Below are 55609 nucleotides of genomic sequence, written 5' to 3'. Positions count from 1 at the left end.
CTCGTCCAGGACCGCCTCGCGGCCGTACAGCTCTCTGTCCACCGCCACCCCCCGTGACTCACCGTCAAGTCAAGGTTACTTTCGCAGCGTTGGGCATGTGAGGGGTCGGGGGAACCGTCACTCAGTCGTGATGGCGCGCGATGGCGTCGAGCTGCCCGCGCAGGTACGTGTGCGAGTCGGTGCCCCGGACGTCGGTGCCGGGGTCGCACTCGTAGAAGTACACCAGCGACATCAGCTCCTCGGTGGGGGCGTCGGCGGGCGGCGGCAGCACCCGGTGGCGGCCCGAGCGCCAGCGCCCGCCGGTCCAGAAGGCCATCAGGTCGCCGATGTTGATGGTGAAGGCGTCCGGGTCGTACGGGGCGTCCTCCCAGCCGCCCTCGTCGGTGAAGACCTGGAGGCCGCCCCTGCCCGCCTGCCGGTCCAGCACGGTCACGGTGCCGAAGTCGGTGTGCGGCCCGATCCGGAACTGGCCCGGCTCCGGCTCGCCGAGCACGTCCCGCCCCGGATACCAGTTGATGTTGAAGCCCCAGGTGGGGTGAGCGGTGTGCCTGGTGAAGAAGTCCTCGCCCTCGCCGAGCGCCACGCCCAGCAGCCCGAGCAGCCGGTCGGACAGCTCGCGCATCCGCGCCAGGTACTCCTCCACCAGCGGCCGCAGCGCCGGCACCTCCGCCGGCCAGGTGTTGGGCAGGAACCACTCCGCGTCCACTTCCGGGTCGCCGGTCGGCTCGTCGGCGGCGAACGACAGCGACTCCTTCAGGTCCGGCGGGCTCGCCGTTCCCTCCGCGTACGCGTTGGCCTCCGCGCCCGGCCCGAGCCAGCCGCGCCCGCCGACCCTCACGGCGTACGGCTCCTTGACCCGCGCGTCCAGGCGGAAGAACCGCCGCGCCTCCTCCCGGATCGCCGCCCGCAGCGCCGGGTCCACCCCGTGTCCGGTCACCAGCAGGAACCCGGCGGTGCGCAACGCCCGGTCGACGGTGCGGGCGGTTTCGGCGCGGGCGGTGGGGGCGCCGGAGAGCCAGGGTGCCAGGTCGATCACGGGGATCGCGGGTTCGTTCCTGGGTTCACTCATCGCCGATGTCCTCGTTCCAGAGCGCCGGGTGTTCCCGGACGAAGTCGCGCATCAGCGCCACGCACGCCGGGTCGTCGAGCACCAGGATCTCCACGCCGTGCCCGGCCAGCCAGTCGTGCCCGCCGTGGAAGGTCTCCGCCTCGCCGATCACGACCCGGGAGATCCCGAACTGCCGCACGAGCCCGCTGCAATACCAGCAGGGCGACAGCGTGGTCACCATGGTCGTCCCCCGGTACGACCGCTGCCGCCCGGCCGCCCGGAACGCGGCCGTCTCGGCGTGCGTGGACGGATCACCGTCCTGTACACGGCGGTTGCGCCCCCGCCCGAGGAGCGTGCCGTCCGCCCCGTACAGGGCGGCCCCGATCGGGATGCCGCCCTCCGCGAGCCCGGCCCGCGCCTCCGCGACGGCCGTCTCCAGCCACCGCCGTGCCTGCTGCTGAAGGTCCATGGCGGGTACTCTTCCCCGCCGGCGGACCGCTACTTCTCGGGGCTTCCGTCGCCGTCCTGGCGGTCGTCCTGCTCCCGCTTCTTGAGCTCCTCCTCGCGGCGGCGCAGGTCGGCCTCCCAGTCCTTCAGGAGCGACTCGTCCTTCTTGTTCTCCTCGCGGAGGGACTTCAGGAACTCGGGGTTGTCGTCCGGCGCGACCCACTGCGTGCGGTGGTTGCGGTGCCACTCGGACGGCGTGCGGCCACCGGCCGGGGCGTGGCGCATCTTCCCGGCGGCGAACCAGACGATGGGGCCGACCACCCAGAAGAGCAGGATGATGAAGATCCAGGCCAGTTTCGGCAGGTGCTTGGCCTCGTCCTCGGGAGTGTTCAGGCAGTCGATGAACGCGTAGATCGTCAGCGCCAGCGGCAGGATGTACAGCAATGCCCTGAGCATGTGGGACAGCCCCCTGGAAGCCTTGGCGGGGCGCGTTTCGTCAGCCCCGGTGACATACCCAGCGTAGCCGGTGGCCGCTGTGCCATCCCGGGGGACGCCGCGCCCGACAGCGGCTGCGCCGGGGGCCGGACCCCCGGCAGGAACCGCCCGGCCCCGGGGCGGGCCGACAGGGACGGCTCGGACATACTGGGGCCATGGCTTACGACGATCTCCGCTCGCTGCTCCGGGCGCTGGAGCGCGAAGGCGACCTCAAGCGCATCAAGGCCGAAGTCGACCCCTACCTGGAGATCGGGGAGATCGTCGACCGGGTCCAGAAGTCCGGCGGGCCGGCGCTGCTCTTCGAGAACGTCAAGGGCTCCTCGATGCCCCTGGCGATGAACGTCTTCGGGACCGACCGCCGGCTGCTGAAGGCCCTCGGGCTGAAGTCGTACGACGAGATCAGCGCCAAGATCGGCGGGCTGCTGCGGCCCGAGCTGCCGCACGGCTTCGTGGGCGTGCGCGAGGCGTTCGGCAAGCTGGGCGCGATGACCCACGTACCGCCGAAGAAGGTCAAGGACGCGCCGGTCCAGGAGGTCGTCCTCACCGGCGACGACGTCGACCTGGACAGGCTCCCGGCGCTCTTCACCTGGCCCAAGGACGGCGGATCCTTCTTCAACCTGGGCCTGACGCACACCAAGCACCCCGAGAACGGCATCCGCAACCTCGGGCTGTACCGGCTCCAGCGCCACGACCGGCGCACCATCGGCATGCACTGGCAGATCCACAAGGACAGCCGCAACCACTACCAGGTCGCCGCCCGGCGTGGGGAGCGGCTGCCGGTGGCGATCGCGTTCGGGGCGCCCCCGGCCGTGACGTACGCCTCCACCGCGCCGCTGCCCGAGGACATCGACGAGTACCTGTTCGCCGGGTTCCTCCAGGGCAAGCGGATCGAGATGGTCGACTGCAAGACCGTCCCGCTCCAGGTCCCGGCGCAGGCCGAGGTCGTCCTGGAGGGCTGGCTGGAGCCGGGCGAGATGCTCCCCGAGGGGCCGTTCGGCGACCACACGGGCTTCTACACCCCGCAGGAGCCCTTCCCGGCGCTGAAGATCGACTGCGTGACCATGCGGAAGCGGCCGCTGCTCCAGTCGATCGTGGTCGGCCGCCCGCCGACGGAGGACGGCCCGCTGGGCCGGGCGACGGAACGCTTCTTCCTCCCCCTGCTCAAGATCATCGTGCCGGACATCGTGGACTACCACCTGCCGGAGTCCGGCGGCTTCCACAACTGCGCGATCGTCTCGATCGAGAAGAAGTACCCCAAGCACGCCCAGAAGGTCATGCACGCCATCTGGGGCGCCCACATGATGTCGCTGACCAAGCTGATCGTGATCGTGGACGCCGACTGCGACGTCCGCAACATGCACGAGGTGTCCTGGCGGGCCCTCGGCAACACCGACTACGCCCGCGACCTCACCGTCGTCGAGGGCCCCGTCGACCACCTGGACCACGCCTCGTACCAGCAGTTCTGGGGCGGCAAGGCGGGCATCGACGCCACGAGGAAGTGGCCCGAGGAGGGCTACACGCGCGACGGCGGCTGGCCGGACATGGTGGAGTCCGACCCGGCGACGGCGGCGCTGGTGGACCGCCGCTGGAAGGAGTACGGGCTGTGACCGCCCAGGCGGCGGCGGTCCCGCGGCCCGGGCGCACCAGGGCGTTCCTGCGCCTGGTGATGATCGAGCACTCGGTCTTCGCCCTGCCCTTCGCGTACATCGCCTCGCTCACCGCGATGTTCCGGGCCGACCGGTCCGTCCACTGGCTGGAGCTGCTGCTGGTGACCGTCGCGATGGTGGGCCTGCGCACATTCGCGATGGCCTGCAACCGGATCATCGACCGCGAGATCGACGCCCGTAACCCGCGTACGGCGGGCCGCGAGCTGGTCACCGGCGCGGTGTCCGTCCGCTCCGCCTGGACCGGTGCGCTGGTCGCCCTCGTGGTCTTCCTGGGCGCGGCCGCCCTGCTGAACCCGCTGTGCCTGGCGCTCGCGCCGCTCGCCGTCGTGCCGATGGTCGTCTACCCGTACGGCAAGCGCTTCACGAACTTCCCGCACGCCATCCTGGGCCTCGCCCAGGCCATCGGCCCGGTGGGCGCCTGGCTCGCCGTCACCGGGGCGTGGTCGTGGGAGGCGGTGATCCTGGGCCTCGCCGTGGGCGTCTGGATCGGCGGCTTCGACCTGATCTTCGCCTGCCAGGACGTCCAGGCCGACCGCGCCCACGGCGTGAAGTCCGTCCCCGCCCGCTTCGGCATCCCCGCCGCCCTGTACGGCGCCCGTGCCTCCCACGTGGTCACCACGGGCCTGCTGGCCTGGTACGCGCTGGCCACCGGCGCGGGCACGTTCTTCTGGGCGGGCCTGGTGATCGTGGCCGTCGCCTTCCTCTACGAGCACACCATCGTGCGCCCGCACGACCTGTCCCGGCTGAACCGGGCGTTCTTCACCACCAACGGCTTCATCGGGATCAGCCTCTTCGTGTGCGCGCTGGCCGACCTGCTGGCGCGCGGCCTCACGGTGTGAACCGGGGCGGCGCCCCGCGCGGGCGCCGGCGGCGGAAGACGAACGCGGCCGCCACGCCCGCCAGCAGGCCGAACAGGTGGCCCTGCCAGCTCACGCCCGCCTGGGTGGGCGATATGCCGAGCAGGATCGTGCTGCCCCAGACGGCGCCGATCAGCAGGCCCACCACGATGTCCATCGGCTTGCGGTCCACGAAGCCGCGCACCAGCAGGTAGCCGAACAGGCCGAAGATCAGGCCCGACGCGCCCGCCGTGACGCTGTACGGCGGCGACACCAGCCACACGCCCAGGCCGTCGACGACCACGATCAGCGCGGCCACGCCCAGGAAGCGCCGGATGCCACCGAGCGCGGCGAGGAAGCCGAAGACCAGCAGCGGCACGCTGTTCGCCGCGACGTGCCCGAAGCCGAAGTGCAGGAACGCCGCCGGGACCAGGTCGCGCAGCTCGACCACCTCGCGCGGCGAGATGCCGTACGCGTCAAGCGCGTGGCCGGTCGCCAGGTCGACGGCCTCCAGCAGCCACAGCAGGGTCACCCAGGCGAGCATCAGCGCGGCGGCCGCCTTCACCCGGTCGGCGCCGGTCCGGCCGGTGACGTCGCCCCGTGTCGTACCTGCCATGGCGGCCCCCTGTGGTGATGCGCGTCTCCCCCCGGAAACGTCCGGGGCACCTTACTCGGTTCCGTACCGGCCGGTTCCCCACCTGCGCGGCCGGATAGGCTCAGCGGCGTGGAGCCGGTAGAAGTGCAGCGTCGCCCGTGGGTCGTCGGGGTGTCCGGGGCGTCGGGGACCCCGTACGCCGCCGCCGTGCTGCGCGGGCTGCTCGCCGCCGGGGAGAGCGTCGACCTGGTGGTGTCCCGGGCGTCCCGGCTGACGCTGCTGGACGAGACCGGGATCGCGTTCCGGGACGCGCACTGGCGCGAGGACCTCGCCGAGTGGCTGTCGCGGGGCGCGGACGGGAAGCCGGGCACCTTTCCGGTGGACGTGTCGGACGTGCGGCACTGGGCGGCGGGCGACCTCGCGGCCGGGCCGTCGTCGGGGTCGTACCCCGTCAAGGGGATGCTGATCGTGCCCGCGTCCACGGCCTGTGTGGCGGGGGTGGCGCTCGGCCTGTCGAAGGACCTGTTGCAGCGGGCGGCGAGCGTGACGCTGAAGGAGCGGCGCCCGCTGGTGGTGGCGGTCCGGGAGACCCCGTTGAACGGGCAGACGCTCAAGCACCTGGTGGCGCTGGACGAGGCGGGCGCCGTGGTGCTGCCCGCCTCTCCGGCCTTCTACGCGGGCGCGACGCACATCCAGGACTTGGTCGACTTCGTCGCGGGGCGGGTGCTGGACGCGGCGGGCGTGCCGCACCGGCTGTACCGCCGCTGGAAGGGGGAGCTGGGCGGGGGGTCCCGTGGGGACTAGCGCGTCCCGGCCGTATGAGCCTCCGCGGTCGTGTACAGGATGAGGGTCATCTCCTGACGGGCCGCTGTGCGCCTTTGTTTTTACAATCAAACGTGCTGTGTTGCTGAACAATGGAAGGCTTCAGGTATATGGACGCCGTGGATAGGCAGCTCATCCAGGCCCTTCGTGAAAACGGCAGGGCCTCGTACGCCGAGCTCGGCCGGCTCGTCGGGCTCTCGGGGCCCTCCGTCACCGACCGCATCAACCGCCTGGAAGCGGCGGGCGTCATCACCGGCTACCGCGCCACCGTGGACTCCGCCTCCCTCGGCCTCGGCGTCACGGCGCTGATCGGCATCTCCCTGTCCGACGCCGCCGACCACGAGGACGTGGCGCGCCGGCTGCGGGACCTGGCCGAGATCGAGGACTGCTGGTTCATCGCGGGCGACGACTCGTTCATGCTCAAGGTCCGGGCGAGTGACGTCGACGGCCTGGAGAAGACCATCCGCCGGCTGTCGGGGACGAAGGGCGTGTCCCGTACGCGCACGACCATCGTGCTGTCCACGAAGTGGGAGAACCGGGTCGGGGATCTGCCGGAAGAGCAGTGACGCGAAGCGTCAGTGGGGGTCCCCTCGCCTGAGAAGTGCGGGGGAGTACGGTGGTGGAGCCCGATTGACACACGTATGGGAGGCATCCGCATGGACGCGGGGCTCAAGCGCGAGCTGGAGGAGAAGGTCCGGTCCGGGGAGCGGTTGACCCGCGAGGACGGCATCGCCCTCTACGAGTCGGACGACCTGGCCTGGCTCGGTGGCCTCGCCCACGAGGTGCGGACGCGCAAGAACGGCGACGTCGTGCACTTCAACGTCAACCGGCACCTCAACATGACGAACGTGTGCACCGCGTCGTGCGCGTACTGCTCGTTCCAGCGCAAGCCGGGCGAGAAGGACGCGTACACCATGCGCATCGAGGAGGCCGTCCGCCTCGCCAAGGCGATGGAGAACGAGAACCTCACCGAGCTGCACATCGTCAACGGGCTCCACCCCAACCTGCCGTGGCGCTACTACCCCCGCTCGCTGAGCGAGCTGAAGAAGGCGCTCCCGAACGTCTCCCTCAAGGCCTTCACGGCGACCGAGATCCACCACTTCGAGACGATCTCCGGGCTGTCCGCCTCCGAGATCCTCGACGAGCTGATCGAGGCCGGCCTGGAGTCGCTGACCGGCGGCGGCGCGGAGATCTTCGACTGGGAGGTCCGCCAGCACATCGTGGACCACCGCACCCACTGGGAGGACTGGTCCCGCATCCACCGCCTCGCGCACGAGAAGGGTCTCAAGACCCCGTGCACGATGCTGTACGGGCACATCGAGGAGCCCCGCCACCGGGTGGACCACGTGCTGCGGCTGCGTGAGCTCCAGGACGAGACCGGCGGCTTCCAGGTCTTCATCCCGCTGCGCTACCAGCACGACTTCGTGGACATGAAGGACGGCAAGATCCGCAACCGCCTCCAGGCGCGGACGACCATGGCCACGGGCGCCGAGGCGCTGAAGACCTTCGCGGTCTCCCGGCTGCTGTTCGACAACGTCCCGCACGTCAAGGTCTTCTGGGTCATGCACGGCGTGCAGACGGCCCAGCTCGCGCTCCAGCACGGCGCGGACGACATGGACGGCTCGGTCGTCGAGTACAAGATCACGCACGACGCGGACAACTACGGCACGCCGAACAAGCTCACCCGCGACGACCTGCTGGAGCTGATCCGGGACGCCGGCTTCCGCCCGGTCGAGCGCAACACCCGGTACGAGATCATCCGCGAGTACCCGGGCCCGGACCCCGACCGCCGCGAGTCGCCGCAGCCCATGCGGGTCTGACCCGGCTCCGTGTGGGTCTGACCCGCTCCGTGCGGGGTACCCGCCCCGCATGGCCACCAGGAGCGGGCTCTCGCCCGAGGAGGCGTACACGGCGACGCCCTTCGTGCCGGAGGGCGGCGGCCTGGACGCGCTGCGCGAGGCGGCCGCCGGGTGCCGGGGCTGCCCGCTGCACCGGGACGCGACCCAGACCGTGTTCGGCGCCGGGAACGCGCACGGCCGCGTCCTGCTGGTCGGCGAGCAGCCGGGCGACCAGGAGGACCGGCAGGGCGCGCCGTTCGTCGGGCCGGCCGGCAAGGTGCTGACCCGGGCGCTGGACGAGGCCGGGATCGAGCCGGGTGACACGTACGTCACCAACGCCGTCAAGCACTTCAAGTTCGAGGTCGTGCCCGAACGCGGCAAGCGCCGCATCCACAAGTCGCCCAGCCTCCGCGAGATGACCGCCTGCCGGCCCTGGCTGGAGGAGGAGCTGCGGCTCGTCGACCCCGAGGTGATCGTCGCGCTCGGCGCCACGGCCGGGAAGGCGCTGCTGGGCTCGTCGTTCCGGGTCACCAAGCAGCGCGGCATGCTCCTGCCGTTCCCCGGCCACGAGGAGCGCGGCGAGTGCCTGGTCGCGACGATCCACCCCTCCGCCGTACTGCGCGCCGACGACCGGGAGGCGGTCTACGAGGGCCTGGTGTCCGACCTGCGGATAGCCGCACGGGCCCTGCGCTGAGCCGTTTATCGTCGAACGCATGCCGTTGAACTTCGAACTGGACCCCCAGGTCGACCGCACCCTTCGCGACGGCGTCCTCGGCCTGTGGACGGACGTCTCCAACGCGGGTGGTTCCGTCGGCTTCGTCCCGCCCGTGACCCCCGAAGACATCCGCCCGGAGTGGGTCAAGCACCTCACCGCCATGGCCGAGGGCCGCACCCGCCTCCTCGTCGGCCGCGACGAGGACGGCTCCGTCGCCGCCACCGCCTTCATCACGCACAACACGCACCGCCTGATGAAGCACTGGGTGTGGCTCTACACCGTGATGGTCCACCCCCGCCACCAGGGCAAGGGGTACGGGCGCGACCTCATGGCCGCCACGGAGGCGGCGGTACGCGGCCTCGACGGCATCGAGGCGATCCGGCTCACCTGCCGGGGCGGCACCGGAGTCGACCGGTTCTACGCCTCGTGCGGCTACAAGGAGGTCGGCCGGGTCCCGGACGCGATCCGGGTCGCCGACGGTGACGACCGCGACGACATCATCATGTATCTGCCGCTCACCCCCTGAATTGATCGATTCGTCACGTGCTTCACTGGATGGGCAAGCAAGCGAGTAGGAAGAAGGCCCCGCCGTGTCCGCTGCCGTCAGGTACACCCTCATGCGCTTCGGCATCTTCGCCGGCTGCTTCTTCGCCCTCTGGGGACTGGTGTACGTCGGTGTGCTGCCGCGCGGGCTCGGCGACTCCAACCTGCTGTGGGTGCTGCTGCTGTCGATCGTGATCTCGGCGCCGCTCAGCTTCGTGCTGCTGCGCAAGCAGCGCGACGCGATGTCCGCGCAGATCGCCCCGAAGGTCGACGGCATGAAGGCGCGGCTGGAGGCGAGCCGGTCCCAGGAGGACGCGTCCGCCAAGTGACGTAGCTCACGCTCTTTTCCGTACTCCCGCACCCCCGAGCCGAAGCCCCGCTTCGCACGGGGGTGTTGGCGTGTCCGGGGCCTGACGTCTCAAAGAAGTGCTTTGAGGACCTCAAAGTTCAAGTGTTAACGTGTTCGGCGTGAAGACAGCAGTGCGCCCCCGTGAAGCCATGAGCCCCCCGCTCGTGGCGCGCCTGCATGTCGACCTCTGCCGCTGTATGTCCGCGGTCTGTTGCCGCGAAATCTGACCCGGCATCATGCAGCGGCGCCGCCGGAAGGCGCGTGCGCCGCACCCACCCCGTCCCGTATTCCCCGATACGCCCCACTGGAGTGTGTCCGTGTCCGCGTCCGCGAGCACCGAGAAGCCCACCCCCCGCATACCCAAGGTGCCCTTCTGGGCCCAGATCGTCGCCGGTCTCGTCCTCGGCGTCGTCCTCGGCTGGGTCACCCGCACCTATGACGTGCAGTGGCTCCACACGACCCTCGACAAGGTCGGCCACATCTTCGTCCAGCTCCTGAAGCTGGCCGTCGCACCGCTCGTCTTCTTCGCGATCCTGGTGTCCATCACCAACCTGCGGAAGGTCAACAACGCCGCCCGGCTGGCCTCCCGCACCCTGCTCTGGTTCATGATCACGTCGCTGATCGCGGTCGCCATCGGCCTCGCGATCGGCCTGCTCACCAACCCGGGCGCCGGCACCGGCCTCACCCCGAAGGACGGCGAGAAGCCCGAGAACGCCGGGACCTGGCTGGACTTCCTCACCGGGATCATCCCGACGGACGTCATCACGCCCTTCACCGAGCTGAACGTCCTCCAGATCGTCTTCATGGCCGCCGTCGCCGGCATCGCCGCGCTGAAGCTGGGCGAGAAGGCCCAGCCGATCCTCACCCTCAGCGAGTCGGTCCTGGAGCTGCTCCAGAAGGCCCTGTGGTGGGTCATCCGCCTCGCCCCCATCGGCACCGTCGGCCTCATCGGCTACGCCATCGCCGACTACGGCTGGGACCTCATCGGCAAGTACGCCACCTTCACCGCCGACGTCTACATCGGCTGCGCGCTGGTCCTGTTCGGCGTCTACCCGCTGCTCCTGGCGACCGTCGCCAAGGTCAACCCGCTCCAGTTCTTCAAGGGCGCCTGGCCGGCCATCCAGCTCGCCTTCGTCTCCCGCTCCTCGGTCGGCACCATGCCGGTCACGGTCAAGGTCACCGAGCGCCTCGGCGTCCCGAAGGAGTACACGTCCTTCGCCGTCCCGTTCGGCGCCACGACCAAGATGGACGGCTGCGCCGCGATCTACCCGGCGCTGGCCGCGATCTTCATCGCCCAGATCTTCGACGTCCAGCTCGGCGTCCAGGACTACCTGATGATCGCCTTCGTCTCGGTCGTCGGTTCCGCCGCCACGGCCGGTCTGACCGGTGCCACGGTCATGCTGACGCTGACCCTCTCCACGCTGGGCCTGCCGCTGGAGGGCGTGGGTCTGCTCATGGCGATCGACCCGATCCTGGACATGATGCGCACGGCCACGAACGTGGCCGGCCAGGCGCTCGTCCCGGTCGTCGTCGCCGCCCGCGAGAAGATCCTGGACCACGACGCGTACAACTCCGCCTCGGCGTCCCCCGTGGACGACGAGTACGGCGTGCGCGAGGCCGAGCAGAAGGTGACCGTGCCGGTCACCGCCTGAGGCTTGGCCTGACGCTTCGTCATACAGAGGGGTGCCCCCCACCGGTCGACGGTCCGGTGGGGGGCACCCCTCTCTCGTGTCGCTGCTACGTCAGAGCCCGCCGGTCTGGAGCAGCCGGTTGGGCGAGGACTTGCTCACCGTGAGGATGTCCTTGACGGACTGGTCGGTGATCCACTGGTAGGTCTGCGCGGGGGTCGCGGAGGGGTAGCGGGCCTTGAGGAGGGCCGCCACGCCCGCGACGTGGGGGCTGGCCATGGACGTGCCGTTCAGGGCGGTGCTGCCGCCGCCGAGCCTCGCCGAGACGATGGCGGCGCCGGGCGCGTAGATGTCCAGGCAGGCGCCGAAGTTGGAGAAGCTGGTTTCCTGGTCCTGGTGGTCGGTCGCCCCGACCGTGAGGACCCGCTGAGCGCTCGCGGGCGAGACGTTGCAGGCGTCGATCGCGTCGTTGCCGGCGGCGACCACCGGCAGGACGCCGCTGTCCGAGAGGGCGGTGGCCGCCTGGTTGACGGCCTCGCTCCGCGGGCCGCCGAGGGAGCCGTTGAGCACCGCGGGCTGCCGGGCGTTCTTCGCGACCCAGTCGAACCCGGCGATGATCCCGGACCATGCGCCCTTGCCGTCGCAGCCGAGGGCGCGGACGCTCACCAGGCGCGCCTGGCGGGCCACGCCGTAGTTGGCCCCGCCGACGGTGCCCGCCACGTGGGTGCCGTGACCGTTGCAGTCCTGGCCGTTACGGCCGTCGCCCATCGCGTCGAAGCCGGGCACGGCACGTCCGCCGAACTCCGGGTGCCCGTAGTCGATGCCGCTGTCGAGGATGTACGCCGTGGCCCCCGCGCCGGTGCTGTTGACGTTGAACTGGTTGTTGAGCGGCAGGTACGGCTGGTCGATGCGGTCCAGGCCCCAACTGGCCGCGATGGCACGGGGGCTGGGCCGGGCCTGCCGTACGGGCGGGGCGCCGACGCTGACCACCGCGTCCTGCTCGACGGCCGCCACGTCCGGGAGGCCGCGCACCGCCGTCAGTTGGGAGGCGTCGAGCTTGGCCGTGAAGCCGCGCAGCACGCTGGAGTACTCGTGGACCGGGGTGATGCCGAGCCGTTGGGTGACCTTGGCCGAGGCGGTGTCGGACTTCAGGGTGACGATGTACTGGCCCGGGACGGGCGTCCCCGCGGTGGTGCGCAGCGGGGCGGGTTCCGCGGTGGGTTCCGCGGCGGTGGCGGTGGCCGGGGTGGCGGCGAGGGGGAGCAGCAGGAGCAGCGCGGCCAAGCCGCGGCGGGCGGACAGCCTCATGCAGTTACTCCGTTCGGGAGTGGCTGACGAAGAGCGACGTCTGTAGGGAAGCAGTCCGCCGGTGTTCCGGAATATCACCTACTGGAGTGACATGCACACTATTGGTAGCGAAGGGCGCATGTGCCCCTGCTACGTGCGCGGCCCGCGCCCTTCCGGCGGGCCGTAGGCTTACCGACTACCGAGGAGTAGGAGGACGGGTGTCGTGAAGAGCACGGGTGCGAAGGCCAAGCGCATGCCGCGGGCCGTCCGCGAGCAGCAGATGCTGGACGCGGCCGTGCAGACATTCGGGCAGCGGGGGTACCGGGCGGCGTCGATGGACGAGATCGCCGAACTGGCCGGGGTGTCCAAGCCGTTGGTGTACCTGTACCTGAACTCCAAGGAGGAGCTCTTCACCGCCTGCATCCGCCGTGAGGCCGCCGCGCTGATCGCCGCTGTCCGGGACGCGGTGGAGGAGGCCGCCGCCGAGCCGGGGCGGCCGGCCGACCAGCAGTTGTGGGCGGGGCTCACCGCGTTCTTCACCCACACCGCCGAGCACCCGGACGGCTGGGCGGTGCTGCACCAGCAGGCGCGCACGCACGGCGAGCCGTTCGCCGCGGAGGTGGCGGCCATGCGGGACGAGATCGCCGCGTTCGTGACCGGCCTGATAGGCGAGGCGGCCCGGGACGCGCACCAGGACCCCGCGTTCGGCGACCGGGACGTGTCCGGGCTCGCCCAGGCGCTGGTGGGCGCGGCCGAGTCGCTGGCGCAGTGGGCCAACGAGACGCCCGGGGTGTCCGCCAAGGAGGCCGCCGCCACCCTGATGAACTTCGCCTGGACGGGCCTGGGCAGCCTCATGGACGGGCAGCGCTGGTCGCCGTCCCGGTGAGGTACGGGCGGCCGTCACCGCCGCGCAGCTCGAAACGGTCGCCGTCGGCGGCGTACGTCACGGTGGAGGGCAGCGGGACGGGCGCCCCGAACTCCGCTTCCACGTGGGCGGCGTGCGGGGGGCTCAGCTCCGCCACGCACCGGGCGAACGTCCACATGCCGTGGGCGATGGGCTGGGGGAAGCCGAACACCCGGGCGGTCAGCGGGTGCAGGTGGATCGGATTGCGGTCGCCCGACACCCGGCCGTAGCGGCGTCCCAGGTCGGAGGCGAGCCGCCATTCGGCGTGTGCGGGAAGCGGGGCGGACGGGAGCACGGGCGCGGCGCCGGTCGCCGGGGCGTGGCCGGGACCGGTTGCCGGCGCGTGGCCGGTTGCCGAGGTGGGGGCTGGGCCGGGTGCCGTCGCGGCGGGGGGTTCGTGGCGGGCCAGGTAGCCGCTGCGGGACTGCCAGACCGGTTCGCCCGCCACGTGGGCCTCGGTGGTGACGGTGACCTCGGTGCCGCGCCGGTGAGGTGTCAGGGCGCTGATGCCGACGGTGAGTTGGAGGCGCTCGGCGGGGAGCAGGGCGCGCTGCCGGGTCACCGTGATCCAGGTGTGGACCAGCCCGAGGAGCGGCAGCGGGAAGTCCCGGGCGGCCATCAGCCGCATGGCGAGCGGGAATCCCAGGACGTGCGGGTACGGCAGCGGAACCGCACCCGACTCGGAGAACCCGCACACGCGCGCGTACGCCGCGAGCCGGTCCGGGGCGATCCGTACGTCGGGCTCGACGAGGCGCCGGCGGCCGGGCGTGACGGCCACCCCGTGCCCGGGGCGCCGGAACGGTGAGCGCAGGGCGCCCAGGGCGAGCGTGAGCGGCAGGTTCACGGCCCTCACGCGCCCGGGACCGGGACGGGTGCTGTGGCGGTGCGGTGCAGATCGCGCTCGGCCATTGTCCTGACTCCTTGCTCGGCCCTAGATTTACTCCCGAGTAAGGTTACTCAGAGGTCAGGACCCGGTCGAGACCGTGCGCGCCACGACTCGGCCCCGGCCCGACGAAGGAGCCGCACGTGACAGCCGCCCCCGCCCAACTGCCGCACGAAGCCTCCGTACCGCCCCTCGTCCCGCCCGTGACGAGCGGTTCCCTGGCCGACATCCCCTTCGACAACGCCCGCGAGGCGCCCGCCGATCCGGTGCTGAGCAGGAAGAACCCCGACGGCACCTGGTCCGACGTGACGGCCGCCGACTTCGCCGCCGAGGTGCTCGCCGTCGCCAAGGGGCTCGTGGCCGAGGGCCTCCGGCCCGGCGACCGGCTGGCCATCATGGCCCGGACGACCTACGAGTGGACCCTGCTCGACTTCGCCGCCTGGGCCGCCGGCCTGGTCACCGTGCCCGTCTACCCGACGTCCTCCGCCTTCCAGACCCGCTGGATACTCCAGGACTCCGGTGCCGTGGCCTGCGCCGTCGAGACCATGGACCAGGCCCGCCTCGTCAGCAACGAGCGCAAGCAGATGCCGGGGCTCACGCACCTGTGGGTCTTCGACAACGGCGCGGTCGGCACGCTGCGGCAGGCGGGCACCCGGATACCGGACGAGGTGATCACCGCCCGCCGGGCCGGTCTCTCCCCGGACTCGGTCGCCACCCTGATCTACACCTCCGGCACCACCGGCCGCCCCAAGGGGTGCGTCCTCAGCCACGCCAACTTCTTCGCCGAGGTCGACAACGCGATCGAACTGCTCCACCCGGTCTTCAAGAGCGTCAGCAAGGACCCGGCCTCCACCCTGCTCTTCCTGCCCCTCTCCCACGTCTTCGGTCGGATGGTCGCCATCGGCTGCCTCCGCGCCCGGGTACGGCTCGGCCACGCGCCGTCGATCCGGACCGAGGACCTCCTCGCCGACCTGGCCGGCTTCCGGCCGACGTTCCTGCTGGCGATCCCGTACGTCCTGGAGAAGGTCTTCAACACCGGCCGCGCCACCGCCGAGAAGATGGGCCGCGCCGCGTCCTTCGACCGGGCGGCGACCGTCGCACGGCGGTACGGCGAGGCGGTGGAGGCCGCCCAGCACGGCACCGGCCCCGGACCGTCACTCGGGCTGCGGGCCGCCCGCGCCCTGTACGACCCACTGGTCTACCGCCGCATCCGGGCGGCCCTCGGCGGCCGCGTACGGTACGCGATCTGCGGCGGCTCCCCGCTGGGGCGGCGCCTGGCGTCCTTCTACGCGGGCGCGGGCATCGAGGTGTTCGAGGGGTACGGCCTGACGGAGACCACCGCCGCGTCCACCGTCACCCCGCCGCTCAAGCCCCGGCTCGGCACGGTGGGCCGGCCGCTGCCGGGCACGGCGGTACGGATCGCCGAGGACGGGGAGGTCCTGCTGCGGGGAGGTCACGTCTTCGGCGGCTACTGGGACGCCGAGGCGGGCCGGGCGGTGCCGGCGGTCACCGACGACGGCTGGCTGGCCACCGGCGACCTGGGCACGCTGGACGAGGACGGCTACCTCACCATCACGGGCCGCAAGAAGGACGTCATCATCACCTCGGGCGGCAAGAACGTCACCCCCGCCCCGCTGGAGGACTGGCTGCGCGCCCACCCCCTGGTCGCCCAGTGCATGGTGGTCGGCGACAACCGCCCGTACGTCACGGCCCTGATCACCCTGGACCCGGACGGCCTGGCGCACTGGCGCCGGATGCGGAAGAAGGACGACGTGCCGCTGCGGGACCTCGTGACGGACGAGGACCTCGACGCCGCCCTGCGACGCGCCGTCGACGAGGCCAACCGTCTGGTCTCACGCGCCGAGTCCATCCGCCGCTTCCGCGTCCTGGCGGCCGACTTCACGGAGGAGAGCGGCCACCTGACACCGTCCCTGAAGCTCAAGCGGGCGGCGATAGCGCGCGACTTCGCGGCGGACATAGAGGCGCTGTACGGGGGCGAGGGCGCCCGGCACTGAGCTCAGTGCGAGCCCGTTTGGCCGCCGGCGCCGGCTCCGACGGTCCCCGTGATGTCGCGGTCCGTGGGGTCTTCCCGCTCGGGCTGCTGGGGGGATCGCGTGAAGTCGTGCGAGGCGTTGTCCGAGGACTGCCCGCCCCAGTGGGGCAGCGGGCGGTCGCAGCCCGGTTCGGCGCGGTTGCCCATCGGCATCAGGGCGTAGGCCGTGCCCAGCACCGGCACCAGCGCGTAGCCGCCGTTGGAGCACACGGGCAGCACGAGGAACCGCTGGGCGTTGGCCTTCTTCGCCGCGTCGGGGTCCTTCGGGTCGACCCGGTCGGTGAAGCGCATGCCGTCGCGGATGTTGTCCGGGTTGACGGACAGGTACTTGTCCTCCCTCTTGTTCTGGAAGGTGTAGACGGCGTTCCCCTTGTAGTAGCCGTCCAGTTGGGCCACCCACAGATGGCGCTTGTTGTCGATGTTCTCGACCGGGTCGGTCTCGATCTGGAGGTCGCCGTTGTGCGTGAGGTATCCGCCGGTGACCCGGTGGATGATCATCATTTCCTTGCCGTGCCGCACGGAGCTCACGAACGTGTCGAGGGTGTTCGGGAACATGCCTCTTCCCTTCGCTCGGAGGTGGTCGTGTCCACCTCAATAACCGTTCGATTCCCGCCACATGTGCATATGAAGCGGCAATATGCGTACGGCATGGCTCATTCGCCGTGACGAGTAACGAATACGACCATCGGAAGAACGCGGGCCGGGCTCCCCCCGTGCGCCGGGCGGCTCCGTCACCCGAACGCGTGGGCCGCCTTGCCGCTCGCCCGCACCGGCCGTCGCATGGACAGGGACAAGGGGGCGACGCATCCCGGCGCGAAAGGCTGCCATGTTTGTTCGTACGACCTATGCGACAGGTGACCCGGCGAAGCTCGACCAGGCCGTTCGGGCTCTGACCACGGACGGCAGGGAACAGCTCGTCCAGGAGCCCGGCTTCCGTGGCGCGGGGCTGTTCGTGGACCGCGAGGTCGGCAAGCTGCTGACCGGCACCTGGTGGGAGGACGAGGAGGCGCTCCGGGCCAGCGCCGACCGCATGGGCGAGCTGCGCGCCCGGATGCTGTCGGAGTTCGCGGCCACCATGACGGTCGACAACTGGGAGGCCGCGGTCGTCTCACGGCCGGAATCGGTGGGTGAGGACGCCCGCTTCCGGCTGACCCGGCTCCAGTTCGCCCCCTCCGACGCGCACCTCCTGGTCGATGCCTTCGAGAACGACGTCCTGCCCAAGCTCCAGGCCGTGCAGGGCTTCCTGGGCGGGAGCCTGTTCCTCGACCGTCCCGGTGGCCGGGGCACGGTGGGCGCCGTCTACGCCGACCGGGACAGCCTGGCGGCCTCCCGGGGCCCCGTTGCCGCGGTGCGCGGCGAGGCCTCGCGCAAGGCGCGTTCGACCGTGCAGTCGGTGGAGGAGTTCGAGGTGGTCATGCTGGAGGCCCGGCCCCCGTCCTGACCCCCGCCCGGCCCGGCCCCCGTCCTGACCCCGCACGGCCCGGTCACCGCCTCGGCCCGCCTCAGCCCGCCGCGGCCCACGCCCACAGCGCCACGCCCACCGGCGCCGGACAGGCCAGGGCGCCGAGCAGGGCCAGGCGGGCGGAGCGGGACAGGCGACGCATGCCGGGGGCGAAGTACAGCGCCACCAGTACGCCCCCGGCGACGACGAGGGCCAGGGTCGCCCAGAGCACGAACGGTGCCGGGGACTCCCCGACGGACGCGGCCCAGACGCTGAGGATCATCACCAGGACGGCCAGGAGGCCGAGCGAGAGTGCCGTCACCGCCCAGAGCACGGCGGCGAGGACCACGTACAGCGTTTTTCCTTGGGTGCGCATGGGAGCAGTCTGTGGCGGCCGGGCCGGCGCCCGCATGAGCGGAAGTACTCAGGCCGCGGCTCAGAACATCACCCGCGCCGCGGTGACGGCCGCGACGTCGGCGGGGCCGCCGTCGCAGGCGATGTCGCCGAGCGGTGGCCGGCCCGACAGGTGGCGCATCAGCGTGACGGCGTCCGCCTCGACCACCACGGCGGGGGTGCCGCGGCCCAGGCCCCAGCGCCCGCCGGCCGGTCCGGACAGGTCCAGGTAGGTGGGCGGGCCGCTCCAGGCGAGGGCGAGGTCCAGCAGCACCTGCCCGACCACCTCCTTGTCGTGTTCCCGCAGCACCAGCTCCTGCCCGGTGGCGTCGCAGATGTCGACCCGGTGCATCCAGGTGTCCCGGGTGAGCAGGACCCGGGCCAGGTAGTCCATGGAGTCCTCGGCCAGCTCCTTCGACTCGGGGAAGAGCGGGCTCAGGCGCATCCGCCGCCGCAGGGCGGCCGGCGTGCGCTCCACCGCACGCACCCCCCGCGGTCCGAACCGGGCCAGCAGCCGGACCAGGACGTGCGGCGGCACGGAGCGCCGGGCGTCGACCTGGAGCTGGTTGTGCGCGGCCAGGGGCAACAGCTCCGGGTAACGCCGCCGGCCGCGCACGGCCCGGCCCACCAGCAGCCAGGGCCGCGCCAGTTCCTCGTACTGCGCCACCACGTGGGAGGTGAGGTCCCGTACGGTCCAGCCCTCGCACGCCGTGTCGAGCGACCAGTCGCCAGGACCGAGCCGGCCCAGCACGGCGAGCGTGGCACGCACCTCGGCCGCGTTCACCGCGCGCGCCCGCAGCGGGTGCGTCCGGGGGATGTCGAGGGCGGAGGCCGGGGCGGTGGTGACCATGGAGTGCCTCCCTGGGGGCGGACGTTCTCCCCGAGACACGACTCACGCTACGCCCGTCATGAGGAGTTCTCCTGCCGGGTGCGGTACGCGTAAAACGTTTGTGCGGTGGCACGGCCGCCCGCGATCGTTGGGCGGTGCCGACCGAGAAACAGGTGACGCTGAGCCGTCCGATGGTGCTGCTCCTGGCCGTGGCCTGCGGTGTGGCCGTCGGCAACATCTACTTCCCCCAGGCGATCAGCCCGCTCGTCGCCGCCGGGCTGCACGTGCCGCCCGGCGCGGCCGCCCTGATCGTGACGGCGGCGCAGTTCGGGTACGCGGCCGGGATCTTCCTGCTCGTACCCCTCGGGGACCGCTTCCCGCACCGCCCGCTGATCGCCGCGCTCCTCGCCGTCACCGGCCTGAGCCTGCTCGCCGCGAGCGCCGCGCCCGGGCTGCCGCCGCTCGTCGTGGCGAGCGCGCTGGTCGGCGTGACCACCGTGGTGGCGCCGCTCGTCGCCCCGATGGCGGCCGGCCTGGTGCCCGACGACCGGCGCGGAGCCGTCACGGGCACCCTGCTCGCCGGCTCCATCGGCGGCATGCTGCTGTCCCGCGCCGCCGGCGGGACGCTGGGCGAATGGCTGGGCTGGCGGGCGCCGTACGTGCTGGCCGCGGCCGTCTCGCTGGTCATGGCGGCGCTCCTGTCCCGTACGCTGCCGAGGACCGCGCCGCCGTCCACGCAGCCGTACCCGGCGCTGCTGGCCGCCTCCCTGCGCCTGCTGCGCGACGAGCCCGAACTGCGCCGCTCCTGCCTCTACCAGGCGACGGCCTTCGGCGCGTTCACCGCCGTCTGGACGGGCGCCGCGCTGCTGCTGACGGGACCGGTGTACGGGCTCGGCGCCCAGGCGGTCGGCGTGCTCGCCCTGGTGAACGTCGCCACCATGCTCGCCACCCCGGCGGCGGGCCGGGCGGTCGACCGGCGCGGCCCCGACGCGGTCAACCTCGTCTGCTTCCTCGCGATCCTCGCCTCGGCCGCGGTCCTCGCCCTGGGCGCCACCGGCGGGGCGACCGGCCTGGCGGCCCTGGCGCTCGGCACGCTGCTGCTCGACGTCGCCATGCAGTCCGGCATGGTCGCCAACCAGGTACGCATCTGGGCCCTGCGCCCCGAGGTGCGAAGCCGCCTCAACACCGCGTACATGATGTGCGCGTTCCTCGGCGGCGGCCTCGGCTCCTGGGCCGCCACCCGCGCCCACACCGACCTCGGCTGGCCCGGCGTGTGCGCCCTGATCGCCGCCCTCGCCGCCCTGGGCCTCGCCCGCCACCTGCTCCGCACCCGAAGCGCCCGAAGCATCCAGAGCACCCGAAAGGCCTGACCCATGCGCATACCCCGGCCCGCGGCCCGCGTCGCCGTCCTCGACCCCGACGGAGCGGTCTTCCTCTTCCGCTACGACAACGAAGAAGTGGGCGTCCACTGGGCCATGCCCGGCGGCGGCCTGGAACCGGGCGAGACCCCCCGCGAGGGTGCCCTGCGCGAACTGCGCGAGGAGACGGGCTGGTACGACGTGGAGCCGGGGCCGCTCCTGTGCACCTGGGAGCACGACTTCACCCGGGCGGGCGTCCCCGTCCGCCAGCACGAGCACATCTACCTCGCCCACGGTCCGCGCCGGGACCCGGCCGAGGAGGCCGCCGCCGCCCGCGCCGCCGACATCATCCTCACGTGGCGCTGGTGGACCCGGGACGACCTGGCCGCCCCCGACGCGGAACCGGTCTGGCCGCCCCGCCTCGCGGAACTGCTGAGGGCCCTGGACGGCTAGGGCCTCTCGTTCGGATCTTGCTGGGCTCGCGACGCTCCCCCAGCTTCGCTGGGAGGTGCCCCCAGGACACCGCACCTCGCGGCGTTGTCGTCGGTCGCCAATGTCCCCCGTAGCCCTTCGGGCACGGGAGGGGCCCCCACCGCAGTGGCTCCCTCCTCCGCCTTGCGATGCGTCCCCTGGGCCCTGGCGGGCCTGGGGAGACCTCATGCACCAGACGCCGCTCCCTGATCCAGCCTGATCCAAACGAAAGGCCCTAGCGGCGGGACCTCCACTGCCGCACCAACTCCTCCGCGTCGAGCGGCGTGAGCCGCAGCGGCGGGCCCGCCGGGGGGCGGCGCAGGGCTGCCGTGATCTTCTCGTTGACGTCCGCGACGATCCGGCGCACCTCCGCCTCGCTCGCCGCCCGCCCCACCGCCTCCAGCGCGTCCTCCGCCTCCTTGCGGAGGGCGAGCGCGGGCGGCAGGACGGGGGCGATGCCCTCGCGGTGCATCTTGCCCTTGACCCACCACAGTTCGTCGTACGGGGCGGCGTCGTCGGGCAGCGGCTTGCCGAAGCCGGACAGGTGCTCGAAGTCACCGCGTTCCGTCGCCTCGCGGATCTGCTTGTCGACGAATGACTCGAAGTCGACCCCGGGCGGTTTGCGTTCGGTCATGCCTCCGAGCGTACGCCGGGCTCGTTCAGCAGTTGCCCGGCGCCGGCTTCCCGGCGAACCGGTCGGCCAGCCAGTCCGCCGCCCTCGGCGACTCGGTGATCACGCCCGAGACGTGCTCGCCGACCACGATCGTCCGCCAGTTCACGGCGGCGCCCCTGGCGCACCAGTCCTCGCGCAGCCCGGAGCCCAGGGAGTACGGGATCAGCTCGTCGGCGAGCGCGTGGTACAGGTACACGGGGTGGTCCGGCGCCTTCCGGCCGAGGTCGGACTCGGCGAGGCGGGTCTGCCACTCGCGGGTCTCCAGAGGGTTCCTGACCGTCAGGTCGGAGATCCGCTTGAAGGAGCCGACGACCGTGTCGACCGCCACGCAGTTGTTCCGGAAGAAGCCGATCAGCGCCTTGCCGGCCGCGTTCAGGTACGAGTCGAGCTTCAGCTCCGGGTACGCCGCGTCCTGCCCGGCCGCCGCCATGAACAGCAGGCCCGACCCGTACGAACCGTCGTGCACGGGCGCCAGTTTCGCCAGCTCCGCCGGTACGCCACCGGTCGCCGTGCCCTTCACCTTCAGCTCCGGGGCGTACGAGGCGTGCAGCTCGGCCGCCCAGCTCGACGCCTGGCCGCCCTGCGAGTAGCCCATGATGCCGACCGGGGTGTCCGCGCCGAGGCCCGCCTCCGGGAGGCGGATCGCCGCGCGGGCGGCGTCCAGCATGGCGTGCCCGGCCGAGGGTCCGGCCGTGTAGGTGTGCTCGCCCGGGGTGCCGAGGCCCTCGTAGTCGGTGACCACCACGGCCCAGCCGCGCCAGGTGAGCTGCTGGATCAGGCTGGCCTCCATGGTGGTGCCGCTCGGGAAGCCCGCGCTCGGCGCGCACGAGTCGCCGAGCCCGACCGTGCCGACGGCGTACGTGATGAGCGGGCGGGGCCCGGTGCGGCCGTCCTGCGGGACGATCACCGTGCCGGAGACGACGTTCGGGGCGCCGGTCGCCGAGGTCGAGCGGTAGTGGATCTTCCACGCCTTGGTGGCGGTCGGCTGGCCGGGCAGCGGGTGGAAGGCGGAGGGCTCGGTGCTCACCAGGTCGCCGGGGCGGCCGGTGCCGGCCTCGGTGGTCGCGGTGGTCGCGGTGGCGAGCGTGGGGGTGGCTGAGGACAGGGCGAGTGCGGCCACGCAGGCCAGCACCCTCGTACGTACACGCATGTGCGGCTCTCCCTACGTCCGGTGTGGGGGTGGGGAGACCGTAGTGACTCGCGAGTAAGTACGGGGCTGACCGGAACGCTCAGCTTCACTGACCCCGATACGCACCCGGCGTCGTGCCCGTCCACCGCCGGAACGCCCGGTGGAACGAGGTGTCCTCCGAGAAGCCCAGCCGCGCCGCCAGCTCCGCGATCGGCTCGCGCCCCTCCGCCAGGCCCGCGATCGCCGCGTCCCGCCGGACCGTGTCCTTCAGCCGCCGGAACGAGGTGCCCTCCTCCTGGAGCCGGCGCCGCAGCGTCGCCGGGCTCACCGCCAGCCGCGCCGCGACCTCCACCAGCGACGGCAGCCGGGGCGAGGCCCGCAGCGCCCGGGCCAGCGCGCTGTGCACCTGCTCGGCCACGGTCGTGCCGTACGCCCGGCGGCTGAGCAGTTCGAAGGGCGACCGGCGCAGCATCACCGCCAGGTCCTCCTCGTCCCGGACGAGCGGGGCGGCCAGCCAGTGGGCGTGGAACGCGGCCCCGGTGGCGGGCGCCCCGAAGCGCACCGGGCAGCCGAAGAGGTCGGCGTACTCGTCCCGGTGCGGGGGAGCGGGATACGCGAAACCGGCCCGCAGCAGCGGGATGCGGCGCCCCACCAGCCAACTGCACAGCCGGTGCCAGATGATCAGCAGGCACTCGGCCACGAACGGGTCCGGCAGCTCGCCGCGCACCGTGAGCACGGCCTCACCGCCCGACCGCCCGAGGGCCAGGTCCGGCCCGCCCGGGAACAGTTGGTAGAACGCCGTGCCGCGCTCGATCGCCGCGCCCAGGTCACGGCAGCCCAGCGAGACGTGGCACATCATCGCGAACGTCCCCGGACGGCTCGGCGCCGGTCCGAGGCCCAGGAACTCGTCGCCCGTCGCCCGGTACAGCGCCCGGAACAGCAGCGCGAACTGCGCCGAGGTGACCCGCGCCCGGTCGTCGCCGAGCAGCAGCGGCGGGATGCCGGCGGCCTGGAGGAGCGGCACGGTGTCGAGCCCGTGCCGCCGCGCGCCACGCAGCAGCGCCCGCACATGGTGCACGGTGATGGTCCGCTTGGCCATGACCGGACCGTACCGGGGTTGAGCGCCGGGGTCAGCGGGCCTGACGTTTCCCGTCATGCCACCCGCCCGGAGAGCCTTCCTACCGTCGGGCCATGACACGACGTCCACAGACGCTGGCGGTGTTCACCGAATGGACGGGCGAACGGCACGGGCAACTGCCCGCGCTGCGCCACAAGCAGGGTGACGGGACCTGGACCTCCGTCTCGTACGACGCCCTCCGGGCGACCGTGCGCGCCACCGGACAGGCGCTGATCGCCCTCGGTGTGGCCCCGGGCGACCGGGTGGCGATCCTGTCCGAGACGCGGGTGGAGTGGACGTACGCCCACTTCGCCGCGCTCGCGGCCGGCGCGGTCGTCGTGCCGGTCTACCCGACGGCGGGGGAGGAGGAGCTGGCCTGGGTGCTCGGCGACTCGGGGGCCTCGGTGGTGCTCGTCGAGGACGCGGCGCAGGCGGAGCGGGTGGCGGCCGTACGGGGGCGGCTGCCCGCGCTGCGGCACGTGGCGGAGCTGGGCGGCCTCCACGCAACGGGCGCCCCGGACGCGCTGCTCGCCCGCGCGGCGGCCGTCCGCCCCGGCGACGGCGCGGCGATCGTCTACACGTCCGGCACCACCGGCCCGCCCAAGGGCGTCCACCTCACCCACGGCAACCTCGGCGCCGTCCAGGACGCCACGCTGCCGCTCATCGAGGGCGGCCCCGGCGACCGCACGTACCTCTACCTGCCCCTCGCGCACCTGCTCGCCCAGCTCATCCAGTTCACGACCCTGCTGTACGGCGGCGAGCTGTGCTACTTCGGCGGGCGCGTGGAGGACGTCGTCACCGAGCTGGCGGAGGCCCGGCCCACGCACCTGCCCTCGGTGCCGCGCCTCTTCGAGAAGGTGCACAGCATGGCGCGGGCGTTCGACGCGACGCCGGAGCAGGTGCGGGAGGCGCTGGGCGGGCGGTTGCGGTGGGCGCTGACCGGCGCGGCGCCCATCGCGCCGGAGACGCTGGAGTTCCTCTCCGGGTGCGGGATCCAGGTCTTCGAGGGGTACGGCATGACCGAGTCGGGCGGCGTGATCTCGCTGAACCATCCCGGCGCGGTGCGGTACGGGACGGTCGGGCGGCCCGTGCCGGGGTGCGAGGTGCGGATCGCCGGGGACGGGGAGGTTCTGGCGCGGGGCCCGATGGTGGCGGCGGGGGAGGTCGCGGACGACGGGTGGCTGCACACGGGCGACCTGGGGGCGCTGGACGACGAGGGGTACCTGACGATCACGGGCCGCAAGAAGGACCTGATCATCACGTCGTCCGGCAAGAACCTGAGCCCGGCGGAGGTGGAGCTGCTCATCGAGCGGTCGCCGGTCGTCTCGCACGCCGTCATGGCCGGTGACCGCCGCCCGTACCCGGTCGCCCTGATCACCGTGGACGCCGACGCCGTGCGGGGCCTGGACGCCGACGCCGTACGGGCCCTGGTCCAGGGGGCGGTGGACGCGGCCAACGCCCAGGTGTCGCGCCCGGCCCGCATCCGGGCGTTCACCGTCCTGGACGAGGACTTCAGCGTCGCCGGCGGCGTCCTCACGCCGACGCTGAAGGTGCGGCGGAAGGCGGTGCTGGAGCGGTACGCGGCGGAGATCGACAAGCTGTACGACCGGTGAAGGGAACAAAAGGCAGGAGCCCTTTCCGCGCGGCCGTGAGACCGGACGGAAAAGGCTCCTTGGGTACTGCGTAATCGGGTTACTGAAAGTCGTGCGCGATCGCCGACCCGGGCAATTAGGCCGGGGTGACGTTCTCCGCCTGCGGGCCCTTCGGGCCCTGCGTGACGTCGAAGTTCACGAGCTGGTTCTCCTCGAGGGAGCGGAAGCCAGTCGCGTTGATCGCGGAGTAGTGGACGAAGACATCCGGGCCGCCGCCGTCCTGGGCGATGAAGCCGAAGCCCTTTTCAGCGTTGAACCACTTGACGGTTCCGGTAGCCATAAGCCCTCCTATGGGCCAAAGGGTTGCCCTGCTCCAGAACCTGCCAAACAAGTCTGAAAACTACAAAAGCCTGCGGGTCACATGCTCCGCAGGCTCTGTACTGCAAGGGAAACCAAACTGCAACTTGCGTTGAGCCTAGCACGCAGCGTGTGTGCATGGGTAGAGGGAAAGATCACGTCACCCGGATGTTTGACAGAGTTCACCCTCGCTGACGGCGGACCCGGCGATGCCGGGCGTACCGGGCGGGTCTAGCCTCGCGTTGTGGACAATTCAACCGACGACCACCACCCGCTGCGGAGCCGGCCCCGCGTCGGCCACATCCAGTTCCTGAACTGCCTCCCCCTGTACTGGGGCCTGGCCCGCACCGGAACGCTCCTGGATCTCGAGCTCACGAAGGACACCCCGGAGAAGCTCAGTGATCAGCTCGTACGCGGCGACCTCGACATCGCGCCGATCACCCTCGTCGAGTTCCTGCGCGCCGCCGACCGGCTCGTCGCCTTCCCCGACCTGGCGGTCGGCTGCGACGGGCCCGTCATGTCCTGCGTGATCGTCTCCCAGCGGCCGCTGGAGGACCTGGACGGGGCGCGCGTCGCGCTCGGCTCCACCTCGCGCACCTCCGTACGCCTGGCGCAGTTGCTGCTCGCCGAGCGGTACGGGGTGGCCCCCGCCTACTACACCTGCCCGCCCGACCTGGGCGTGATGATGCAGGAGGCGGAGGCGGCGGTGCTGATCGGGGACGCGGCGCTGCGCGCCTCGCTGCACGACGCCCCGAGGCTCGGGCTCCAGGTCCATGACCTGGGGCAGATGTGGAAGGAGTGGACGGGGCTGCCGTTCGTCTTCGCGGTGTGGGCGGTCCGCAAGGACTACCTGGCGCGCGAGCCGCACGTCGTGCGCCAGGTCCACGAGGCGTTCCTGGCCTCCCGTGACGTGTCGCTGGAGGAGGTCGCGAAGGTCGCCGAGCAGGCCGCGCGCTGGGAGGCCTTCGACGCGGTGGTGCTGGAGAAGTACTTCACGACCCTGGACTTCCGCTTCGCGGCCGAACAGCTCGCCGGGGTGCGGGAGTTCGCCCGCCGGACCGGGCCGACGACCGGGTTCCCGGCGGACGTGACGGTCGAGCTGCTGTCCTAGGAGGCGGGTACGGGGGCCTGCATGTGCTCGCTGATCCACTGGATCGAGCCGTCCCCCATGCCCTTCACATAGGTCTTGGCGTTGTGCTCGCCGTCCTGGATCACCTGGAGGCGGCTCTTCACCGGCCCCTTGGTGTACTTCTTGATGAACGACTTCACGTTGGCGACGCCGGATTCCCTGCTGCCGATCTGGAACGCCAGATACACCTCGCGGTCCTTGGAGTCCGGCTGTGCGCCCAGGAGCCCGGCGAGCCTCTCCGGGTTGTTCGCCTGCCTCTCCTTCTCGTGTCCGGCCCACAGCGGCGAATCCGGAACGGTGTCCGGGCCGGAGGCGATGACGGCCTTGAACTTGTCCGGGTGCTTCAGTACGGACTTCAGGCCGACGAACCCGCCGGACGACGAGCCCATGAACGCCCAGCCGTCCCTTGAAGCGAACGTACGGAAATTCGCCCGGACGAAATCCGGGACGTCCTCCGTCATCCAGGTGCCCATTTTGGGCTGCCCGGGGATGTCGCTGCCGTCGTAGTAGTGCTCCTTGTCCGGGTTGAGGACCGGCATGATCACGACGAAGGGCAGGCTCTTGCCCTCTTTCGACCACTCACTGATGCTGCTCTGCAACTTGAGGTCGGTGCCCATCCAGTAATTGTTCGGATAGCCGTTGCCGCCGGGCAGGGCGATCAGCACGGGGAAGCCGCTGTTCGCGTACTTCGGGTCGAAGTACTGCGGGGGCGCCCAGACCCAGACCTTGCCCGTGAAGCCGGACTTGGCGCCGTGCAGCGTCGTCACGCCGATCTTGGTGCCGTCGGGGAGCGTGTTGGCGGTGGTGAACTCCGCCTTGGGGCCGGCCGGCATCAGGGTCTTGGGGAGGGCCTTCCCCTTCGCGTCCGTGGCCCGGGGTGCGGGGGCCGACGCGCTCGGGCCGTCGAAGGACACCGGGGCCCCTTCGCCGGAGCAGCCGGTGAGCAGGGCGAGCGAGCCGAGGGCGACGGCGGCTATGAGCGCCGTGGCGGGACGTGTCATGGAGCACTCCGGGTCTTTCGGGGCATTTACGGCCAGGTAGATGGCCGTGGACCCCAACCGGTTCCGTGCCGTCCCGTCTACGCTGCTGTACGCGACGACGTACGGGGGGAAGGCGCATGCAGCCGCTCGAAGTTGGCGAACCGGCAGCCATCGGTCCCTACCGGCTGCTCGGCAGGCTCGGGGCGGGCGGCATGGGCCGGGTCTACCTCGCCCGCAGCGAGGGCGGCCGGACCGTCGCGGTCAAGGTCGTGCACCCGCACTTCGCGCTGGACGAGGAGTTCCGGGCGCGGTTCCGGCGGGAGGTCGAGTTGGCGCGGCGGGTCGGCGGCGATGGGGCCTCTCCCGCTCGCACCGGTTCGAGAGGCTGGGGATGGACCGCGCCCGTACTCGACGCGGACCCCGACGCACCCGTCCCGTGGGTCGCCACCGGGTACGTCCCCGGGCCCCCGCTCGCCCGGGCCGTCACCGACCACGGGCCGCTCCCCGCGCACACGGTACGGGCGCTGGGCGCCGGACTGGCCGAGGCCCTCGCGGCGGTGCACGGACTCGGGCTCGTCCACCGGGACGTCAAGCCCTCGAACGTCCTGCTGGCCCTGGACGGGCCCTGCCTCATCGACTTCGGCATCGCCCGGGCGACGGACGGTACCGCGTCGCTCACGTCCACCGGCGTCTCGGTCGGCTCGCCCGGCTACATGGCGCCCGAGCAGATCCTCGGCAAGGGCGTGACCGGCGCCGCGGACGTCTTCTCGCTGGGCGCCGTCCTCGCGTACGCGGCGACCGGCACCGCCCCCTTCCCGGGCGACTCGTCGGCCGCCCTCCTCTACAAGGTGGTCCACGAGGAGCCGGACCTGGGCGGCGCCCTCTGCGGTGAGCTGCGGGACCTGGTGGCCGCGTGCCTGGCCAAGGAACCGGACGCCCGCCCCGCGCCGGGTGAGCTGGCCGCACGGCTGGCCCCGGGCGGGGCGGCCGCGCTGGTGGCGGGCGGCTGGCTGCCGGGCCCGCTGGTGCAGCGGGTCAGCCGGGACGCGGTACGGCTGCTGGACCTGGAGCCGGCGGTGGCGGACCCGTCCGGTTCGGGACCGGTGCCGTTCAGCAGCCCGGCGGTGGGCGCGTCCGGCGGGCCGGTGGTTTCCGGCGTGTTCGGCCCGCCCATCGAACCCGTACCGGCGGTGGACGCGCCGCCCCCGGCCCGTAAGCCCGTGTCGCTGTCCCTCACGACGACCTCCGAACCGGCGCCCGGCCGGGGCCGCCGGCTGAGCTGCACGGTCGCCCTGGCCGTGGCGGGCGCCCTGGCGGCGGTGACGGTGGGCGGCGGCACCCTCCTCGGCCTGTTCGACCGGGACGGCGGCCACAACGACGCGGCCGAGCCGCCGGGCAAGACGTCCCCGGGTGACGCCGCCCCGGCGCCCGCCTCCCTGCCGAAGGCGTTCATCGGCACCTGGAAGGGGTCCACGCAGGAGGAGAACGGCCTGCCGCACGGGGAGCTGACCGCCGTCTTCACACCGGGCGGCAAGGGCCAGGACGTGGTGCGGCTGACCACGACCCTCAGCGTCCTCGGGACGAGCGTCGAATGCCACAGCATCGGCAGGCTGACCTCGGCCGAGCCGAGGCGACTGCGCGTCACGGACCGCACCGACCCCGGCAAGCCCGGCTCCACGGGCATGTGCACGGGCACCTCCGCCACCCTGACGTTCACGCTCAACGAGGACGGCACCCTGGGCTACCGGTCCGACGAGGACGCGGCGGGCAACCCCTACGGAACGCTACGGAAGTCCGGCTGAGCCGCTGGGGAGGCCGTACCGCACGCCGGTCAGCCGCTCCGACACCTCCCACAGCCGGCGCCCCGTCCCGGCATCGGTCGCCGCCGGGGCCGCCCGGACCCGCGTGGGCGCGCCGCGCAGCTCGGCCGGGCCGTCGGGGCCGATGAACTGGCCGCCCTCCACGTCCGGGGCGGTCGCCGCGTAGAGCTGGGGCAGCGCTCCCCGGTCCGGGGACTGGGCGAGCGGGATGAGGACGCGGCCGAACAGCAGCCACACCATCCCCACCGGGGTGCCCCTCTGGAGGTTGGTCGAGGCGTAGCCGGGGTGGGCGAGCACGCTGCGCACCGGGCTGCCGGCCGCGGCCAGCCGCAGGTGGAGCTCCCGGCCGAAGACGGCGTTGGCGAGCTTCGACCTTCTTCCGGTACTTCGCCTCCAAGGAGGACGTGGTCGTCCAGTTCCTGGCCGGCATGGGCGCCGACATCCACGCCGAACTGGCGGCCCGGCCGGCGAACCCCCCTCCGTGGCGCTGCACGCCATCCGGGTCCCCGTCGCGGCCTGCGGCGACCACCACGAGCGGGCGCTGCGCGTGGTGCGGCTGATCCTGCGCACCCCCGCCCTGCTCGCCCGCTTCCTGGAGCGGCAGGCGCAGTGGCGCGACGACCTGGCGGCGGAGCTGGCGCGCCGCCTGGGGCTCGATCCCGCCACCGACCTGTACCCGCGGCTGGCCGCCGGGATGGCGCTGTCCGCCTTCGACGCCGTACTGCACCGGTGGAGCGACAGCGACGGCGCCGAGGACCCCGCCGGGCTGACCGACCGGGCCTTCGCCGTCATCGCCCCGGCCCTGGACGCCGTCGGCACCCGGCCCCCGCGGGCTGCGGAGGGTGCGCCGGAGGGCGGCTGACGCGCTGGCGTAGGCTGGTTCGGTCCGCGCAGAACCCCTGCAAACCGCCGAAAGGTGTCGCCCGGTGACCGAGAAGGCCGACCTTCAGTCCGTCCTCGACCGTGCCGCGGAGGGCGGGCGGATCACCCCCGAGGAGGCGCTCGACCTCTACCGGTCGGCACCGCTGCACGCGCTCGGCTCGGCCGCGGACGCGGTGCGGCGACGGCGCTACGCCGGTACGGAGCACATCGCGACGTACATCATCGAGCGCAACATCAACTACACCAACGTGTGCGTCACGGCGTGCAAGTTCTGCGCCTTCTACGCCCCGCCGAAGGACACCGCCAAGGGCTGGACGCGCGACCTCGACGACATCCTGCGGCGCTGCGCGGAGACCGTGGAGCTCGGCGGCACGCAGATCATGTTCCAGGGCGGGCACCACCCCGACTACGGCGTCGAGTACTACGAGAAGCACTTCGCCGCCATCAAGCAGGCCTTCCCGCAGCTCGTCATCCACTCCCTCGGCGCCTCCGAGGTCGAGCACATGGCGCGCATCTCCGGCGTCTCCGTCGAGGAGGCCATCTCCCGCATCCACGCCGCCGGTCTCGACTCCTTCGCGGGCGCCGGCGCCGAGCTGCTGCCCGAGCGGCCGCGCAAGGCGATCGCACCGCTCAAGGAGTCCGGCGAGCGGTGGCTGGAGATCATGGAGACCGCGCACCGGATGGGCGTCGAGTCGACCTCCACGATGCTCATGGGCACCGGCGAGACGAACGCCGAGCGCATCGAGCACATGCGCATGATCCGTGACGTCCAGGACCGCACCGGCGGCTTCCGCGCCTTCATCCCGTACACGTACCAGCCCGAGAACAACCACCTGAAGGGCCGCACGCAGGCCACCATCTTCGAGTACCTGCGCATGATCGCCATCGCCCGGCTGTTCTTCGACAACATCGCCCACATCCAGGGGTCCTGGCTCACCACGGGCAAGGAGATCGGGCAGCTCACCCTGCACTACGGCGCGGACGACCTCGGCTCGATCATGCTGGAGGAGAACGTCGTCTCGTCGGCGGGCGCCAAGCACCGCTCCAACCTGCGCGAGATGATCGACATGATCCGCACCGCCGACCGGGTACCGGCGCAGCGCACCACGACCTACGAGCACATCGTCGTCCACGACGACCCGGCGAACGACCCGGTCGACGAGCGCGTCGCCTCCCACATCTCCTCCACGGCGATCGAGGGCGGCACCGCGCACCCCGAGCTCCAACTGCTCCCCGCCAACTGAGCCGGCCGTGCTGACCCTTCACGTCGCCGAGGCCTCGCCCGAGGCGGCCGTCCTGGTCGACGGCGCGACCGTCGCCGCCACCGGCCCGTACGAGGAGCTGGCCGCCGCGTCCCCGCGGGCGCGGGTGCGGCGGTGGCCCGGCATCCTCACCCCCGGCCTGCTCAACCCCTACGGGCCCGAGCTGCTCGAAGGCGCCTACCACCCCGACCCGCGCGAGGCCGACGAGTTCGGCACCGAGCCGATCACCGGCGAGCGCGCCCGCGCCCTCTTCCGCGCCGACCCGTCACGGCAGGGCGCCAGCGCGCGGCGCGGCGTGCAGCGGATGCTGGCGCACGGCACGGTCGCCGTCGCGGGTGAACTGCGCAGCCGCGCCGCCCTGGACGCGGTGCGCCGGGCGGGCCTCGCCATGGCCGGCCGCCCGCCGAACCTGCCGGGGCCCGCGTCGTTCTCGCCGCGGCCGCTCGTGCTGCTCCCGGCCCTCACGGCCGGCGGCCCGGCCCGCTTCGCCGTGTTCGACGTACCCGACCGGGCGGCACTCGTGCGCCTCGGCGCCTCGACGTGCGTGGCCACCGTCGTGGGCGGCCGCCTGGTGTACAGGCGTGCGTAGGCGGGACGGGGCCGCCTGCCACAATGGGCCCGTGACCCGAGCAACCCTGGACAAGCAGCCGCACGAAGTCGCCTCCATGTTCGACGACGTCGCCGCGAACTACGACCTCACCAACGACGTCCTCTCGCTCGGCCAGGACCGGCGGTGGCGCAAGGAGGTCGCCAAGGCGGTCGACGCGCGCCCCGGCGACAAGGTCCTCGACCTCGCGGCCGGCACCGGCACCTCGTCGCTGCCGTTCGCGCGGGCGGGCGCGTTCGTCGTGCCGTGCGACTTCTCGCTCGGCATGCTGCGCGAGGGCAAGAAGCGCCACCCGTGGCTGCCGCTGACCGCCGGCGACGCGACCGGGCTGCCCTTCCGCGACGGGGTCTTCGACGCGGTGACCATCTCCTTCGGGCTGCGCAACGTCCAGGACACCGACGCCGCGCTGCGCGAGCTGTACCGGGTGACCAAGCCCGGCGGGCGCGTCGTCATCTGCGAGTTCTCGCACCCCACCTGGGCGCCGTTCCGGACGGTGTACGAGGAGTACCTGATGCGCGCGCTGCCGCCGGTCGCGCGCGCCGTGTCGTCCAACCCCGACGCATACGTCTACCTCGCCGAGTCCATCCAGAGCTGGCCCGACCAGCCGACGCTGGCGGGGCTCCTGAAGCGGGCCGGCTGGTCGAAGGTGGCGTGGCGGAACCTGACGGGCGGGATCGTGGCCCTGCACCGGGGCACGAAGGCCTGACGGGCTAGAGCTCCAGGCGGAAGCAGTACCCCTCCTGCCCGCCGCTGTCCGGGATGGCGTACGTCTCCGCCCGCGTCATCCCGAGCCGCCGCGTCACCGCCACCGACCGCTCGTTGCGGGTGTTCACCATCGCGACCACCCGCTCCACCCCCGCCGCCCGGAGCCGCTCCAGCGTGGCGCGGGCGGCGGCCGTCGCGTACCCCTTGCCCCACGCGGCCCGGGCCAGCCGCCAGCCGATCTCCACCTCACCGGCCGGCCCCCACTCGTGCGGCCACGGCTGCGCGCCCGTGAAGCCGATGACCTCGCCGTCCTCGTCCAGCAGGGTCCACAGGCAGAAGCCGAGTTCGGCGTCGTGCCGGCGCTGGCGGGCGGTGAACTCGTGGTAGACGGACAGCTCGGCCGGGCCGCCCTGGAAGAACTCCATGACCTCCGGGTCGTCGAAGACCCGGTGCCAGGCGTACGCGTCCTCGTCCGTCGGCACACGCAGCCGGACTACGGGCTCGACGGCGGCGGGGAGCAGCTCGGTCATCGGGGTGGCCCTTCGGGTCGGTGATCGGTACGTCCCCATAGACTGCACACGTCCTGTGCCGTCCGGTACGCAGTTTCGAGTATTCGGGAGACCCCGCCGTGACCGAGCAGCAGCCCCTCTCCGAACACACCGCGGATGTGATCGTCGTCGGGGCCGGTCCGGCCGGTTCGACGACCGCGTACTACCTCGCCAAGGCCGGCCTGGACGTCCTGCTCCTGGAGAAGACCGCGTTCCCGCGCGAGAAGGTCTGCGGCGACGGGCTGACGCCCCGCGCCGCCAAGCAGCTCGTGGCGATGGGCATCGACATCTCCGAGGAGGCGGGCTGGCTGCGGAACAAGGGGCTGCGCATCATCGGCGGCGGCGTCCGCCTCCAGCTCGACTGGCCCGAGCTGGCCTCCTACCCGGACTACGGACTGGTCCGCAAGCGCGACGACTTCGACGAGCAGTTGGCCCGCCAGGCTCAGAAGGCCGGGGCGCGGCTGTACGAGCGGTGCAACGTCGGCGCCCCGATCGTGGACGACCGCACCGGCCGGATCACCGGCGTCCACGCCAGGCTCGGCGAGGAGAAGACGCCGGTCACCTTCCACGCGCCGCTCGTCGTCGCGGCCGACGGCAACTCCACGCGCCTGTCCCTCGCCATGGGCCTGCACCGGCGCGAGGACCGGCCGATGGGCGTCGCCGTCCGGACGTACTTCACCTCCCCGCGCCACGACGACGACTACCTGGAGTCCTGGCTGGAGCTGTGGGACCGGCGCGGCCCCGGCGAGGACCGGCTGCTGCCGGGCTACGGCTGGATCTTCGGCATGGGCGACGGCACGTCCAACGTCGGCCTCGGCGTCCTCAACACCTCCGACTCCTTCAAGGAGCTCGACTGGCGCGAGGTGCTGAAGGCCTGGTGCGCCTCCATGCCGGAGGACTGGGGGTACGTCCCCGAGAACATGACCGGTCCCATCCGCGGCGCCGCCCTGCCGATGGCCTTCAACCGCCAGCCGCACTACACGCGCGGCCTGCTGCTGGTCGGCGACGCGGGCGGCCTGGTCAACCCGTTCAACGGCGAGGGCATCGCGTACGCCATGGAGTCCGGGCAGCTCGCCGCCGACGTCATCGTCCAGGCCCACGCCCGCGCGACCCCGGCCCAGCGCGAACTGGCCCTGCACAACTACCCGAAGATCCTCAAGGACACCTACGGCGGCTACTACACGCTCGGCCGCGCCTTCGTGAAGCTGATCGGCAACCCGAAGGTCATGAAGATCGCCACGCAGCGCGGCCTGACGCACCCGCTGCTGATGAAGTTCGCGCTGAAGATGCTCGCCAACCTGACCGACCCGACGGGCGGCGACGCGATGGACCGCATCATCAACGGCCTGTCGAAGGTGGCCCCCAAGGCCTGACGGCCGGCCGGAGGCCACCTGGTGGACGCGTTCGGCGCCCGCTGACCGGGGTACGGCACGATGAGCCCGTGACCAGTGGAGAGCGTGGCCCGCGTGGACCGATACGTACCGGTGGGGCCCTGCCCCTGACGGCCGTCACCGCCGGGACGGTGGCGATGGTGGTCTCGTACGCCGGGCCGCTCGCCCTCGTCCTGGCCGCCGCCTCCGCGGCCGGGCTCACGGAGGCGCAGGCGTCGTCGTGGGTGTGGGCGGTGTCCATCGGCGCGGGCGTCACCTGCGTGGGCTTGAGCTGGTGGAGCCGCGCGCCGGTCATCACCGCGTTCTCCACGCCCGGCGCGGCGATCCTCGTCACCGCCCTGCCCCAGCACGGCTACGCCGAGGCCGTCGGCGCCTTCCTGGCGGCGGGCGTGGCCGCCACGGTGCTCACCGCCACCGGGGTGTTCGCCCGGGTGATGGCCCGCATCCCGGCGGGCGTGGTCGCGGCGATGCTCGCCGGGACGCTGTTCTCCTTCGGCACGGCCGTGTTCACCTCGGTGCGCAACGCGCCGCTGCTCGCCGGCGCGATGCTGCTGGCGTACCTGCTCGCGCGGCGCCTGGTGCCGACGTACGCGGTGGTGTGCGCGCTCGTGGCCGGGCTGGCGGTGGCGGGGGCGACCGGCGGGCTGCGGGTGGATTTGCCCGGATTGGGGCTCGCCGTCCCCCATTTCACGGCGCCTCAGTTCTCGGTCGGGGCGCTCGTCGGGATCGGCGTGCCGCTGCTGGTGGCGACCCTGGCGGGCCAGTACGCGCCGGGCATCGCGGTGCTGAACGCCGCCGGGTACCGGCCGGACAGCCGGGTGGTGTGCGGGACGACGGGCCTGGTGTCGGTGCTGCTGGCGCCGTTCGGGTCGCACGCGGTCAACCCGGCGGCCATCACGGCGGCGATCTGCACCGGGCCGGACGCGCACCGGGACCCGGCCAAGCGGTGGATCGCCGGGGTGACGTGCGGCGTCGGGTACCTGGTGGTCGGCTGCTTCGGCTCCACCCTGGTCGCGCTGTTCACCGGGCTGCCGAAGGCGCTGGTCGCCACGCTCGCCGGGGTGGCGCTGCTCGGCTCGATCGCGGGCAGCCTGGCCCGTACGGTCGCCGACGAACGCGACCGGGAGGCCTCCGTCATCACCTTCCTGGCCACCGCGTCGGGCGTGACGATCGCCGGGATCGGCTCGCCGTTCTGGGGCCTGCTCGCGGGCGTCGCGGCGCACTTCCTGCTGCGTACCGGTACGGCCGGGGGCACGCCGAAGGGCCGTCGCTCCCTCCCCGAGCGGGGGAGCGACGGCCCTTCAAGCCCTGTGCGTACGCCTCAGAGCACGCGGACCGCGCCCGACGGCATGTCGTAGTCGAGCGAGCGCTCGACGACACCGGTGCTGGGGTTCTGCGCGCCGACGAACTTGCCGTCACCCACGTAGATCGCCACGTGGTACGAGTTGCTCCGGCTGCCCCAGTAGAGGATGTCGCCCGGCTGGAGGTTGTCCAGCGAGACGGAGGTGCCGCGGCTCGACTGGTCGCCCGAGACGCGCGGGAGCTCGATGCCGGCCTGGCGGTACGCGGCCTGGACGAGGCCGGAGCAGTCCCAGGAGTTGGGGCCGGTGCTGCCCATGACGTAGGCGTCGCCGACCTGGGCGCGGGCGAACGCCACGATCGCCGCGGCGGAGCCGGTCGCCTGGCCGGAGTCGTAGGAGGAGCCGCCGTCGTCGGAGCCGACGGAGGCGGACAGCGTGGTGCGCTCGGAGGAGCGGGAGGCGCGCTCGGCGGCCTCGGCCTGGGCCTTCGCCTCGGCCTTGCGCCGGGCCTCCTCGGCCTCCGCCTTGCGCTCCGCCTCGGCCTTGGCCGTCTTGGCTTCCTTCGCGGCCTTGGCGGCTGCGGCGTCCTCCTGTGCCTGCAGCTCCTGGTCGAGCGCGATCTGCTGCGTCGCCTCGGCGGAGGCGGCGACGGCGCTCGACAGGTCCGCGGACAGGTCCGCGTTCAGGGTGGGCATCTCGATGGTCTCGGTCACCGGCTCGGCGTTCGCCGGCCCGGCAGCACCGGCCACCGCGATGGTGCTGAGGACGCCACCGGCAACTCCGGCGCGCAGCGAGAGCTTCGAAGCGCTGCGGCGGGGCTTCCGGTGGCTGGGTATGTGAGCGGTGTGGGACATGAGTACAACCGCTATCAGGGCTTCACGGTTCCCTTCAAGAAACGTGTGTTGCGCCACAGTTGCGCGCGGATTGGTTGAATCCGCTTCCGTCTGCCCCTTATTGACGCCGTAACGGACAATGCGGACTCTGGTGATCACGGCCGTGATCATGGGTTTTCCGCGAAACGTCCGAATTGCCGTGCGCTTACCACTCCTTCACTCCGGTGGCCAAGCCCGCTTTCGTCGGCCCGGTGGCCGGGTGATGCAGGTCACAGGAAGGTCACCGTCGAAGATGCCCGGAAGATCGTGAAAGCGCGCACGTGTCCACTTCGGTACGGGCGGGCCCCTCGCGTGAGTGAGGCGAGGCTCTTTATCACCCGTGCGAGTCCAGGGCGAATTTGCTTGTAGTCACCATCCCTTGATAGGGCCCGACCCCTCTGACCTGGTCCTGGCCCCGGAAATGTCACGCCTTGTGAGCGTCTGGACGCACCCGGTATGAAGATCGCCCTCACGGTGAATTCATGATCCTTCGCCGGGTGGTGGAGATCACAAAGGCGTTGTCGTACCCCGTGTCGCAGATCACAGATCGACGGGCATAGGATGCGAAGCAGTCGGGCTTGTGAACTGCCTCACATGTGCACGATCTTCGCGAGGCGGCGAGACGGTGCCCGGTGCGGTCCATCGGTCAAGGACGACTGGAAGGAGCGAGGAGCGTGAATGCCTACACGCCCATCCTCGTGCTCGGCGCCCTCGGGGCAGGGTTTGCGATCTTCTCCGTGGTCATGGCCACGCTTATCGGCCCAAAGAGGTACAACCGGGCGAAGCTTGAGGCTTACGAGTGCGGTATCGAGCCGACGCCCACTCCGGCCGGAGGGGGCCGCTTCCCCATCAAGTACTACCTGACGGCGATGCTCTTCATCGTCTTCGACATCGAGATCGTCTTCCTCTACCCCTGGGCCGTCAGCTTCGACGCCCTGGGGCTTTTCGGGCTCGTGGAGATGCTGCTCTTCGTGCTCACCGTCTTCGTCGCCTACGCGTACGTGTGGCGGCGCGGCGGCCTGGAATGGGACTGAGGGGCTGAGGGGCACCAATGGGACTCGAAGAGAAGCTGCCGAGCGGTTTTCTGCTGACGACCGTCGAACAGGCCGCGGGCTGGGTGCGCAAGGCGTCCGTCTTCCCCGCGACCTTCGGCCTCGCCTGCTGCGCCATCGAGATGATGACGACCGGCGCCGGGCGGTACGACCTGGCGCGCTTCGGCATGGAGGTCTTCCGCGGCTCACCGCGCCAGGCGGACCTGATGATCGTGGCCGGCCGGGTGAGCCAGAAGATGGCGCCCGTCCTGCGTCAGGTCTACGACCAGATGCCGAACCCCAAGTGGGTGATCTCCATGGGGGTTTGTGCCTCATCGGGTGGGATGTTCAACAATTACGCGATTGTGCAGGGCGTTGACCACATTGTTCCCGTTGACATCTATTTGCCGGGCTGCCCGCCGCGCCCGGAGATGCTGATGGACGCGATCCTCAAGCTCCACCAGAAGATCCAGGGCTCCAAGCTCGGCGTCAACGCGGCGGAAGCGGCCCGCGAGGCGGAGGAGGCGGCGCTGAAGGCGCTGCCCACGATCGAGATGAAGGGGCTGCTGAGGTGAGCGACGACCGCGACATCAGCCGCCACGGCGCCGGCCCGGCCCGCGGCAGGGCCACGGTGCGGGGCGCGTCCCTCGCGCCCGCCTTCGCGATGGCTCCCGTGCGGGACGCCGGGACGGGCGGCCGGACGGGCACCGGGCCGCGGACGACGACGGCCGGCGGGCCCGTGCGGCGCCAGGCCGACGAGACGGAAGGGGGCGCGCTGTGAGCGATCAGCCGAATCCCGACAAGGACCTCAGCGCGCAGAACCTGCCCGGTCAGCGCGGCGAGCACGGGGAGGAGGTCCGGCTCCAGCGCGGCATGTTCGGCGCGAACAACGGCGGCGACACCTCCGGCTACGGCGGCCTCGTCCGCTCCGTACGCCTGCCCGGCCCGGCCACCCGGCCCTACGGCGGCTGGTTCGACGAGGTCGCCGACGAGCTGGAGGGCGCCCTGGAGGAGCAGGGCCTCGTCCCGTCGAGCGCCATCGAGAAGACGGTCGTCGACCGGGGCGAGCTGACCTTCCACATCGCCCGCGAGCACATCGTGCGCGTCGCCCGCACCCTGCGCGACGACCCCGCCCTGCGCTTCGAGCTGTGCACGGGCGTCAGCGGCGTCCACTACCCCCAGGACAAGGGCCGCGAGCTGCACGCCGTGTACCACCTGCGCTCGCTCACCCACGGCCGGCTGATCCGGCTCGAAGTCACCGCCCCGGACACCGATCCGCACGTCCCCTCGCTCGTCGAGGTCTATCCGACCAACGACTGGCACGAGCGGGAGACGTACGACTTCTTCGGCCTGATCTTCGACGGCCACCCCGCCCTCACCCGGATCATGATGCCGGACGACTGGCAGGGCTTCCCGCAGCGCAAGGACTACCCCCTCGGCGGCATCCCCGTCGAGTACAAGGGCGCCCAGATCCCGGCTCCGGACCAGCGGAGGTCGTACTCGTGACCACACCCCATGCCCCCCAGGCCCCCGAGGCCGAGGTCCGCGAGACCACCGAAGGCACCGTCTACACGGTCACCGGCGGCGACTGGGACGAGGTCGTCCAGTCCGCGGCCAAGGCCGACGACGAGCGCATCGTCGTCAACATGGGCCCCCAGCACCCCTCCACGCACGGCGTGCTCCGGCTCATCCTGGAGCTCGACGGCGAGACCGTCACCGAGGCCCGCTGCGGCATCGGCTACCTCCACACCGGCATCGAGAAGAACCTCGAGTACCGGACCTGGACGCAGGGCACCACCTTCGTCACGCGCATGGATTACCTGACGCCGTTCTTCAACGAGGCGGCGTACTGCCTCGGCGTGGAGAAGCTCCTCGGCATCGAGGACCAGATCCCCGACCGGGCGACGATCATCCGTGTCCTGCTGATGGAGCTCAACCGGCTCTCCTCGCACCTGGTGTGCATCGCCACCGGTGGCATGGAGCTGGGCGCCACCACGATCATGATCTACGGCTTCCGGGACCGCGAGATGATCCTGGACCTGTACGAACTGATCACCGGACTGCGCATGAACCACGCGTTCATCCGCCCCGGCGGCCTCGCCCAGGACCTGCCGCCCGGCGCCATGGACCAGCTCCGCGAGTTCGTGAAGACCATGAAGAAGAACCTGCCGGAGTACGACAAGCTCGCCACCGGCAACCCCATCTTCAAGGCCCGCATGCAGGACATCGGCTATCTGGACCTGGCCGGCTGCATGGCCCTCGGCGCCACCGGACCGATCCTCCGCGCCACCGGGCTGCCGCACGACCTGCGCAAGACCGACCCGTACTGCGGCTACGAGACGTACGAGTTCGACGTCCCGACCGCCGACACGTGCGACGCGTACGGCCGCTTCCTCATCCGCCTGGAGGAGATGCGCCAGTCGCTGCGGATCGTCGAGCAGTGCCTGGAGCGGCTGGAGCCGGGCCCGGTGATGGTCGCCGACAAGAAGATCGCCTGGCCCGCCCAGCTCGCCCTCGGCCCGGACGGACTCGGCAACTCCCTCGACCACATCAAAAAGATCATGGGCACCTCCATGGAGGCCCTGATCCACCACTTCAAGCTGGTGACCGAGGGCTTCCGCGTGCCGCCCGGCCAGACGTACACGGCGGTCGAGTCCCCCAAGGGCGAGCTCGGCGTCCATGTCGTCTCCGACGGCGGCACCCGCCCCTACCGGGTCCACTTCCGCGACCCGTCGTTCACCAACCTCCAGGCCATGGCGGCGATGTGCGAGGGCGGCATGGTTGCCGACGTCATCGTCGCCGTCGCGTCCATCGACCCCGTGATGGGAGGCGTCGACCGGTAATGACAGACGTCAGCTTGGGGATGCCGCAGCTCCCCGCCCCCGATTACCCGGCCGATGTGCGCGCCCGGCTCGAAGCGGACGCCAGGGAGGTCATCGCCCGCTACCCCGACAGCCGCTCCGCCCTGCTGCCGCTGCTGCACCTGGTGCAGTCGGAGGAGGGGCACGTGACCCGCACCGGCATGCGGTTCTGCGCGGAGATGCTGGACCTGACCACCGCCGAGGTCACCGCCGTCGCGACCTTCTACACCATGTACCGGCGGGGGCCGGGCGGCGACTACCAGGTCGGGGTGTGCACCAATACCCTGTGCGCGGTCATGGGCGGCGACGCGATCTTCGAGGAGCTCCAGGAGCACCTCGGAGTCGGCAACAACGAGACGACGCCGGACGGCAAGGTCACCCTCGAACACATCGAGTGCAACGCGGCCTGCGACTACGCGCCCGTGGTGATGGTCAACTGGGAGTTCTTCGACAACCAGACGCCCGAGTCCGCCAAGCGGCTCGTCGACGACCTGCGCGCCGGCCGCCCGGTCCGGCCCACGCGCGGCGCGCCCCTGTGCACGTACAAGGAGACCGCCCGCATCCTGGCCGGCTTCCCAGACGAGCGCCCCGGCGCGGTCGAGGCGACCGGCGGCGCGGGACCCGCGTCGCTGATCGGCCTGAAGCTCGCCAAGGGCGAGGCCGTGCCCGGCGCGCGCGTGGTCCACCCGCGCGGCGAGCCCGCCGAGGGCGAGGCCATGCCCGGCTCGGGGCACCTCAGCTCGCACGACGCGCCGCAGCAGACCTCGGCCTCGGACCCCGAGCACCCGTCCGGCCCGGTCGGCCCGGTCAACGAGGAGGGGGAGTGATGACGTTGGCACCCGAGACGACCAGCCCGGAGAAGCTGCTGGCGCCGGTCCTGTCGGCGTTCTGGGACCAGCCGAACTCCTGGACGCTGGAGACCTACAAACGGCACGACGGATACGAGGGGCTGAAGAAGGCCCTCGCCATGACGCCCGACGACCTCATCGCGTACGTCAAGGACTCCGGCCTGCGCGGCCGCGGCGGCGCGGGCTTCCCCACCGGGATGAAGTGGCAGTTCATCCCCCAGGGGGACGGCAAGCCTCACTATCTTGTTGTCAACGCCGACGAGTCGGAGCCCGGGACCTGCAAGGACATCCCGCTCCTCTTCGCCAACCCGCATTCCCTCATCGAGGGGATCGTGATCGCGTGCTACGCGATCAGGTCCAACCATGCCTTCATCTATCTGCGCGGTGAGGTCGTCCCCGTGCTGCGCAGGCTGCACGAGGCCGTGCGTGAGGCGTATGAGGCGGGCTACCTCGGCACGAACATCCTCGGCAGCGGACTCGACCTCGAACTCACCGTGCACGCGGGCGCCGGCGCGTACATCTGCGGTGAGGAGACCGCGCTGCTCGACTCGCTCGAAGGCCGCCGTGGCCAGCCCCGGCTGCGTCCCCCCTTCCCCGCGGTCGCCGGTCTGTACGCGTGCCCCACTGTGGTGAACAACGTCGAGTCGATCGCCTCGGTTCCCGCGATCCTGAACCGGGGCAAGGACTGGTTCAAGTCGATGGGCAGCGAGAAGTCCCCCGGCTTCACGCTCTACTCGCTCAGCGGCCACGTCGCCTCGCCGGGCCAGTACGAGGCGCCGCTCGGCATCACCCTGCGGCAACTGCTCGACATGAGCGGCGGCATGCGCCCCGGCCACCGGCTGAAGTTCTGGACGCCCGGCGGCTCGTCGACCCCGATGTTCACCGACGAGCACCTCGACGTCCCGCTCGACTACGAGGGCGTCGGCGCGGCCGGCTCCATGCTCGGCACCAAGGCGCTCCAGTGCTTCGACGAGACGACGTGCGTGGTGCGGGCGGTCACCCGGTGGACCGAGTTCTACGCCCACGAGTCGTGCGGCAAGTGCACCCCCTGCCGTGAAGGCACGTACTGGCTGGTGCAGTTGCTGCGCGACATCGAGGCCGGCAAGGGCGTCATGAGCGACCTCGACAAGCTGAACGACATCGCCGACAACATCAACGGCAAGTCGTTCTGCGCCCTCGGCGACGGCGCCGCCTCGCCGATCTTCTCGTCGCTGAAGTACTTCCGCGGGGAGTACGAGCAGCACATCACGGGCAAGGGCTGCCCCTTCGACCCGGCCAAGTCGACCGCCTGGGCGGACAACCACGTGGAGGTGACGGCGTGACCGTCATGGCATCCGGCCCCGCCGGGGGCGGCAGCGCGGCCGTCCCACCCGAAGACCTGGTCACCCTGACCATCGACGGGATCGAGATCTCCGTCCCGAAGGGGACGCTGGTCATCCGCGCCGCCGAGCAGCTCGGCATCGAGATCCCCCGGTTCTGCGACCACCCCCTCCTCGACCCGGCCGGCGCCTGCCGGCAGTGCATCGTCGAGGTCGAGGGCCAGCGCAAGCCGATGGCGTCGTGCACCATCACCTGCACCGACGGCATGGTCGTCAAGTCGCAGCTCACCTCGCCGGTCGCGGAGAAGGCCCAGGTGGGGGTGATGGAGCTGCTGCTCATCAACCACCCGCTGGACTGCCCGGTCTGCGACAAGGGCGGCGAGTGCCCGCTGCAGAACCAGGCCATGTCGCACGGGCAGGCCGAGTCGCGCTTCGAGGGCAAGAAGCGGACCTACGAGAAGCCCGTGCCGATCTCCACGCAGGTGCTGCTGGACCGCGAGCGGTGCGTGCTGTGCGCCCGCTGCACCCGGTTCTCCAACCAGGTCGCGGGTGACCCGATGATCGAGCTGATCGAGCGCGGCGCGCTCCAGCAGGTCGGTACGGGGGAGGGCGACCCGTTCGAGTCGTACTTCTCCGGCAACACCATCCAGATCTGCCCGGTCGGCGCGCTGACCTCGGCGGCGTACCGGTTCCGCTCCCGCCCCTTCGACCTGGTCTCCTCGCCGAGCGTCTGCGAGCACTGCGCGGGCGGCTGCGCCACGCGCACGGACCACCGGCGCGGCAAGGTCATGCGACGGCTCGCCGCCAACGACCCGGAGGTCAACGAGGAGTGGCTGTGCGACAAGGGACGTTTCGCGTTCCGGTACGCGCAAGCGCGTGACCGGCTCACCACGCCGCTCGTACGCAGCTCCGAGACGGGCGAGCTGGAGCCGGCCTCCTGGCCGGAGGCGCTGGAGGCGGCGGCGCGCGGCCTGGTCCGGGGGCGCACGGGCGTCCTGACCGGCGGGCGGCTGACCGTCGAGGACGCGTACGCGTACGCCAAGTTCGCCCGGGTCGCGCTCGACACCAACGACATCGACTTCCGCGCGCGCGTGCACAGCAGCGAGGAGGCCGACTTCCTGGCCGCCCGGGTCGCCGGTCACGGCAGGGATCTGGACGGGGCGGGCGTCACGTACACCTCCCTGGAGAAGGCCCCGGCGGTGCTGCTCGTCGGGCTGGAGGCGGAGGAGGAGGCGCCGGGCGTCTTCCTGCGGCTGCGCAAGGCGTGGCGCAAGAAGGGCCAGCGGACGTACGCGCTGGCCTCGTTCGAGACCCGGGGCCTGCACAAGGCGGGCGGCACCCTGCTGCCGGCCGCGCCCGGGACGGAGCCCGAGTGGCTGGACGCGCTGGCCTCCGGGACGGGGCTGGACGCGGACGGCACCGCCGCCTCCCGGGCGCTGCGGGAGCCCGGCGCGGTCATCGTGGTCGGTGAGCGGCTGGCGGGCGTGCCGGGCGCGCTGACCGCGGCCGTGCGCACCGCGGCGGCGACCGGGGCGGAGCTGGTGTGGATCCCGCGCCGGGCCGGTGAGCGCGGCGCGGTGTGGGCGGGCGCGATCCCGTCCCTGCTCCCGGGCGGGCGGCCCGCGACCGACCCACGCGCGCGTGACGAGGTCGCCGCCGCCTGGGGCGTCCGCGAACTGCCGCACCGGTACGGACGGGACACGGGCCAGATCGTGGAGGCCGCGGCCACCGGCGAGCTGGGCGCCCTGCTCGTCGCGGGAGTCGAGGTCGCCGACCTGCCGGACCCGGCACGCGCGCGTGAGGCCCTGGACGCGGCGTTCGTCGTGTCGCTGGAGCTGCGGCCCGGCGAGGTCACCGACCGGGCGGACGTGGTCCTGCCGGTCGCCGCGGTCGCCGAGAAGCCCGGCACCTTCCTCAACTGGGAGGGCAGGGTCCGTATGTTCGAGGCCGCGCTGAAGCCGCAGCACATGACGCGGCCGCTCCCCCCGACGGACGCGCGGGTGCTGCACATGCTGGCCGACACCATGGACGTCCACTTCGCGCTGCCGGACGTGAAGGCCGTGCGCACCGAGATGGACCGGCTCGGCGCGTGGGACGGGACGCGGGCGGGTGACCCGGTGGAGTCCGCCGCGCCGCTGCCCCAGGCCGGCGAGGGCGAGGCGGTCCTGGCGGGCCACCGGATGCTGCTCGACCTGGGCCTCCTCCAGGAAGGCGACGAGGCCCTGGCGGGCACCCGCCACGCCTCGGTGGCCCGCCTGTCGGCCGCCACGGCGGCGGAGACCGGCGTCAAGGACGGCGACCTCCTCGCGGTGACCGGCCCGGCGGGCTCCGTCGAACTGCCCCTGGCGGTCACCGACATGCCGGACCGGGTGGTCTGGCTGCCGCTCAACTCGACCCCGGGCGGCGTCCTGTCCGCCATGGGCACCGTCCCCGGAAAGCTGGTCCGCCTCGCCCCGGCGACCCCGGACTCCGCGGCCCGCACGGAGGTGGAGGCATGATCCCGTACACCCTGGCAGCGGAAGACCTGTCCATGTTCGGCCGCGACCCCTGGTGGCTCGTGGTGATCAAGGCGGTCTTCTGCTTCGCCTTCCTGATGGTGACCGTGCTCTTCTCCATCGTGTGGGAGCGCAAGGTCGTCGCCTGGATGCAGCTCCGCATCGGCCCCAACCGGCACGGCCCCTGGGGCCTCCTCCAGTCCCTCGCGGACGGCGTCAAGCTGATGCTGAAGGAGGACGTGGTCGTCAAACGGGCCGACAAGGTCGTCTACGTCCTCGCCCCGATCGTCGCGGCCATCCCGGCGTTCATGGCGATCGCGGTGATCCCCTTCGGCCCGGCCGGCAACGAGGTGTCGATCTTCGGGCAGCGCACCACGATGCAGCTCACCGACCTGCCGATCGCGATGCTCTACATCCTCGCGGTCGCCTCCGTCGGCATCTACGGCATCGTGCTGGCCGGCTGGTCGTCCGGCTCGACGTACCCGCTCCTCGGCGGTCTGCGCTCGTGCGCCCAGATGATTAGCTACGAGATCGCGATGGGCGCCGCCTTCGCGTCCGTCTTCCTCTACTCCGGGTCGATGTCGACCTCGGCGATCGTCGAGGCGCAGGCGGACCGCTGGTACATCATCCTGCTGCCGGTGTCGTTCATCATCTACATCGTCACGATGGTCGGTGAGACCAACCGCGCCCCGTTCGACATGCCCGAGTCCGAGGGCGACCTGGTCGGCGGCTTCAACACCGAGTACAGCTCCATCAAGTTCGCGATGTTCATGCTCGCCGAGTACGTGAACATGGTGACGGTCTCGGCGGTGTCGGTGACCCTCTTCCTGGGCGGCTGGCGGGCCCCATACCCGATCTCCACCTTCTGGGAGGGCGCGAACCACGGCTGGTGGCCGATGCTCTGGTTCGTCGTCAAGGTCCAGTTGCTGCTGTTCTTCTTCATCTGGCTGCGCGGCACGCTGCCCCGCGTCCGTTACGACCAGCTCATGAAGCTCGGCTGGAAGGTCCTCATCCCCGTATCCGTCCTCTGGCTGATGCTGGTGGCGACCGTGCGGGCGCTGCGCAACGAGAACTACGACTTCCAGCAGATCGTGCTGTACGTCGCCGGCGCGGTCATCGCGGTCCTCCTGCTGTCGTTCGTCGCCGACGTCTTCCGCGACAAGAAGGCCAAGCAGGAGGCGCAAGCGGCGCCGCCGCCCGCCGAGTTCGACCCGATGGCCGGTGGATTCCCCGTGCCGCCGCTGCCCGGCCAGACCCTGCCGCCGGTGCCCCGGCGACGGCCGCGCTCGGAGCGCGAGCTGATTGTCAGTGGTGGGTCCGACACTGTGAGTGAGGGAAAGGAGGCTGACGGTGTCTGAGAGTGATTTCCAGAATCCGGTCGCCGGCTTCGGCGTGACCTTCAAGGCCATGTTCAAGAAGCGGCTGACCGAGCAGTACCCGGAGCAGCAGAAGACGACGGCGCCGCGCTTCCACGGCCGGCACCAGCTCAACCGCCACCCGGACGGCCTGGAGAAGTGCGTCGGCTGCGAGCTGTGCGCCTGGGCCTGCCCGGCCGACGCCATCTACGTGGAGGGCGCGGACAACACGGACGAGGAGCGCTACTCGCCGGGTGAGCGCTACGGCCGCGTCTACCAGATCAACTACGCCCGCTGCATCTTCTGCGGACTGTGCATCGAGGCCTGCCCGACCCGGGCGCTGACGATGACGAACGAGTTCGAGCTGGCCGACAGTTCCCGGGCGAACCTCATCTTCACCAAGGAGCAGCTCCTCGCGGGCCTGGAGGAGGGCATGGTCGACACGCCCCACGCCATCCACCCCGGCATGACCGAGCAGGACTACTACCGGGGCCTGGTCACCGAGGCCGCGCCCGGCACGGTGCGGCAGGCCGCGTCCGGCAAGGGCGACGAGAAGCCGCAGGAGGCCGCGTCGGACTTCGGTGAGGACGAGCCCGCGTCGAAGAAGGTGGTCGGCGCATGAGCACGCTCGCCGCCGCGGCCTCCACGGGCGAGGCCGTGCAGTTCTGGGTGCTCGGCACCATCGCCGTCGTCGGCGCGCTGGGCACGATCTTGATGAAGAAGGCCGTGCACAGCGCGCTCAGCCTGGCCGGGACCATGATCATCCTGGCGGTCTTCTACCTCGCCAACGGGGCGTACTTCCTGGGCGTCGTGCAGATCATCGTCTACACCGGCGCCATCATGATGCTCTTCCTCTTCGTCGTCATGCTCGTCGGCGTCACCGCCGCCGACTCGCTGAAGGAGACCATCAAGGGCCAGCGCTGGATGGCCGCCGCCTGCGGGCTCGGCTTCGGCATCCTGCTCGTCGCCGGGCTCGGCAGGGCCTCGCTGGACACCTTCGAGGGCCTCGGCACGGCGAACGCCGGGGGCAATGTGGAGGGTCTCGCGGCGCTGATCTTCACCACGTACGTCTTCGCCTTCGAGATCACCGGCGCGCTGCTGATCACCGCGGCCGTCGGCGCGATGGTGCTGACGCACCGGGAGCGCACGGAGCGCGCCCGTACCCAGCGCGAACTGTCCGAGCAGCGCGTACGCGAGGGGAAGCACCTGCCGCCGCTGCCCGCGCCCGGTGTCTACGCCCGGCACAACGCCGTGGACATTGCCGGCCTGCTGCCCGACGGCACGCCGTCCGAGCTCACCGTCAGCAGGACGCTGCGGGCGCGCGGCCAGATCCGCGACGTGTCGCGGCAGGCGCTGGAGGACCTCAAGGCGCTGGAGCAGCGCGCGGAGGAGCGCCTGGGACGCGGCCCTTCGGAGCCGCAGGCGTCCCGGCCCCAGGACCGTGAGGAGGAGAACGCGCAGTGAATCCGGTCAATTACCTGTACCTGGCCGCCCTGTTGTTCACCATCGGAGCGGCCGGGGTGCTGATCCGGCGGAACGCGATCGTCGTCTTCATGTGCGTCGAGCTGATGCTCAACGCCTGCAACCTCGCGTTCGTCGCCTTCTCCCGTATGCACGGCAATCTCGACGGCCAGATCATCGCCTTCTTCACGATGGTCGTCGCCGCCGCGGAGGTCGTGGTCGGGCTCGCGATCATCGTGTCGCTGTTCCGTTCCCGCCACTCGGCCTCGGTCGACGACGCCAGCCTGATGAAGCTGTGAGGGGCTGAATCGTGGAGAATCTGATCGCGCTGCTGGTCGCGGCGCCTCTGCTGGGAGCGGCCGTCCTGTTGTGCGGCGGCCGCAGGCTGGACCGGGCCGGGCACTGGCTCGGCACCCTCCTCGCCGCCGCCTCCTTCGCCATCGGGGCGGTGCTCTTCTTCGACATGCTGGGCAGGGGCGCCGAGGAACGGGCGCTGCACCAGCACCTGTTCAGTTGGGTGCCGGTGGAGAGCTTCCGGGCGGACATCGCCTTCCAGCTCGACCAGCTCTCGATGACCTTCGTCCTGCTCATCACCGGTGTGGGCACGCTCATCCACGTGTACTCGATCGGGTACATGGCGCACGACGAGCGCAGGCGCCGCTTCTTCGGCTATCTCAATCTCTTCCTCGCGGCGATGCTGCTGCTGGTCCTCGCCGACAACTACCTGCTGCTGTACTTCGGCTGGGAGGGCGTCGGCCTCGCCTCGTACCTCCTGATCGGCTTCTGGCAGCACAAGCCCAGCGCGGCCACCGCCGCCAAGAAGGCCTTCCTGGTCAACCGGGTCGGCGACATGGGCCTGTCGATCGCCATCATGCTGATGTTCACCACCTTCGGGACGTTCACCTTCGGGCCGGTGCTCGCGGCCACGGACGGGACGTCGGAGGGGATGCTGACGGCCATCGGCCTGATGCTGCTGCTGGCCGCGTGCGGCAAGTCCGCGCAGGTGCCGCTCCAGTCCTGGCTGGGTGACGCGATGGAGGGCCCGACCCCGGTCTCGGCCCTCATCCACGCGGCGACGATGGTGACCGCCGGCGTGTACCTCATCACGCGCTCGGGCGCCATCTTCAACGCCGCCCCCGACGCGCAGTTGGCGGTCGTGGTGGTCGGCGCGGTCACGCTCCTGTTCGGTGCGATCGTCGGTTGCGCGAAGGACGACATCAAGAAGGCGCTGGCCGGTTCGACGATGTCGCAGATCGGCTACATGATCCTTGCGGCCGGGCTCGGCCCGATCGGGTACGCGTTCGCGATCATGCACCTGGTGACGCACGGCTTCTTCAAGGCGGGTCTGTTCCTCGGCGCCGGTTCGGTCATGCACGGCATGAACGACGAGGTCGACATGAGGAAGTACGGCGGCCTGAGGAAGTACATGCCGGTCACCTTCGTCACCTTCGGGCTCGGGTACCTGGCGATCATCGGCTTCCCGGGCCTCTCCGGCTTCTGGTCCAAGGACAAGATCATCGAGGCGGCCTTCGCCAAGGGCGGCACGGAGGGCTGGATCCTCGGCGGCGTCGCCCTGCTGGGCGCGGGCATCACGGCGTTCTACATGACCCGCGTGATGCTCATGACGTTCTTCGGCGAGAAGCGCTGGCAGCCCGCCCCCGACCCGGACACGGCGCCCAGCGTCGAGCCCGGCATCGAGGTCCACCCGGGCGAGATGCCGCACCCGCACGAGTCGCCCAAGTCGATGACGATCCCGATGATCCTGCTGGCCTTCGGATCGGTGTTCGCGGGCGCGCTGTTCTCGCTGAACAGCGCCTTCGTCAACTGGCTCAAGCCGGTCACCCAGTTCGAGCACGGGCACCCGCCCATCAGCGCCGGCGCGGTGACCGCCTCCACGGTCGTCGTGCTGCTGATCGGCGTCGGCATCGCGTACGCGCAGTACGGCCGCAAGCCCGTGCCGGTCGTCGCCCCGCGCGGCTCGCTGCTCACCCGCGCCGCCCGGCGCGACCTGCTCCAGGACGACTTCAACCACGTCGTCCTGGTCCGCGGTGGCGAGCACCTCACCCGCTCGCTGGTGTACGTGGACCACACCCTGGTCGACGGGGTGGTCAACGGCACCGCCGCCTCCGTCGGCGGACTGTCCGGCCGGCTGCGCAAGTTGCAGAACGGCTTCGCCCGCTCCTACGCGGTCTCGATGTTCGGAGGTACGGCGGTGCTGATCGCCGCGACCCTGCTGATGAGGGGGGTGTGACCGCGATGTCGCAAGTGGTGAACGCGGGGTTCCCGCTTCTTACGGTGACGGCGGCCGTGCCCGCGGTGGGCGCGATCCTCACCGCCGCCGTCCCGGCCGCGCGCCGCACGGCCGCCAAGTGGCTGGCGCTGCTCGTCTCGCTCGCCACGCTCGTCCTGGCCGCGCTGGTGGCCATCCGGTTCGAGCCCGATGGTGACCGCTACCAGCTCAGCGAGTCCCACGCCTGGATCAAGGACTTCGGCGTCCGCTACGAACTGGGCGTCGACGGCATCGGGGTGGCGCTGATCGCGCTCACCGCGCTGCTGATCCCCTTCATCATCCTGGCGGGCTGGCACGACGCCGACCCCCTGGAGACGAAGTCGAAGCGCTGGCGGCCGACGCAGGGCTTCTTCGCCCTGATCCTGATGGTCGAGGCGATGGTGATCCTCTCCTTCGAGGCCACCGACGTCTTCCTCTTCTACATCCTCTTCGAAGCCATGCTCATCCCGATGTACTTCCTCATCGGCGGCTTCGGGGACCGGGCCCACGCGGGCACCGACGACAACGCGGCGGCCCAGCGGTCGTACGCCGCGGTCAAGTTCCTGCTCTACAACCTGGTCGGCGGGCTCATCATGCTGGCCGCCGTCATCGGGCTGTACGTCGTCGCGGGGAACTTCTCCCTCACGGAGATCGCCCAGGCGCGGGCGAGCGGTGAGCTGGAGATGGCGACCAACACCGAGCGGCTGCTGTTCCTCGGGTTCTTCTTCGCCTTCGCGGTGAAGGCCCCGCTGTGGCCGCTGCACACCTGGCTGCCCAACGCGATGGGCGAGGCGACCGCGCCGGTCGCGGTGCTCATCACGGCGGTCGTCGACAAGGTCGGCACGTTCGCGATGCTCCGCTTCTGCCTCCAGCTCTTCCCGGAGGCGACGAAGTGGGCCACGCCCGCGATCATCGTGCTGGCGCTGATCAGCATCGTGTACGGGGCGCTGCTCGCGGTCGGCCAGCGGGACATCAAGCGGCTGGTCGCCTACGCGTCGATCTCCCACTTCGGCTTCATCATCATGGGCATCTTCGCGATGACCAGCCAGGGCCAGTCCGGGGCCACGCTCTACATGGTCAACCACGGGATCTCGACGGCCGCGCTGATGCTGGTGGCCGGGTTCCTGATCTCGCGGCGCGGGTCGCGGCTCATCGCCGACTACGGCGGTGTGCAGAAGGTGGCCCCGGTGCTCGCCGGGACGTTCCTGGTGGGCGGCCTGGCCACACTGTCGCTGCCCGGGCTCGCGCCGTTCGTCTCCGAATTCCTGGTCCTGGTGGGCACGTTCGCCCGCTACCCGGTGGCCGGGATCATCGCGACCTTCGGCATCGTGCTCGCCGCGCTCTACACGCTGGTCCTCTACCAGCGGACCATGACCGGGCCGGTGAAGGAGGAGGTCCGGGCGATGCCCGACCTCAAGGCGCGTGAGCTGGTGGTGGTCGCCCCGCTGATCGCCCTCCTGCTCTTCCTGGGCGTCTACCCGAAGCCGGTGACCCAGATCGTCGACCCGGCGGTGCGGCACACCATGTCCGACGTACAGCAGAAGGACCCCAAGCCCGAGGTGGAGGCGGCCAAGTGAACGCGAGTGCTGTCCACAGCCTGTGGACGACGGCGGCCGAACCGGCTCCCGTCGACAAGATCGGGGCGCCGGCCATCGAGTACGCCCAACTGGCCCCCACGCTGATCGTGGTGGGCGCCGCCGTGGTGGGCATCCTGCTGGAGGCGTTCGTCCCGCGCCGCGCCCGCTACTACGCGCAGGTGTTCCTGACCGTCGTGGCGCTGGCCGCCGCCTTCGCCGCGGTCGTCGCCCTGGCGGCCGGCGGCCACGCCACCACCAAGGCGGGTATCGCCGCGATGGGCGCCATCGCGGTCGACGGGCCCGCGCTGTTCCTCCAGGGCACCATCCTGCTGGCCTCGCTCGTCGCGGTGTTCACCTTCGCCGAGCGGCGGCTCGACCCCGCCCACCACGGGCACCGGGTCGACTCGTTCGCCGCCGAGGCCGCCGCCGTACCGGGCAGCGACCAGGAGAAGGCCGCCGTGAAGGCGGGCTTCACGACCACCGAGGTCTTCCCGCTGGTGCTGTTCGCCGTCGGCGGGATGCTCGTCTTCCCGGCGGCGAACGACCTGCTGACGCTGTTCATCGCGCTGGAGGTCTTCTCCCTCCCGCTGTACCTGCTGTGTGCCGTCGCCCGCCGCAAGCGGCTGATGTCGCAGGAAGCCGCGGTGAAGTACTTCCTGCTCGGCGCCTTTTCCTCCGCGTTCCTGCTGTTCGGCATCGCCCTGCTGTACGGGTACGCGGGCTCCGTGTCGTACGCGCGCATCGCGGATGTGGTGGACGGGTCGGTCACCGACGTCACCCCGGCGCTCGCCCAGACCATGGGCAACGACGTGCTGCTGCTCATCGGCTTCGCGATGGTGCTGATGGGCCTGCTGTTCAAGGTCGGCGCGGTGCCGTTCCACATGTGGACCCCGGACGTCTACCAGGGCGCCCCGACGCCGGTCACCGGCTTCATGGCGGCCGCCACCAAGGTCGCGGCGTTCGGCGCGATGCTGCGGCTGCTGTACGTGGTGCTGCCCGGGCTGCGCTGGGACTGGCGGCCCGTCATGTGGGGCGTCGCCATCGTCACCATGCTGGCCGGTGCGATCGTCGCGATCACCCAGACCGACATCAAGCGGCTGCTCGCCTACTCGTCGATCGCCCACGCCGGGTTCATCCTCGCGGGTGTCATCGCGGCGACGCCCGACGGCGTCTCCTCGGTGCTCTTCTACCTGGCCGCGTACTCGTTCGTGACGATCGGCGCCTTCGCCGTCGTCACGCTGGTGCGGGACGCGGGCGGCGAGGCCACGCACCTGTCCAAGTGGGCCGGGCTCGGGCGGCGTTCGCCGCTCGTCGCCGCGGTCTTCGCGGTGTTCCTGCTGGCCTTCGCCGGTATCCCGCTGACCTCCGGGTTCGCGGGCAAGTTCGCCGTCTTCAAGGCGGCGGCGGAGGGCGGCGCCGGAGCGCTGGTGGTCATCGGCGTGATCTCGTCGGCGATCGCCGCGTTCTTCTACATCCGGGTCATCGTGCTGATGTTCTTCAGCGAGCCGAAGCCGGAGGGCCCGACGGTCGCGGTGCCGTCACCGCTGACGATGACGACGATCGGGGTGGGCGTCGCGGTCACGCTGGCACTGGGCGTGGCTCCGCAGTACTTCCTCGATCTCGCCGGGCAGGCGGGGATCTTCGTCCGCTGACGGAAGCCGGTCGGACGTGCGGCGGGGTGCTCTGCGCCCCGCCGCACGCGTGTGCCCGGGGTGGTCACTCTCGGGGGCAGCGGACCCTCGGGTTCCAGTCCGCCATGAGCCCCTTCGGGTTCTTCTTGTAGAGCCAGACGTGCAGGTCGTAGTGGTTCGGCATACCGGGCTCATGACCGGCCATCGGGCCGTTGAGGCCACGGCCGAACATCCTGGGGCGGTCGGGGTCCGTCGCGAGGTCCTGGTCGCGGTCGATGGTGACGTACTCCACGGCGACGAGCCGCCGCTTGCCGCCCGGCCCCGCCTCGTAGAGGAGCGCGGCGGGCTTGGCCGGGTCGGTGGAGTTGACGTGGGCTTCCTTGACGTAGTGGTAGCCCATGCCGCCCTCGGAGGAGTAGGCGCACTGGTCCGTGCGCGCGTAGCCGTCCCTGATGGCGCGGGCTTCGTCGCGGTACTTCTCCGTGGCCTGGTACGCCCTGGCCAACTGGGCGTGCCGGTTCTTCTCGCCGACGGTCGGTGCGGGGGGTGCGAGCGGGGCCGACGGTGCGGGCGGGGCCGGGGGTGCGGCGCTCAGCGTCAGCGAGGCGAGGGCGGCGAGGCCGAGGGCGGATATGAGCGGTCGGGAGTGCATGCTGCTGCTCCAGTGGGTGCAGGAGGGCTACGGGTTGGGCTCCCCCCACTGCCCACTGGACAGCCTGCGGCCGGGCCCGGGAGCGCGCACGCCCGGTGGGGCGTTCGGCTGACACCGGCGAGGGGCGGAGCCATCGCGGCTCCGCCCCTCGCGGTCAGTGGGCGGGCGCGATCCGGCCCGTGACCTCGCCGAGGCCCACCTTGGTGCCGTCCGGTCCCGGGGCCCAGGCGGTGAGCGTCACCTCGTCGCCGTCCTCCAGGAACGTCCGCTTGCCGGTGGACAGTTCGAGCGGCTCCTGGCCGTTCCAGGTGAGTTCGAGCAGCGAGCCGCGCTGGTGGACCTCGGGGCCGCTGACCGTGCCGGAGCCGAACAGGTCGCCGGTGCGGAGGGAGGCACCGTTGACGGTCATGTGGGCGAGCTGCTGGGCGGCCGTCCAGTACATGGCCGAGAACGGCGGTTCGGCGACCGTCTCGCCGTTGATGCGCACGGTGATGTGGAGGTCGAAGCCGCCCGGCTCCTCGTCGGAGCTGTCGTCCAGGTAGGGCAGGAGCGGGAAGTCACGCGCGGGCGGCGCCACCCGGGCCGCGTCCAGGGCCTCCAGCGGGGTCACCCAGGCGGACACGGAGGTCGCGAACGACTTGCCGAGGAACGGGCCGAGGGGGACGTACTCCCACGCCTGGATGTCGCGCGCCGACCAGTCGTTGAGGAGGCTGAGCCCGAAGACGTGGTCGCGGAAGGAGGCCAGGGGCACCGGCTGTCCCAGCTCGGAGGGGGTGCCGACGAGGAAGCCGACCTCCGCCTCGATGTCGAGCTTGATGGACGGGCCGAAGGTGGGCGTGGGATCGGCGGGCGCCTTGCGCTGGCCCTTGGGGCGGGTGATGTCGGTGCCGGAGACGACGACCGTGCCGGAACGGCCGTGGTAGCCGATGGGCAGGTGCTTCCAGTTCGGGGTGAGCGGCTCCCCGTCCGGGCGGAAGATCCGGCCGACGTTGGTGGCGTGGTGCTCGGAGGCGTAGAAGTCGACGTAGTCGGCGACCTCGTACGGCAGGTGGAGCGTGACCGTGGCGAGGGGGTGCAGGAGCGGTTCTATGGCGGAGCGGTGGGCCGGGACCGTCAGCCATGCGGTGAGCGCCCGGCGGACGT

General features: G+C 71.5%; 56 protein-coding genes and 2 pseudogenes (2 of these 58 running past the window's edge). 38 read left to right on the top strand and 20 right to left on the bottom strand.

Features of this window, described 5'->3' with window-relative positions; all coding sequences use genetic code 11:
- The 4 genes from ACZ46W_RS30360 to ACZ46W_RS30345 all read right to left on the bottom strand — a co-directional run.
- A protein-coding gene (locus ACZ46W_RS30360) for a hypothetical protein (protein WP_468344252.1) crosses the window boundary here: on the bottom strand, positions 1 to 48 show its beginning. It extends 2025 nt beyond the left edge of the window; only the first 48 of its 2073 coding nucleotides appear in the window; its start codon is at positions 46 to 48; its stop codon lies beyond the left edge, outside the window.
- Positions 49 to 121: 73 nt separating this feature from the next.
- Positions 122 to 1069, bottom strand: a complete 948-nt coding sequence (locus ACZ46W_RS30355) for an isopenicillin N synthase family dioxygenase (RefSeq protein ID WP_468344249.1) — start codon at positions 1067 to 1069, stop codon at positions 122 to 124.
- Positions 1062 to 1517: a nucleoside deaminase gene (locus tag ACZ46W_RS30350; RefSeq protein ID WP_468344246.1), complete on the bottom strand. Its 456-nt coding sequence runs from the start codon at positions 1515 to 1517 to the stop codon at positions 1062 to 1064. Before ACZ46W_RS30350 ends, ACZ46W_RS30355 begins: the two co-directional genes overlap by 8 nt.
- A 29-nt stretch (positions 1518 to 1546) precedes the next feature.
- Positions 1547 to 1951: a PLD nuclease N-terminal domain-containing protein gene (locus ACZ46W_RS30345; protein WP_468344243.1), complete on the bottom strand. Its 405-nt coding sequence runs from the start codon at positions 1949 to 1951 to the stop codon at positions 1547 to 1549.
- 194 nt (positions 1952 to 2145) lie between these two features.
- On the opposite strand from ACZ46W_RS30345, the gene ACZ46W_RS30340 reads away from it, so the two are divergent.
- Together ACZ46W_RS30340 and mqnP are read left to right on the top strand one after the other, a co-directional pair.
- The gene (locus ACZ46W_RS30340) at positions 2146 to 3597 is read left to right on the top strand and encodes a menaquinone biosynthesis decarboxylase (RefSeq protein WP_468344240.1); all 1452 of its coding nucleotides are present in this window, start codon (positions 2146 to 2148) and stop codon (positions 3595 to 3597) included.
- Positions 3594 to 4496 (top strand): menaquinone biosynthesis prenyltransferase MqnP, encoded by a 903-nt coding sequence (gene mqnP / locus ACZ46W_RS30335; RefSeq protein WP_468344237.1) that lies wholly within the window; start codon positions 3594 to 3596, stop codon positions 4494 to 4496. Before ACZ46W_RS30340 ends, mqnP begins: the two co-directional genes overlap by 4 nt.
- Here the strand turns inward: mqnP and ACZ46W_RS30330 are convergent.
- Positions 4486 to 5109, bottom strand: a complete 624-nt coding sequence (locus ACZ46W_RS30330) for a rhomboid family intramembrane serine protease (protein ID WP_468344234.1) — start codon at positions 5107 to 5109, stop codon at positions 4486 to 4488. The genes mqnP and ACZ46W_RS30330 overlap by 11 nt on opposite strands.
- A gap of 108 nt (positions 5110 to 5217) precedes the next feature.
- Here ACZ46W_RS30330 and ACZ46W_RS30325 point away from each other — a divergent pair, with 108 nt between their 5' ends.
- The 7 genes from ACZ46W_RS30325 (at position 5218) to ACZ46W_RS30295 (ending at position 11007) form a co-directional block, all read left to right on the top strand.
- A complete protein-coding gene (locus ACZ46W_RS30325; RefSeq protein ID WP_468344231.1) occupies positions 5218 to 5892 on the top strand; it encodes a UbiX family flavin prenyltransferase in 675 nt (224 codons plus the stop codon).
- A gap of 128 nt (positions 5893 to 6020) precedes the next feature.
- Positions 6021 to 6476 carry an Lrp/AsnC family transcriptional regulator gene (locus tag ACZ46W_RS30320; RefSeq protein ID WP_468344228.1) on the top strand — a complete coding sequence of 152 codons (456 nt, stop codon included), beginning with the start codon at positions 6021 to 6023 and terminating at the stop codon, positions 6474 to 6476.
- A 90-nt stretch (positions 6477 to 6566) separates the two neighbouring features.
- Complete coding sequence (gene mqnE / locus ACZ46W_RS30315) at positions 6567 to 7730, top strand: aminofutalosine synthase MqnE (RefSeq protein WP_468344392.1); 1164 nt, start codon at positions 6567 to 6569, stop codon at positions 7728 to 7730.
- Positions 7731 to 7779: 49 nt separating this feature from the next.
- Positions 7780 to 8442: a UdgX family uracil-DNA binding protein gene (locus tag ACZ46W_RS30310; RefSeq protein ID WP_468344225.1), complete on the top strand. Its 663-nt coding sequence runs from the start codon at positions 7780 to 7782 to the stop codon at positions 8440 to 8442.
- Positions 8443 to 8461: 19 nt separating this feature from the next.
- On the top strand, positions 8462 to 8989 hold the full coding sequence (locus tag ACZ46W_RS30305) for a GNAT family N-acetyltransferase (RefSeq protein ID WP_468344222.1): 528 nt from the start codon (positions 8462 to 8464) through the stop codon (positions 8987 to 8989).
- Between the two features lie 64 nt (positions 8990 to 9053).
- Positions 9054 to 9335: a DUF4229 domain-containing protein gene (locus ACZ46W_RS30300; protein WP_468344219.1), complete on the top strand. Its 282-nt coding sequence runs from the start codon at positions 9054 to 9056 to the stop codon at positions 9333 to 9335.
- Between the two features lie 337 nt (positions 9336 to 9672).
- Positions 9673 to 11007, top strand: a complete 1335-nt coding sequence (locus tag ACZ46W_RS30295; protein ID WP_468344216.1) for a dicarboxylate/amino acid:cation symporter — start codon at positions 9673 to 9675, stop codon at positions 11005 to 11007.
- A 90-nt stretch (positions 11008 to 11097) separates the two neighbouring features.
- On the opposite strand, the gene ACZ46W_RS30290 is transcribed toward ACZ46W_RS30295, so the two are convergent.
- A complete protein-coding gene (locus ACZ46W_RS30290; protein ID WP_468344214.1) occupies positions 11098 to 12291 on the bottom strand; it encodes a S8 family peptidase in 1194 nt (397 codons plus the stop codon).
- A 232-nt stretch (positions 12292 to 12523) separates the two neighbouring features.
- On the opposite strand from ACZ46W_RS30290, the gene ACZ46W_RS30285 reads away from it, so the two are divergent.
- On the top strand, positions 12524 to 13156 hold the full coding sequence (locus ACZ46W_RS30285; RefSeq protein WP_468344389.1) for a TetR/AcrR family transcriptional regulator: 633 nt from the start codon (positions 12524 to 12526) through the stop codon (positions 13154 to 13156).
- Here ACZ46W_RS30285 and ACZ46W_RS30280 read toward each other — a convergent pair.
- Positions 13122 to 14018: a MaoC family dehydratase gene (locus ACZ46W_RS30280; protein WP_468344211.1), complete on the bottom strand. Its 897-nt coding sequence runs from the start codon at positions 14016 to 14018 to the stop codon at positions 13122 to 13124. The genes ACZ46W_RS30285 and ACZ46W_RS30280 overlap by 35 nt on opposite strands.
- Before the next feature lie 182 nt (positions 14019 to 14200).
- Here ACZ46W_RS30280 and ACZ46W_RS30275 point away from each other — a divergent pair, with 182 nt between their 5' ends.
- Positions 14201 to 16072 (top strand): AMP-dependent synthetase/ligase, encoded by a 1872-nt coding sequence (locus ACZ46W_RS30275; RefSeq protein WP_468344208.1) that lies wholly within the window; start codon positions 14201 to 14203, stop codon positions 16070 to 16072.
- Positions 16073 to 16074: 2 nt separating this feature from the next.
- Here ACZ46W_RS30275 and ACZ46W_RS30270 read toward each other — a convergent pair whose 3' ends face one another.
- Positions 16075 to 16665 (bottom strand): hypothetical protein, encoded by a 591-nt coding sequence (locus tag ACZ46W_RS30270; RefSeq protein ID WP_468344205.1) that lies wholly within the window; start codon positions 16663 to 16665, stop codon positions 16075 to 16077.
- A gap of 271 nt (positions 16666 to 16936) precedes the next feature.
- Here ACZ46W_RS30270 and ACZ46W_RS30265 point away from each other — a divergent pair, with 271 nt between their 5' ends.
- The gene (locus ACZ46W_RS30265; protein WP_468344202.1) at positions 16937 to 17551 is read left to right on the top strand and encodes an antibiotic biosynthesis monooxygenase; all 615 of its coding nucleotides are present in this window, start codon (positions 16937 to 16939) and stop codon (positions 17549 to 17551) included.
- A 61-nt stretch (positions 17552 to 17612) separates the two neighbouring features.
- Here the strand turns inward: ACZ46W_RS30265 and ACZ46W_RS30260 are convergent, their stop codons facing one another.
- Entirely contained in the window at positions 17613 to 17927 is a 315-nt protein-coding gene (locus tag ACZ46W_RS30260) for a hypothetical protein (protein WP_468344199.1), read from the bottom strand.
- Positions 17928 to 17987: 60 nt separating this feature from the next.
- Entirely contained in the window at positions 17988 to 18794 is an 807-nt protein-coding gene (locus tag ACZ46W_RS30255; protein WP_468344197.1) for a maleylpyruvate isomerase family mycothiol-dependent enzyme, read from the bottom strand.
- 134 nt (positions 18795 to 18928) lie between these two features.
- Between ACZ46W_RS30255 and ACZ46W_RS30250 the strand changes: the two genes are divergently transcribed.
- A complete protein-coding gene (locus ACZ46W_RS30250; protein ID WP_468344194.1) occupies positions 18929 to 20143 on the top strand; it encodes an MFS transporter in 1215 nt (404 codons plus the stop codon).
- A 3-nt stretch (positions 20144 to 20146) separates the two neighbouring features.
- Positions 20147 to 20584, top strand: coding sequence for an NUDIX hydrolase (locus ACZ46W_RS30245; RefSeq protein ID WP_468344191.1), 438 nt, complete (start codon positions 20147 to 20149; stop codon positions 20582 to 20584).
- Positions 20585 to 20837: 253 nt separating this feature from the next.
- Here the strand turns inward: ACZ46W_RS30245 and ACZ46W_RS30240 are convergent, their stop codons facing one another.
- The 3 genes from ACZ46W_RS30240 to ACZ46W_RS30230 all read right to left on the bottom strand — a co-directional run bounded on the left by ACZ46W_RS30240 (position 20838) and on the right by ACZ46W_RS30230 (position 23503).
- Complete coding sequence (locus ACZ46W_RS30240) at positions 20838 to 21236, bottom strand: DnaJ family domain-containing protein (protein WP_468344188.1); 399 nt, start codon at positions 21234 to 21236, stop codon at positions 20838 to 20840.
- Between the two features lie 25 nt (positions 21237 to 21261).
- Positions 21262 to 22425: a lipase family protein gene (locus ACZ46W_RS30235; RefSeq protein WP_468344185.1), complete on the bottom strand. Its 1164-nt coding sequence runs from the start codon at positions 22423 to 22425 to the stop codon at positions 21262 to 21264.
- An 85-nt stretch (positions 22426 to 22510) separates the two neighbouring features.
- Positions 22511 to 23503: an AraC family transcriptional regulator gene (locus ACZ46W_RS30230; RefSeq protein WP_468344182.1), complete on the bottom strand. Its 993-nt coding sequence runs from the start codon at positions 23501 to 23503 to the stop codon at positions 22511 to 22513.
- A gap of 92 nt (positions 23504 to 23595) precedes the next feature.
- On the opposite strand from ACZ46W_RS30230, the gene ACZ46W_RS30225 reads away from it, so the two are divergent.
- Complete coding sequence (locus ACZ46W_RS30225) at positions 23596 to 25134, top strand: AMP-dependent synthetase/ligase (protein ID WP_468344179.1); 1539 nt, start codon at positions 23596 to 23598, stop codon at positions 25132 to 25134.
- 115 nt (positions 25135 to 25249) lie between these two features.
- Here the strand turns inward: ACZ46W_RS30225 and ACZ46W_RS30220 are convergent, their stop codons facing one another.
- Positions 25250 to 25453: a cold-shock protein gene (locus ACZ46W_RS30220; protein ID WP_126885573.1), complete on the bottom strand. Its 204-nt coding sequence runs from the start codon at positions 25451 to 25453 to the stop codon at positions 25250 to 25252.
- Between the two features lie 261 nt (positions 25454 to 25714).
- Between ACZ46W_RS30220 and ACZ46W_RS30215 the strand changes: the two genes are divergently transcribed.
- Positions 25715 to 26581: a menaquinone biosynthetic enzyme MqnA/MqnD family protein gene (locus ACZ46W_RS30215; RefSeq protein ID WP_468344175.1), complete on the top strand. Its 867-nt coding sequence runs from the start codon at positions 25715 to 25717 to the stop codon at positions 26579 to 26581.
- On the opposite strand, the gene ACZ46W_RS30210 is transcribed toward ACZ46W_RS30215, so the two are convergent.
- Positions 26578 to 27600 (bottom strand): alpha/beta hydrolase, encoded by a 1023-nt coding sequence (locus ACZ46W_RS30210; protein ID WP_468344173.1) that lies wholly within the window; start codon positions 27598 to 27600, stop codon positions 26578 to 26580. The two genes, ACZ46W_RS30215 and ACZ46W_RS30210, sit on opposite strands and share 4 nt — an antisense overlap.
- Before the next feature lie 116 nt (positions 27601 to 27716).
- Between ACZ46W_RS30210 and ACZ46W_RS30205 the strand changes: the two genes are divergently transcribed.
- Positions 27717 to 29381 carry a serine/threonine-protein kinase gene (locus tag ACZ46W_RS30205; RefSeq protein WP_468344170.1) on the top strand — a complete coding sequence of 555 codons (1665 nt, stop codon included), beginning with the start codon at positions 27717 to 27719 and terminating at the stop codon, positions 29379 to 29381.
- On the opposite strand, the pseudogene ACZ46W_RS30200 reads toward ACZ46W_RS30205, so the two are convergent.
- A pseudogene (locus ACZ46W_RS30200) lies at positions 29364 to 29774 on the bottom strand (SDR family NAD(P)-dependent oxidoreductase); the annotation flags it as partial. The gene ACZ46W_RS30205 and the pseudogene ACZ46W_RS30200 overlap by 18 nt on opposite strands.
- Between ACZ46W_RS30200 and ACZ46W_RS30195 the strand changes: the two are divergent.
- The 4 genes and pseudogenes from ACZ46W_RS30195 to ACZ46W_RS30180 form a co-directional block, all read left to right on the top strand.
- A pseudogene (locus ACZ46W_RS30195) lies at positions 29771 to 30261 on the top strand (acyl-CoA-like ligand-binding transcription factor); the annotation flags it as partial. The pseudogenes ACZ46W_RS30200 and ACZ46W_RS30195 sit on opposite strands and share 4 nt — an antisense overlap.
- Before the next feature lie 64 nt (positions 30262 to 30325).
- Complete coding sequence (gene mqnC, locus ACZ46W_RS30190) at positions 30326 to 31525, top strand: cyclic dehypoxanthinyl futalosine synthase (RefSeq protein ID WP_468344167.1); 1200 nt, start codon at positions 30326 to 30328, stop codon at positions 31523 to 31525.
- 7 nt (positions 31526 to 31532) lie between these two features.
- On the top strand, positions 31533 to 32132 hold the full coding sequence (locus ACZ46W_RS30185) for an imidazolonepropionase-like domain-containing protein (protein WP_468344164.1): 600 nt from the start codon (positions 31533 to 31535) through the stop codon (positions 32130 to 32132).
- A 31-nt stretch (positions 32133 to 32163) separates the two neighbouring features.
- Positions 32164 to 32856 (top strand): demethylmenaquinone methyltransferase, encoded by a 693-nt coding sequence (locus ACZ46W_RS30180; RefSeq protein WP_468344161.1) that lies wholly within the window; start codon positions 32164 to 32166, stop codon positions 32854 to 32856.
- 4 nt (positions 32857 to 32860) lie between these two features.
- On the opposite strand, the gene ACZ46W_RS30175 is transcribed toward ACZ46W_RS30180, so the two are convergent.
- Entirely contained in the window at positions 32861 to 33385 is a 525-nt protein-coding gene (locus ACZ46W_RS30175; protein ID WP_468344158.1) for a GNAT family N-acetyltransferase, read from the bottom strand.
- Between the two features lie 98 nt (positions 33386 to 33483).
- On the opposite strand from ACZ46W_RS30175, the gene ACZ46W_RS30170 reads away from it, so the two are divergent.
- Both ACZ46W_RS30170 and ACZ46W_RS30165 read left to right on the top strand, forming a co-directional pair.
- A complete protein-coding gene (locus ACZ46W_RS30170; RefSeq protein ID WP_468344155.1) occupies positions 33484 to 34776 on the top strand; it encodes a geranylgeranyl reductase family protein in 1293 nt (430 codons plus the stop codon).
- A gap of 68 nt (positions 34777 to 34844) precedes the next feature.
- Complete coding sequence (locus ACZ46W_RS30165; protein ID WP_468344152.1) at positions 34845 to 36152, top strand: benzoate/H(+) symporter BenE family transporter; 1308 nt, start codon at positions 34845 to 34847, stop codon at positions 36150 to 36152.
- Here ACZ46W_RS30165 and ACZ46W_RS30160 read toward each other — a convergent pair.
- Positions 36116 to 36949, bottom strand: a complete 834-nt coding sequence (locus ACZ46W_RS30160) for a C40 family peptidase (protein ID WP_468344149.1) — start codon at positions 36947 to 36949, stop codon at positions 36116 to 36118. The two genes, ACZ46W_RS30165 and ACZ46W_RS30160, sit on opposite strands and share 37 nt — an antisense overlap.
- A 692-nt stretch (positions 36950 to 37641) precedes the next feature.
- On the opposite strand from ACZ46W_RS30160, the gene ACZ46W_RS30155 reads away from it, so the two are divergent.
- Genes ACZ46W_RS30155 through nuoN form a run of 15 tightly spaced genes read left to right on the top strand, consistent with a single transcriptional unit; the run spans position 37642 to position 53835 of the window.
- Complete coding sequence (locus ACZ46W_RS30155; RefSeq protein ID WP_126885585.1) at positions 37642 to 38001, top strand: NADH-quinone oxidoreductase subunit A; 360 nt, start codon at positions 37642 to 37644, stop codon at positions 37999 to 38001.
- 17 nt (positions 38002 to 38018) lie between these two features.
- Positions 38019 to 38573: a NuoB/complex I 20 kDa subunit family protein gene (locus tag ACZ46W_RS30150; RefSeq protein WP_399750895.1), complete on the top strand. Its 555-nt coding sequence runs from the start codon at positions 38019 to 38021 to the stop codon at positions 38571 to 38573.
- Complete coding sequence (locus ACZ46W_RS30145) at positions 38570 to 38779, top strand: hypothetical protein (protein WP_468344144.1); 210 nt, start codon at positions 38570 to 38572, stop codon at positions 38777 to 38779. The genes ACZ46W_RS30150 and ACZ46W_RS30145 overlap by 4 nt, the downstream gene beginning before the upstream one ends.
- Positions 38776 to 39504, top strand: coding sequence for an NADH-quinone oxidoreductase subunit C (locus tag ACZ46W_RS30140; RefSeq protein WP_468344141.1), 729 nt, complete (start codon positions 38776 to 38778; stop codon positions 39502 to 39504). Before ACZ46W_RS30145 ends, ACZ46W_RS30140 begins: the two co-directional genes overlap by 4 nt.
- Entirely contained in the window at positions 39501 to 40841 is a 1341-nt protein-coding gene (locus ACZ46W_RS30135; RefSeq protein ID WP_468344138.1) for an NADH-quinone oxidoreductase subunit D, read from the top strand. The genes ACZ46W_RS30140 and ACZ46W_RS30135 overlap by 4 nt, the downstream gene beginning before the upstream one ends.
- Complete coding sequence (gene nuoE, locus ACZ46W_RS30130) at positions 40841 to 41686, top strand: NADH-quinone oxidoreductase subunit NuoE (protein WP_468344135.1); 846 nt, start codon at positions 40841 to 40843, stop codon at positions 41684 to 41686. Before ACZ46W_RS30135 ends, nuoE begins: the two co-directional genes overlap by 1 nt.
- Positions 41686 to 43029, top strand: coding sequence for an NADH-quinone oxidoreductase subunit NuoF (nuoF, locus tag ACZ46W_RS30125; protein WP_468344132.1), 1344 nt, complete (start codon positions 41686 to 41688; stop codon positions 43027 to 43029). Before nuoE ends, nuoF begins: the two co-directional genes overlap by 1 nt.
- Positions 43026 to 45524, top strand: coding sequence for an NADH-quinone oxidoreductase subunit G (locus ACZ46W_RS30120; protein ID WP_468344129.1), 2499 nt, complete (start codon positions 43026 to 43028; stop codon positions 45522 to 45524). Before nuoF ends, ACZ46W_RS30120 begins: the two co-directional genes overlap by 4 nt.
- Positions 45521 to 46879, top strand: a complete 1359-nt coding sequence (gene nuoH / locus ACZ46W_RS30115; RefSeq protein WP_468344126.1) for an NADH-quinone oxidoreductase subunit NuoH — start codon at positions 45521 to 45523, stop codon at positions 46877 to 46879. The genes ACZ46W_RS30120 and nuoH overlap by 4 nt, the downstream gene beginning before the upstream one ends.
- On the top strand, positions 46872 to 47498 hold the full coding sequence (gene nuoI / locus ACZ46W_RS30110) for an NADH-quinone oxidoreductase subunit NuoI (RefSeq protein ID WP_468344123.1): 627 nt from the start codon (positions 46872 to 46874) through the stop codon (positions 47496 to 47498). The genes nuoH and nuoI overlap by 8 nt, the downstream gene beginning before the upstream one ends.
- Positions 47495 to 48340, top strand: coding sequence for an NADH-quinone oxidoreductase subunit J (locus ACZ46W_RS30105; RefSeq protein WP_468344120.1), 846 nt, complete (start codon positions 47495 to 47497; stop codon positions 48338 to 48340). The genes nuoI and ACZ46W_RS30105 overlap by 4 nt, the downstream gene beginning before the upstream one ends.
- Positions 48337 to 48636 (top strand): NADH-quinone oxidoreductase subunit NuoK, encoded by a 300-nt coding sequence (nuoK, locus tag ACZ46W_RS30100; protein ID WP_069927518.1) that lies wholly within the window; start codon positions 48337 to 48339, stop codon positions 48634 to 48636. Before ACZ46W_RS30105 ends, nuoK begins: the two co-directional genes overlap by 4 nt.
- Positions 48637 to 48647: 11 nt before the next feature.
- Positions 48648 to 50588, top strand: a complete 1941-nt coding sequence (nuoL, locus tag ACZ46W_RS30095; protein ID WP_468344116.1) for an NADH-quinone oxidoreductase subunit L — start codon at positions 48648 to 48650, stop codon at positions 50586 to 50588.
- A gap of 5 nt (positions 50589 to 50593) precedes the next feature.
- The gene (locus tag ACZ46W_RS30090; RefSeq protein ID WP_468344113.1) at positions 50594 to 52183 is read left to right on the top strand and encodes an NADH-quinone oxidoreductase subunit M; all 1590 of its coding nucleotides are present in this window, start codon (positions 50594 to 50596) and stop codon (positions 52181 to 52183) included.
- On the top strand, positions 52180 to 53835 hold the full coding sequence (gene nuoN / locus ACZ46W_RS30085) for an NADH-quinone oxidoreductase subunit NuoN (RefSeq protein WP_468344110.1): 1656 nt from the start codon (positions 52180 to 52182) through the stop codon (positions 53833 to 53835). The genes ACZ46W_RS30090 and nuoN overlap by 4 nt, the downstream gene beginning before the upstream one ends.
- Before the next feature lie 64 nt (positions 53836 to 53899).
- Here nuoN and ACZ46W_RS30080 read toward each other — a convergent pair whose 3' ends face one another.
- Positions 53900 to 54466, bottom strand: coding sequence for a hypothetical protein (locus ACZ46W_RS30080; protein ID WP_468344107.1), 567 nt, complete (start codon positions 54464 to 54466; stop codon positions 53900 to 53902).
- Between the two features lie 154 nt (positions 54467 to 54620).
- On the bottom strand, positions 54621 to 55609 hold the 3' portion of the coding sequence (gene fahA / locus ACZ46W_RS30075; RefSeq protein ID WP_468344104.1) for a fumarylacetoacetase. Its footprint extends 238 nt past the window's final position; only the last 989 of its 1227 coding nucleotides appear in the window; the start codon falls outside the window, past its right edge; its stop codon occupies positions 54621 to 54623.

The organism is Streptomyces sp. NPDC031064, assembly GCF_055570965.1.
This window is presented reverse-complemented; position numbering and strand designations above follow the sequence as displayed.

Coding starts and splice junctions, on each gene's coding strand:
- ACZ46W_RS30355 (WP_468344249.1), bottom strand. CDS start 1,069: ATGAGTGAACCCAGGAACGAACCCGCGATCCCCGTGATCGACCTGGCA.
- ACZ46W_RS30350 (WP_468344246.1), bottom strand. CDS start 1,517: ATGGACCTTCAGCAGCAGGCACGGCGGTGGCTGGAGACGGCCGTCGCG.
- ACZ46W_RS30345 (WP_468344243.1), bottom strand. CDS start 1,951: ATGCTCAGGGCATTGCTGTACATCCTGCCGCTGGCGCTGACGATCTAC.
- ACZ46W_RS30340 (WP_468344240.1), top strand. CDS start 2,146: ATGGCTTACGACGATCTCCGCTCGCTGCTCCGGGCGCTGGAGCGCGAA.
- ACZ46W_RS30330 (WP_468344234.1), bottom strand. CDS start 5,109: ATGGCAGGTACGACACGGGGCGACGTCACCGGCCGGACCGGCGCCGAC.
- ACZ46W_RS30320 (WP_468344228.1), top strand. CDS start 6,021: ATGGACGCCGTGGATAGGCAGCTCATCCAGGCCCTTCGTGAAAACGGC.
- mqnE (WP_468344392.1), top strand. CDS start 6,567: ATGGACGCGGGGCTCAAGCGCGAGCTGGAGGAGAAGGTCCGGTCCGGG.
- ACZ46W_RS30310 (WP_468344225.1), top strand. CDS start 7,780: ATGGCCACCAGGAGCGGGCTCTCGCCCGAGGAGGCGTACACGGCGACG.
- ACZ46W_RS30305 (WP_468344222.1), top strand. CDS start 8,462: ATGCCGTTGAACTTCGAACTGGACCCCCAGGTCGACCGCACCCTTCGC.
- ACZ46W_RS30290 (WP_468344214.1), bottom strand. CDS start 12,291: ATGAGGCTGTCCGCCCGCCGCGGCTTGGCCGCGCTGCTCCTGCTGCTC.
- ACZ46W_RS30285 (WP_468344389.1), top strand. CDS start 12,524: ATGCCGCGGGCCGTCCGCGAGCAGCAGATGCTGGACGCGGCCGTGCAG.
- ACZ46W_RS30270 (WP_468344205.1), bottom strand. CDS start 16,665: ATGTTCCCGAACACCCTCGACACGTTCGTGAGCTCCGTGCGGCACGGC.
- ACZ46W_RS30265 (WP_468344202.1), top strand. CDS start 16,937: ATGTTTGTTCGTACGACCTATGCGACAGGTGACCCGGCGAAGCTCGAC.
- ACZ46W_RS30260 (WP_468344199.1), bottom strand. CDS start 17,927: ATGCGCACCCAAGGAAAAACGCTGTACGTGGTCCTCGCCGCCGTGCTC.
- ACZ46W_RS30255 (WP_468344197.1), bottom strand. CDS start 18,794: ATGGTCACCACCGCCCCGGCCTCCGCCCTCGACATCCCCCGGACGCAC.
- ACZ46W_RS30245 (WP_468344191.1), top strand. CDS start 20,147: ATGCGCATACCCCGGCCCGCGGCCCGCGTCGCCGTCCTCGACCCCGAC.
- ACZ46W_RS30240 (WP_468344188.1), bottom strand. CDS start 21,236: ATGACCGAACGCAAACCGCCCGGGGTCGACTTCGAGTCATTCGTCGAC.
- ACZ46W_RS30235 (WP_468344185.1), bottom strand. CDS start 22,425: ATGCGTGTACGTACGAGGGTGCTGGCCTGCGTGGCCGCACTCGCCCTG.
- ACZ46W_RS30230 (WP_468344182.1), bottom strand. CDS start 23,503: ATGGCCAAGCGGACCATCACCGTGCACCATGTGCGGGCGCTGCTGCGT.
- ACZ46W_RS30225 (WP_468344179.1), top strand. CDS start 23,596: ATGACACGACGTCCACAGACGCTGGCGGTGTTCACCGAATGGACGGGC.
- ACZ46W_RS30220 (WP_126885573.1), bottom strand. CDS start 25,453: ATGGCTACCGGAACCGTCAAGTGGTTCAACGCTGAAAAGGGCTTCGGC.
- ACZ46W_RS30210 (WP_468344173.1), bottom strand. CDS start 27,600: ATGACACGTCCCGCCACGGCGCTCATAGCCGCCGTCGCCCTCGGCTCG.
- ACZ46W_RS30205 (WP_468344170.1), top strand. CDS start 27,717: ATGCAGCCGCTCGAAGTTGGCGAACCGGCAGCCATCGGTCCCTACCGG.
- ACZ46W_RS30175 (WP_468344158.1), bottom strand. CDS start 33,385: ATGACCGAGCTGCTCCCCGCCGCCGTCGAGCCCGTAGTCCGGCTGCGT.
- ACZ46W_RS30160 (WP_468344149.1), bottom strand. CDS start 36,949: ATGTCCCACACCGCTCACATACCCAGCCACCGGAAGCCCCGCCGCAGC.
- ACZ46W_RS30150 (WP_399750895.1), top strand. CDS start 38,019: ATGGGACTCGAAGAGAAGCTGCCGAGCGGTTTTCTGCTGACGACCGTC.
- nuoE (WP_468344135.1), top strand. CDS start 40,841: ATGACAGACGTCAGCTTGGGGATGCCGCAGCTCCCCGCCCCCGATTAC.
- nuoF (WP_468344132.1), top strand. CDS start 41,686: ATGACGTTGGCACCCGAGACGACCAGCCCGGAGAAGCTGCTGGCGCCG.
- nuoH (WP_468344126.1), top strand. CDS start 45,521: ATGATCCCGTACACCCTGGCAGCGGAAGACCTGTCCATGTTCGGCCGC.
- ACZ46W_RS30105 (WP_468344120.1), top strand. CDS start 47,495: ATGAGCACGCTCGCCGCCGCGGCCTCCACGGGCGAGGCCGTGCAGTTC.
- ACZ46W_RS30090 (WP_468344113.1), top strand. CDS start 50,594: ATGTCGCAAGTGGTGAACGCGGGGTTCCCGCTTCTTACGGTGACGGCG.
- ACZ46W_RS30080 (WP_468344107.1), bottom strand. CDS start 54,466: ATGCACTCCCGACCGCTCATATCCGCCCTCGGCCTCGCCGCCCTCGCC.